Raw genomic sequence first — 56,514 nt, 5'->3', positions numbered from 1 at the left:
CCCGACCGACACCCGGCCCCACCCCGCATCACCCCGCCCCACGTCCGGGACACCGACGCCGTCCTCCCGCGTCCCCGAGGCCGATGTCTTCGACGCGCTGCGGACCGCACCGGCCGTCGTCGACCTCACCCCGGGGCGGCCGGACCTGGCCACCTTCCCGCGTACCGCCTGGCTGCGTGCCGAGCGTGCCGTCCTGGCGGACCTGGCCGCCGAGCACCTCGGGTACGGCGACCCCCGGGGCGCACCCGCGCTGCGGCGGGCCGTCGCCGACTGGCTCGCGCGGATGCGGGGCGTGCGGGTGGAGCCGGACGAAGTGCTGATCGTCGCGGGCACCGCCCAGGCCCTCACGCTGCTGCACCAGGTGCTGCGGGCGGACGGCATCGACACCGTCGCCGTGGAGGACCCCGGCTCGCTCGGGAGCCGTCAGCACCTGCGCAACGGGGGCCTCGGTACCCCGCCGGTGCCGGTGGACGAGGACGGGGTCCGGGTGGACGCGTTGCGCGCGACCGGCGCCCCGGCGGTACTGCTCACGCCGGCCCACCAGTTCCCGACGGGGGTGGTGACCAGCGGCGAGCGCCGGCGTGAACTGCTGGGCTGGGCGCGGGACGGCGGGCTGATCCTGGAGGACGACTACGACGCGGAGCACCGCTACGACCGCCCGCCGGTCCCCGCGTTGCGGGCACTGCTGGCCGACCGGGTGTGCTACATGGGCAGCGTGTCCAAGCTGCTCGCCCCGGCGCTGCGCATCGGCTGGCTGGTGGCCCCGCCCCGTCTTCGTGCGGGCCTGGTCGACGCCAAGCGGTTCAACGATCTGGGCAACCCCGTGCTGCCGCAACTGGTGCTCGCCCGGCTGATGGCCTCCGGTGACCTGGAGCGACGGCTACGGCTGGTGCGGCGCCGGCACCGCGACCGCCGCGACGCGATGATCGCCGCCCTCGCCGAGCACCTGCCCGGCGGGACCGTGCACGGCGCCGCGGCCGGGCTGCATCTGACGGTCACGTACGCGGCGGACGTACCCGACACCGAGGTGGCCGCCGCCGCGCTGGCACGGGGCGTGAAGTGCCAACCGCTGTCCTGGCACCGGCAGTTGCCGGGCCCGCCCGGACTCGTCCTCGGCTATGCGGCCACCGCTCCGGGAGCCATCGCCGAGGGCGTGGCCCTGCTCGGCAGAACCCTGCGCGAACTGTCCTGACCGGACGAACCCCCCTCAGGATTAACCGTCTTGGGAGGCGTCGGGAAGGTCACCACACAGGGGACGCCTGGCACCTGACCCGTCCGTAGTCCGCCATGCCTGGTTGCGCCACCACGGACATCGGGGGGCCAGGAACCCACGGCGATCTGGTCAGCGGAGCTGCGCGGCGAACGCCTCGTACGCCCGCTCGTCGAAGAGGACGAACCGGACCTCCTCGACCGCCGTGTCCGTGGCCCGCACCGTCTCCACGGCGATCCGGGCCGCGTCCTCCATCGGCCACCGGTACACACCGGTGGAGACCGCCGGGAACGCGACCGTGCGGGCGCCGAGTTCGCCGGCGAGTTTCAGGGACTCGCGGTAGCAGGAGGCCAGCAGCTCCGAACGGTCCTCGCTCTGGCTGTACACCGGACCTACCGTGTGGATGACCCAGCGGGCGTCCAGTGCACCCGCCGTCGTGGCGACCGCCTGGCCGGTGGGCAGGCCCCTGCCGTACCGGGAGGCGCGCAGGGCGCGGCACTCCTGAAGGATGGCGGGGCCGCCGCGCCGGTGGATCGCGCCGTCGACCCCGCCGCCGCCAAGGAGGGAGGAGTTGGCCGCGTTGACGATCGCGTCGGCGCTCTGCCGGGTGATGTCTCCCTGGACGAGGGTGATGGTGGTCATGTCTGCCTCAGTCTGCGCCAGACGGCCTTGGCCGCGTTGTGCCCCGACATGCCGTGCACGCCCGGTCCCGGCGGGGTGGCCGCGGAGCAGATGAAGACGGCCGGATGCGGGGTGTGGTACGGGAACAGGGACGGTCTCGGGCGCAGCAGCAGCTGGAGTCCGGACGCCGCGCCGCAGGCGATGTCCCCGCCGACGTAGTTGGCGTTGTGGGCGGCCAGCTCCGCGGGGCCGGAGACCGCGCGGGCGAGGACGCGGTCGCGGAAACCGGGGGCGAAGCGCTCCAGTTGGCGTTCCATGGCGTCGGTGAGGTCGCCGGACCAGCCGTTCGGGACATGGCCGTACGCCCAGAAGACCTGCTTGCCCTCGGGGGCACGGGTCGGGTCGACGACACTGGGCTGCACGGTGATCATGAACGGCCGGCCGGGTGCGCGGCCCTCGCGGGCGGCGGCGCGCAGGGCGGTGGAGATCTCGGCCTGGCTCGCGCCGATCTGGACGGTCGTGGCGGCGCGGGCCTCGGGCGCGGTCCAGGGCACGGGGCCGTCGAGCGCGTAGTCGATCTTGAAGACGCTCGGGCCGTAGCGGTAGGTGCGGTAGTGGTCGCCGAAGCCGGCGATGCGGGCGAGAGCGGTGGGCGAGGTGTCGAAGACGTACGCCCGCGCGGGCGGCAGGTCGTCCAGCCGCTTGACCTCGTAGTCGGTGTGTACGGCGCCGCCGAGGTCCTTGAGATAGCCGGCGAGGGCGTCGGAGATCGCCTGGGAGCCGCCGCGGGGCACCGGCCAGCCGCGGGCGTGCGCGGACAGCGCGAAGACCAGGCCGATGGCGCCGGTGGCCAGGCCGTTCAGCGGCGCGATCACATGCGCGACCAGACCGGCGAACAGGGCCTTGGCCCGCTCGTCCTTGAAGCGGCGCAGCAGCCAGGTGGACGGCGGCAGCCCGGTCAGACCGAAGCGGGCCAGGGTGACGGGGTCTCGCGGGAGCGCGCTGAGCGGCAGGGACATGAAGTCCTGTACGAGGGTGTCCCAGTGGTGGAGGAACGGCTCGACCAGTCTGCGGTACGCGCCCGCGTCGCGCGGCCCGAAGGAGGCGGCCGTCTCGGCGACCGAGCGGGCGAGCACGGCCGCGCTGCCGTCGAGGAAGGGGTGCGCCATCGGCAGCTCGGAATGCAGCCACTGGAGGCCGTAGCGGTCCAGGGGCAGGGCGCGGAACGCCGGTGAGTTGATGCCGAGGGGGTGGGCGGCCGAGCACGGGTCGTGCCGGAAGCCGGGCAGCGTCAGTTCCTCGGTGCGGGCGCCTCCGCCCACGGTGGACCTCGCCTCGAACAGCGCGACGGAGAAGCCGCGGCGGGCCAGCTCCACGGCAGCGGTCAGTCCGTTCGGTCCCGCACCCACCACGACCGCATCGAGCATCGACGGCACCTTCGGACCCCTTCGTCAGCCGATGGCCACTCGGGGCCAGGATATGCCGGAGGACTGACGCTCTCCCCGTCCGGGTGGTCCGTGCGACCGGTTCCGGCCCGCGGGCGGGGCCGAGAGGAGCCGTACCCGGCGGGGCCCGGCGGACCCGCGAGCACCTCCCGGCCGCCCGGTGGCAGGGGCGGACCGGACGCCACGGCCTTGCCGTGCGCCGCTCCCAGCCGAGCGCCAAGCCCTGACCGTCACCCGCACCCGACCACCGAGAACGGATCCGACGCGACGGCACGGGCCCGCCGGTCGTCGGCCGCCGGGCCCAGCCGACCGTCAGCCCCCCGACCGCCGGACACACCAGCGAACGCAAACACAACCGCACCCCCATTCGCCCCACACAGCGAACCGCGAGCCCCCGACCGCCGCGGACCGGGGCGGGCAGGCCTGGGCCTCAGGGGGTCGTGCGCAGCAGTTCGGTCAGTCGGTGGGCGGTCGCGGTGTCCCGGGCCGCCGTGAACGGCAGCGCGTTGCCGCCGGTCACGCGGAACGGCTCGCCGGCGCGGGTGAGATGCGTGCCGCCCGCCTCCTCGACGAGGAGCAGGCCGGCCGCGTGGTCCCATGCCGCCTCCCAGGAGAAGGCGACGGCATCCAACTCGCCCCGGGCGACGGCGAGATACTCCAGGCCCGCCGAACCGCAGGGGCGGGGGGCGAGGCCGTCGGTCCACAGGGCACGCAGGGCGCGCTTCTGCTCGTCGGTGGTGTAGTCCGGGTGGGACGTGGCGACGACGAGGTCCCGGCCGGGCGTCGGCGTGCCCGCGAACAGCCGCTCGCCGTCGAGGAAGGCGCCCCGGCCACGGACCGCGGTGGCGAGCTGGTCGCGCGCCGCTGCGTAGGTCCAGGAGGCGCGGACGACGCCCCGGTGGGCGAGCGCGACCAGGGTGCAGAACCCGTCGTCACCGTGCACGAACTGGCGGGTGCCGTCGACCGGGTCGACGATCCAGACCGGCGCGTCGCCCTGGAGCGCGGCGTACGTCGCCGGGTCGGCGTGCACCGCCTCCTCGCCGACCACGACCGAGCCGGGCAGCAGGGCGCCGAGGTCCTGGGTGAGCCGCAGCTCGGCGAGCCGGTCTGCGTCCGTCACCAGGTCGTGGGGGCCGCTCTTCTGGTCCACCTCGTGTTCGGCGAGGCGGCGGAAGCGGGGCAGGATCTCGGCCGCGGCCGCCTTGCGGACCGCCTCCTCCACGTCGGCCGAGCACCGGTCGAGAAACTCGTCGATGGTTTCCGTCTCTTCGATCATGCCTCCATGAGAGCACGCCCCACTGACAATCCCCGCCCGCCCGGTGCACGCCCGGTGGAATCGGGATGAAGAACGGGTGCCGGATGATCGGTCAGCGGCCGACGGCGTACCCCTGCATCCCGCGTGGGTTGGCCGCCGCCGACAGCACGCCGGTCTCCGGGTCCCGGGCCACCGCGCACAGGCGTCCCTCGGACCAGGCGGGGCCGATGGTGACGTCGTGGCCGCGCCGCCGCAGCTCCTTGATGACGCCGGGGGCCATGCGGGACTCCACGGTGACGCTGCCGGGGTGGCGGCCGCGCGGATAGAAGGAACTGGGGAAGCTGTCGGTGTGCCAGTTCGGTGCGTCGATCGCGCCCTGGAGGTCGAGGGCGCCGCGGACCGGGGCGCGCAGGGCCGCGGCGAGGAAGAAGTGCAGCTGCCACTGGTCCTGCTGGTCGCCGCCGGGCGTGCCGAAGGCCAGGACCGGCACTCCGTCGCGCAGCGCGAGGGAGGGGGTGAGGGTGGTGCGCGGGCGGCGGCCGGGGGTGAGGGAGTTCGGCAGGCCCTCCTCCAGCCAGGTCATCTGCAGGCGGGTGCCGAGCGGGAAGCCCAGCTCGGGCACGACCGGGTTCGACTGCAGCCAGCCGCCGCTGGGCGTGGCCGCGATCATGTTGCCCCAGCGGTCGACGACGTCCAGGTGGCAGGTGTCGCCGCGGGTCGTGCCGTCGGCGGCCACCTGAGGCTCGCCGGGGAGCTGTGCGACCGTCGGCTCGCCCGCGCCCATCGGGTCGAAACCCCGCTCGTTGCCGGTCTCCACGCGCGCGTGCGCCTGCGCCGGGAGCCGCGGGGTGCGTCCGCCGGGGCTGCCGGGCCTCAGTTCCCAGGAGGCCTTGGCACCGACCAGGGCCCGCCGGCCGGTGTTGTAGCCGTCCGAGAGCAGTTGGGCGACCGGTACCTCGGCGGCGTCCCCGTACCAGGCCTCCCGGTCGGCCATGGCGAGTTTGCAGCCCTCGATCAGCAGGTGGACGTACTCGGCGGAGCCGTAGGCGGGCAGCTCGGCCGGGAGCAGGGCGAGCTGCTGCAGGAGTGCGGGGCCCTGGCTCCAGGGGCCGGCCTTGCACACGGTCCAGCCGTTCCAGTCGTAGGTCACCGGGGTCTCGTAGGTCGCCGACCAGCCGGCGAGGTCGGCCTCGGTGAGCGTGCCGGTGTGCCGCATCCCGCTCGTGTCCATCGTGGGCCGCCGGGACTGCCGTACCAGGGCCTCGGCGATGAATCCCGAGCGCCACACCTCGCGCGCGGCGTCGATCCGGGCCTCCCGGTCACCGGCGCCCGCGGTCTCGGCCAGCAGCCGCTTCCAGGTGGCGGCGAGCGCGGGATTACGGAAGAGTTCACCGGGCCGGGGCGCCCGGCCGCCGGGCAGGTACACCTCGGCCGACGAGGTCCACTCGGTCTCGAACAGCTCCCGTACGGTCTCCACGGTCGCGGCGGCCTTCTCCACGGGCGCGTGCCCGTGCTCGGCGTATCCGATGGCGTACCGCAGGACGTCGTCCAGGGCCTTCGTGCCGTGGTCGCGCAGGAGCAGCAGCCAGGCGTCGAACGCGCCGGGCACGGCGGCCGCGAGCGGTCCGGTGCCGGGTACGAGGTCCAGCCCGAGCCCCCGGTAGTGGGCGACGGTGGCCCCGGCCGGGGCGACCCCCTGCCCGCACAACACCCGCACCGCATCGCCCGCCGGGGCGAGCAGAATCGGTACCTCTCCGGCCGGCCCGTTCAGATGCGGCTCGACCACATGCAGCACGAACGCCCCGGCCACGGCGGCGTCGAAGGCGTTCCCGCCGCTCTCCAGCACCGCCATCGCCGACTGGGAGGCCAGCCAGTGGGTGGACGACACCATGCCGAAGGTGCCCTGCAGGGTGGGCCGGGTGGTGAACTGCATCTCTCACCTCGCTGTTCATGGGCATCGGTCGGTCCGGTGAGGCTCAGGACACGCCTTGGGGAGGATCCGGGACGCTGGGGCTTCGCGGCACGTTCGGAGGTCACCAGGCACACCACATGATGCGTCATCGAAGAGACGTCACAGGGAGACCGGGCAGCGGCCGACACCCCCGTGGCAAGACTCCCTCAGTGCGAGGGCCACTCCTGAACCGCGGCGGTCGGCGGGCGCAGAAGCGGTATCGCCGGCCCCTGCGGCTCGCCTTCGCAGCGGCAGGAGCGGCAGGAGCTGTCGCAGGTGAGCGTGCGGGTGTGATCACCGTCCGGGGAACACGGCGGCCCGCCGAGGCGTTGATCTCGTGCGGCAGGAACGGAGGGCCAGGCAGTGCACGGTGAGTACAAGGTGCCCGGCGGCAAGCTCGTCGTCGTGGATGTGGAGGCCGAGGACGGCGTGCTGCGGCAGGTGCGCGTGGCGGGCGACTTCTTCCTGGAACCCGACGAGGCATTGGACGCGGTGAACGGCGCCTTGGAGGGTGCTCCCGCGGACACGGATGCGGCGGGGCTGGCCGCCCGGATCGAGGCGGCGCTGCCCGCGGGGACCGTGATGTACGGCCTGACGCCGGAGGGTGTCGGGATCGCCGTGCGCCGGGCGCTCGCGCGTGCCACGGACTGGACGGACTACGACTGGCAGCTGATCCACGAGGACCCGCAGCCGCCCGCACTGCACATGGCCCTGGACGAGGTGCTGACCACCGAGGTCGCCGCGGGCCGGCGGCCACCGACCCTGCGGGTGTGGGAGTGGGCCGCCCCCGCGGTGATCATCGGCAGCTTCCAGTCCCTGCGCAACGAGGTGGACCCTGAGGGTGCCGCGCGGCACGGCATCGAGGTGGTGCGGCGGATCTCCGGCGGCGGCGCGATGTTCGTGGAGCCCGGCAACACGATCACGTACTCCCTGTCGGTGCCCGAGTCCCTCGTCCAGGGCCTGTCCTTCCAGGACAGCTACGCCTATCTGGACGACTGGGTGCTGGGCGCCCTCGGCGACATGGGCATCCGCGCCTGGTACCAGCCGCTGAACGACATCGCGACCGACCAGGGCAAGATCGCGGGCGCGGCGCAGAAGCGGATCGTCGGACCCGGCGGGGGCCCGGGAGCCGTGCTGCACCACGTGACGATGGCGTACGACATCGACGCCGACAAGATGACCGAGGTGCTGCGCATCGGGCGGGAGAAGCTGTCCGACAAGGGGACGAGAAGCGCGAAGAAGCGGGTCGATCCGCTGCGGCGGCAGACGGGGCTGCCACGGGAGGCCGTCATCGACCGGATGATCGAGTCGTTCCGCGCGCGGTACGGCCTGGCACCGGGCAAGATCACTGACGAGGAGCTGGCGCGCGCCCAGGAGCTGGCGCGGACGAAGTTCACCTCTGCGGAGTGGACGGCGCGGGTGCCGTAGCCGCCGGCCCGGCCGGAAGCCCTGGTTCAGCAACAGGTCAAGGGCTGCCCTCGCCTCGGCCAAACGGTCGTATGAGTTCCGTGTGCCGCCGTCACTGCACCCCGACACAGCCGGATTTGCCCCGTTGATCGCCGGCTACGGCGCCCTGCCGCCGGGGGTCCGCCGCGTGTGGGACTGGGCGCAGGTGGCGGCATCCGTCGTGGCCCTCGTGTGGGGGTGGCTGGTGCAGCGCCGGGAGCACCGCAGGAGGCTCCTCGATCCGCCTGGGCCCGACGAGTTCCGTGCCGCCAAACGGGACGAGCACCGCCGCTCCACCGGTCTGGCCGTCGCCGGTCGCGTCCTCTGGCTGGTCGCGGCACCCGTCCTGCCCGCGTCGGCCGCTTGGGCCGTCGGCTGGTCCGTCGCGGCCTTCACCGTCCGCGCATACCCCAGCGAAGTCGGCGCCCGTCGCCGACTGGAGGCGCATAACGGGCATCCCAGGACGTCCTGAACATGCTGCCGTGATCGCGCGGGCACGCTGCGAGTTTTCGCTTCCGCCGCACAGGGACTCATGTGACACTGGCGTCCCCATACCGCCCCGCGGACCCCTTCGTACCCGCTCCCCCACGAGAAGTGCGCCGTGCGTTCCCTTCCTCTGCCGCTCGCCCTGACCGCGCGGATCTCGCCGGTCGCGGTCCTCGCCTGTGCCGGCTGGGCGCTGACGTCCGGACCGGCCGCGCCGCCGGCGGCCGCCGGGCACCAGGCAGCCCAGAAGACGTCCACCCAGTCCGCCCCGGGCTCCTCCGGACCCTCCGGCTCCTCCGACCCGACGGCCGGCGCGAAGGCGTACTCCGCCGCGCCCTCTCCCTGCACCAGCGTGCCCGTGGCGACCGTCAAGTCCCTGGTGCCGGGGGCGAGGACGGCGGGCAAGGAGATTCCGTCGACGGACCCCAAGCTGCGCCGCACCTGCTCCTGGAACGCGCTGCAGGGCTACGACTACCGCTGGCTCGACGTGTCGTTCGAGATCAGCGAGTCGGAGCAGGAGGCGAAGCAGGAGTACCAGCAGCGGATGAGCGAGAAGAGCGGCGGCGGGACCGTGCCGGGGCTCGGGGACGGCGCCTACTCCGTGGTGAACCTGACCACCGAGGACAAGCAGCAGACCCGCGAGGGCGTGGTGATGGTCCGGGTGTCCAATGCTCTGGTGGTCGTCACCTACAACGGCAGCGACTTCGAGACGAAGAAGGCTCCGGGGACGGACGAGATCAACAAGGGGGCCATCCAGGCGGCGCGGGCCGCGGTCGGCGCGCTCGGGGGCGGGCAGTCCCAGTCCGGCTGACCGCCCCCGGACCCCCTCAGGCCAGGGCCCCCTTGCGGCCGGTCAGCTTGGTCAGGGTCAGGTACAGCACCAGGGACGTGCCCAGGCCCACCGCCCAGCCGTAGTCGGCGAGGGAGGACAGGGCCGGGATGGGGCGGCCGTCGATCAGGGGCTTGAAGCCGGCGCCGCCGACGGCGAGGACGCCGCCCGCCAGGAACGCGACGACCGCCCGCCAGTTCCAGCCGGCCGTGTACCAGTAACGGCCGCCCCTCCGGTAGAGGTCGGTGAGGTCCAGGCGGGTGCGGCGCAGCAGCCAGTAGTCGGCGACGAGGATGCCCGCGACCGTGCCGAGCAGGCCGCCGACCAGCCCCAGCCAGGTGAAGATGTAGCCCTGCGGGTCGGAGTACAGCTTCCAGGGGAAGATCAGGACCGCGAGGACGGCCGTGATGAGCGCTCCGGTGCGGAAACTCACCTTTCTCGGCGCCACGTTGGAGAAGTCGAAGGCGGGCGAGACCAGGTTGGCCGCGATGTTCACCGAGAGGGTGGCCACCAGCACCGTGACCAGGGCGTAGAGCAGACCCACCACGTTGTCCGTCTTCGCCGCCAGCTGCACCGGGTCCCAGACCGGCTTGCCGTACACCGCCTGCGAGCCGGAGGTGACCAGGACGGACAGGAACGCGAACAGGGTCATCGTGGTCGGCAGGCCGAGTGCCTGGCCCCAGGTCTGGGCCTTCTGGCTCCTGCCGTAGCGGGTGAAGTCCGGGATGTTCAGCGAGAGTGTCGACCAGAAGCCGATCATGCCCATCAGGGAGGGCCAGAACAGCTTCCAGAAGCTCCCGCCCCAGCCGAGCCTGGAGGGCTGGTCGAAGAGCGGGCCGACGCCTCCCGCCTTGCTGCTCATCCATCCCAGCATCACGAACGCGCCGACGAGCACGAAGGGCGCGGCCCAGTTCTCGAAGCGGCGGATGGTGTCCATGCCCCGGTGGATGATCGCGACCTGGATCGCCCAGAAGATCGCGAAGGACAGCCACATGGTCCAGGCGTAGCCCCCGATGTGCGCCGCGTTCGACCAGCTGTCGCCGATCAGCTTCCCGGCGAGGAAGTAGATGGCCTCGCCGCCGATCCAGGTCTGGATGCCGAACCAGCCGCAGGCCACCAACGCCCGTACGACGGCGGGCAGATTGGCGCCGCGCACGCCGAAGGAGGCGCGGGCGAAGACCGGGAAAGGGATGCCGTACTTGGGGCCGGCGTGTCCGGTCAGCAGCATCGGCACCAGCACGACCAGGTTGGCGAGGGCGATGGTGAACACCGCCTGCTTCCAGTCCATGCCGACGGCGATCAGACCGGAGGCCAGCGTCCAGGAGGCGGTGTTGTGGGCCATGCCGACCCACAGGGCGGAGAAGTTGTACGTGGTCCAGGTGCGCTTCTCGACCGGGACCGGCAGCAGGTCCGCGTTGGCGTAGGGGCCGCTCGGCTGGGGAGCGCCGGGGGCGATCGTCACCCGGCCGTCGGGGAGGGTGACCTGGGAGGACGAGGGTATGGCCGTGGGGGCGGTGTCGGTCATGGGCAGGCCAATCGAACGAGGTGGGACGGGAGAGGCCGTGCGGGCACCAGCCCCTCCCCGGGGACTGCGGGGAGGGGTGACCAGGAGGCGGGGGACTCGGAATCGCGGTGGGAGTTCAGGAGTTGACGGCCGGGATCACCTTCGTGCCGTAGGCGTCGATGGTGGTCTCCTGCGCGTCGTGCATGTCGTACACCGCGAACTGGTCGACGCCCAGCGCGCGGAGCGCGGTCAGTTTCTCGATGTGCTTCTCGGCCGGTCCGATGACGCAGAACCGGTCGACGATCTCGTCCGGCACGAACTGGGTGTCGGGGTTGCCGCTGCGCCCGTGGTGGGCGTAGTCGTAGCCCTGCCGTGCCTTGATGTAGTCGGTGAGCTCCTCGGGGACCTGGGAGGAGTGCTCGCCGTACTTGGCGACCAGGTCGGCGACGTGGTTGCCGACCATGCCGCCGAACCAGCGGCACTGGTCGCGGGCGTGGGCGAGTGCCTCGGGCGAGTCGTCCTCGGTGACGTACGCGGGGGCCGCGACGCAGATGGTGACCGCGGAAGGGTCGCGGCCGGCGGCGACGGCCGCGTCCTTGACGGCCTTCACCATGTACTCGGTCAGGTAGAGGTCGGACAGCTGGAGGATGAAACCGTCGGCCTCCTCGCCGGTCATCTTCAGTGCCTTCGGGCCGTACGCGGCCATCCAGACGGGGAGTTCGGCGCCCGGCTTGATCCACGGGAACCTGATCACCGTGCCGCCGAGGTCGGCCTCCTCGCCCCGGCCGAGGGCGCGGATGACCTTCATGGCCTCGCTGATGCGGGCGAGCGTGTTGGGTTTGCGGCCCGCGACGCGCATCGCGGAGTCGCCGCGGCCGATGCCGCAGACGGTGCGGTTGCCGAACATGTCGTTGAGGGTGGCGAAGGTGGAGGCGGTGACCTCCCAGGTGCGGGTGCCCGGGTTGGTGACCATCGGGCCGACCTTCAGCTTCGTCGTGTTCGCGAGGATCTGGCTGTAGATGACGAACGGCTCCTGCCAGAGCACGGCGGAGTCGAACGTCCAGCCGTACGTGAAACCGTTGCGCTCGGCCCGTTTCATCAGGCTGACGACGCGGGAGGCCGGCGGATCGGTCTGCAGGACGAGTCCGAAGTCCATGAGCGCCACTCCTAGGTGAGGTACTGACAGGTGGAGCGCGGGGTGAAGACGCCGTGGCCGGCGTGTCCGGTGTACTCCCGCTCGGTGACGACCGGCTCGCCGCGCGAGAGCACGGTCTCGACCCGGCCGGTGACGCGCTTGCCCTCGTAGGCCGAGTAGTCGACGTTCATGTGGTGTGTCTGTGCCGACATGACCTGCTCGGCGTGCGGGTCGTAGATGACGATGTCGGCGTCGGCGCCCGGCGCGATGGTGCCCTTCTTCGGGTACAGGCCGAACATGCGGGCCGGGGTGGCGCAGGCGATCTCGATCCAGCGGCGGCGGGAGATGTGCCCGTCGACGACGGCCTGGTGGAGGAGGTCCATGCGGTTCTCCACGCCGGGCAGGCCGTTGGGGATCCTGGAGAAGTCGCCGCGGCCCAGTTCCTTCTGGCCGGAGAAGCAGAAGGGGCAGTGGTCGGTGGAGACCACCTGCAGGTCGTTCGTCCTCAGGCCCTGCCACAGCTTGGCCTGGTGTTCGCGCGGCCTCAGGGGCGTCGAGCACACGTACTTCGCACCCTCGAAGTCCGGCTCGGCGAGGTTGTCGGTGGACAGGAACAGGTACTGCGGGCAGGTCTCACCGAAGACGTTCAGGCCCTCGTCGCGCGCCTGCGCCAGCTCGGCCACCGCCTCCATGGCGGAGACGTGGACGACGTACAGCGGGGCGCCCGCGACCTGTGCGAGCCGGATGGCTCGGTGGGTGGCCTCGGCCTCCAGCAGGGCCTTGCGGACCTCCCCGTGGTAGCGCGGGTCGGTCTCGCCCCGGGCGAGCGCCTGCTCGACCAGGACGTCGATGGCGATGCCGTTCTCGGCGTGCATCATGATCAGCCCGCCGTTCTCGGCGGAGCGCTGCATGGCGCGCAGGATCTGGCCGTCGTCGGAGTAGAAGACCCCCGGGTAGGCCATGAACTGCTTGAAGCTCGTCACCCCTTCCTCGATCAGCAGGTCCATCTCCTTGAGCGTCTCCTGGTTCACATCGGAGACGATCATGTGGAAGGCGTAGTCGATCGCGCAGTTGCCCTCGGCCTTGGCGTGCCAGGTGTCCAGGCCCTCGCGCAGGGTGTGGCCGACGCTCTGCACCGCGAAGTCGACGATCGTCGTCGTACCGCCCCAGGCGGCGGCCCGGGTGCCGGTCTCGAAGGTGTCGGAGGCGGAGGTGCCGCCGAAGGGCAGCTCCATGTGGGTGTGCGCGTCGACACCGCCCGGGATGACGTACTTGCCGGTCGCGTCGATGACCCGGTCGGCGGTGAACGCCTCTGCGGCGGGGGTGCCGGAGGCGGCGAGCGCGGCGACGCGGCCGTCCTCGATGAGTATGTCGGCGTGGATCTCGTCCGAGGCGGTGATGACGAGGCCACCGCGGATCACTGTACGGCTGCTCATGCTGCCTCCTGTGTCGAACGGCATACGGTCACGGCGCCGTCAGCGGTGTGTACGCCCCCGGCGCCCGGTCCCGGTAGAACTGCCAGCGGTCGCGGACCTCGCGGAGTTTCGCCAGGTCCAGGTCGCGTACGACGAGTTCGGTCTCCTTGTCGCTCGCGACCTCGCCGACGAACTGGGCCTCGGGATCCACGAAGTAGGTCGTGCCGTAGAAGTCGTTGTCGCCCAGGTTCTCCACGCCGACCCGGTTGATCGCGCCGACGAAGTACTCGTTGGCCACGGCCGCCGCCGGCTGCTCCAGCTGCCAGAGGTAGCGGGACAGGCCGCGCGAGGTGGCCGAGGGATTGAAGACGATCTCGGCACCGGCGAGGCCCAGGGCCCGCCAGCCCTCCGGGAAGTGGCGGTCGTAGCAGATGTACACGCCGATCCTCCCGGCGGCCGTGTCGAAGACGGGCCAGCCGCTGTTGCCCGGTCGGAAGTAGAACTTCTCCCAGAAGCCCTGGACCTGGGGGATGTGGGTCTTGCGGTACTTGCCGAGGTAGGAGCCGTCCGCGTCGATCACGGCCGCGGTGTTGTACAGCACTCCCGGCTGCTCCTCCTCGTACATCGGCAGCACGAGGACGATGCCCAGCTCGCGGGCGAGGGCCTGGAAGCGCCGGACGGTCGGGCCGTCCGGGATCCGCTCGGCGTACTCGTAGAAGGCCTTGTCCTGCACCTGGCAGAAGTAGGGGCCGTAGAACAGCTCCTGGAAGCAGAGGACTTGGGCGCCCTGCGCGGCCGCGTCGCGCGCCGCCTGCTCGTGGACCTGGATCATGGATTCCTTGTCGCCGGTCCACGCGGTCTGGAACAGGGCGGCACGGATCACTCGGCTCATCGGGACCTCCGGTAGCTCGGTGTGCCGTGAGCCTAGGAAGCCCGCGAGGACCGGTTGAGTGGCAGCGTGTCACGTCTGCGGGCGTGCGGCGTGCCACCGTGTCACGCGTTCGCGATCCCATGTTTCACCGCCGTTTTCGCAGGTCGTCGCATATTTCACCCCTGTTGCGCGTCATGCGCGAGGAGCGCGATGTGCACGGAGGCCGCCTGTTCGAAGTCGTCCAGGTCGACACCGAGGCGGGCCTGTATGGCCTCCAGGCGGCGGTAGAGGGCGGGCCGGGAGACATGGTGGAGCTGAGCGGTGCGGGACTTGTTGCGGCCGGTCGCGAGATAGGTCCGCAGGACGTTCAGCAGCTCGGGCTCGGCCTCGCCCAGCAGCCCGTCCAGCTCCCGCTCGGCGAAGGACTGCACCTGCGGGTCGTCGCGCAGCAACCGGATCAGTCCGCGCAGGTGGACGTCCCCCAGGCGGACGACGGGCGGGAGGTCGAGGGCGGCACGGGAGCCGGCGACGGCGTCGGCGACATGCCGGGCCTCACGCAGTCCGGCGGGCACCTCGTCCCAGGCCGTACCGGGGCCGGCGGCGACCACGGCCGGCGCCTGCGCACGCAGCCGGGCCGCGAAGTGGGCGGTGAGGACCTCGGCGTCCTGGTCGCGGGCGAGGCTGAGCAGCACCGCGGCCATGCCGTCGGCGAGTTCGGCGACCAGCCCGGGCAGGCCCAGCAGCCGCAGCACGCGGTCGAGTTCGGCCGCCGTGCGGTCCAGGACGACGAGCGGGACGAAGGTGCGCCGGCTGACCGGCAGCCCGGCCGCACGGGCCCGGGGCAGCAGCCGGCAGGCCGGTACGACCCCGGAGACCAGGTCGGTCAGCAGACTCTGTGCGGACTCCTCCTCCCAGGAGTGCGCGGAGCCGCCGCCGAGCATGCGGTGCAGGACCAGCGCCTCGGCGGCCCGGTCGGCGAGCAGCCGCCCGGTGGCCGCGTCTGCCCGGTAGCCGCAGAGCAGCAGCCGGCCCCAGCGCTCGCCGCGGCCGCCGAGTTCGGCGCTGATCCAGCCGCCGTCGGCGCAGGCGGAGGCCTGGCGGGCGATCCGCTCCCAGTCGCGCAGCACGTCGTCCACCGCGGACCGCTCCCCCGCCGTGGCGAGGACGCGGTGGGCGAGGTTGGTGACCACGACCGGACAGCCGCTGTACCGGGCGACCCCGTCCAGCAGGCGCTGCAGGGGGGCACCGGCCGTGATCAGGGCGGTGAGTTCGGTCCGTACGGTCTCCGAGAGGCTGACGGCGGCGAACTTGCGCCGGACCAGCCGGGACTGGACCTCCTCGGTCAGCTCGGCGAAGGGGAAGGGCCGGTGCAGGACGACCATCGGCAGTCCGCACCGCTCGGCGGCCCGGCGCATCACCTCCGGCGGCGCGGGGAAAGCCCGCCCGAGACCGAGCACGACGGCGGCGGCCTCCGCCCGGTGCAGCGACTGGATGTACTCGGCCTGTCGGGCCTCGTCGCCGGCCAGGAGCACGCCGGTGGTGAGCACCATCTCGCCGCCGCTGAGCATCACGCCGACGTCGGCGGCCTCGGCGACATGCACCCAGCGCACGGGGCGGTCGAGCTGCCCGGCCCCGGCCACCACCTCGGGCTCCCCCGCGAGCACCCGCTCCAGGGTGAGCACCTGGCGGACGGAGAGGGCGGGTTCCCAGGCGTATCGGCTCTCCGAGGTGGTGGTCATGACCGTACCGCCGTTCTCTAGTACGTACTCCTGAGCGCCCGTTCCAGGATCGTCGCGCCCTCCTCGGCCTCCGCGACGGTGAGCGACAGCGGCGGGGCGATGCGCAGGGCGCTGGTGTCGTGGCCGCCGCCCTTGCCGATGAGCAGGCCGCCCTCGCGGGCCGCCTCCAGCACGGCGGCGGCCGCCTGCGGGTCGGCCTCGTCGGTGCCGGGCCTGACCAGCTCGATGCCGATCATCAGGCCGCGCCCGCGCACCTCCCGCACGCCGGGCAGCTGGGCGGCGACGGCGCGCAGCCGCTCGATGAGCAGGCCGCCGACGCGGCGGGCGTTGCCCTGCAGGTCGTGCTCCAGCAGGTACGTCAGGTTCGCCAGCCCGGCGGCCATGGTGAGCTGGGTGCCGCCGAAGGTGGAGATGCTGTTGGCGTCCAGGCAGTTCATGATCTCGGCGCGGGCGATCACCCCGCCGATGGACATGCCGTTGCCGATGCCCTTGGCGAAGGTGACGAGGTCCGGCGGGCCGCTGCGGGCGTGCGCCTGCCAGCCCCAGAAGTGTTCGCCGGTGCGGCCCCACCCGGTCTGCACCTCGTCGGCGATCCACAGGATGCCCTGCTCCTTGAGGACCTCGCGGAAGGCGGCGTAGAGCCCGTCGGGCGGGGAGGTGAAGCCGCCGACGCCCTGGATCGGTTCGGCGATCAGCGCGGCGGGCGGCCGGGTGTGCCCGAGGATGTCCTTCAGGTCGGCGACGCACGCGTCGATGAACGCACGGTCGTCCAGCTCCGCGAACGGGCCCCGGGTGCGCACGCCGCCGTGGACGTACAGGGTCTGCAGCGGGGACAGCGAGGTCGGCGACCAGCCGCGGTTGCCGGTGATGCCGACCGTGCTGAAGGAACGGCCGTGGTAGCTGTTGCGCATCGCCAGGACCGTGTTGCTGCGCCGGTGGGCGGTGGCGAGCAGCAGCGCGGTGTCGTTGGCCTCGGTGCCGGAGGTGGTGAAGAAGACCCGGGCGTCCGGGATGCCGCTGAGCTGGGCGATGCGCTCGGCCAGGTCGACCATCGGCCGGTTCAGGTACAGCGTCGAGGAGTGGATGATCCGCCCGGCCTGCTCGCTGACCGCCTTGGTCACCTCGGGCAGCGCGTGCGCGGTCATCGTCGTCAGGATGCCGCCGAAGAAGTCCAGGTACTTGTTGCCCGCGGAGTCCCAGACGTGGCGGCCCTCGCCGTGGGTGATCTCGATCGGCTCGTCGTAGTAGAGGGCGAGCCAGTCGGGGAGGACCTGGCGGTGGCGGGAGTAGAGGTCGTTCACGGCTGCACCAGTCCTTCGTAGGCGTCGGGGCGGCGGTCGCGGTAGAAGGCCCACTGCTGCCGCACTTCCTCGATCAGGTCGAAATCGAGGTCACGGACGAGGAGTTCCTCGGACTTGTCGCTCGCGACCTCGCCGACGAACTGCCCGCGCGGATCGACGAAGTAACTGGTCCCGTAGAAGTCGTTGTCTCCGTACTCCTCCTGTCCCACCCGGTTGATGGCGGCGACGAAGTACTCGTTGGCGACGGCGGCGGCGGGCTGCTCCAGCTGCCACAGATGCGCGGACAGCCCGCGGTGCGTGGCCGACGGGTTGTAGACCAACTGGGCGCCGTTGAGCCCGAGTTGCCGCCAGCCCTCCGGGAAGTGCCGGTCGTAGCAGATGTAGACGCCGACCTTGCCGACGGCGGTGTCGAAGACGGGCCAGCCGAGGTTGCCCGGCTTGAAGTAGTACTTCTCCCAGAAGCCCTTGACCTGCGGGATGTGGTGCTTGCGGTACTTGCCGAGGTAGGTGCCGTCGGCGTCGATCACGGCGGCGGTGTTGTAGTAGAAGCCGGACTGCTCGACCTCGAAGACGGGAACCACGACGACCATGCCGGTTTCCCGGGCGAGGTCCTGCATCCGCCGTACCGTCGGCCCGTCGGGCACCGGCTCGGCCCAGCGGTAGTGCTCCGGCTCCTGGACCTGGCAGAAGTAGGGCGAGTTGAAGACCTCCTGGAACCCGATGACCTTGGCACCCCGACGGGCCGCCTCGCGGGCGTGCTCCTCGTGTTTCGCCACCATGGACTCGGTGTCGCCGGTCCAGGTGGCCTGGACCAGTGCGGCTCGTACGACGTCGGTCATGAGCTGCTCCTTCGACGGGACCGTCAAAGTCTCTACGCCCGTAGAGCAGGCGGTAGAGGGACGAAAGTAAGCCTGGCCGGAGGCCCTTGCCAAGACCATCGTCGTCAACCCGCGGAGTCGATCACGTTTCACACCCCTGTGGGTGAGCGGAGCGGCCGGTCGGAGGGGTGAAGCGGGGCAGACCGGGACGATGACTCCCGGCGCCGGTCACATCGTGTACCCGGCCACCCGCAGGGCGTGCACGAGGTCCCAGTGCCGCTCGTCGGAGACGGCCTGCGCGGAGCGGAGCAGCAGCGGCACGATCCGGCGTGGATCGGGTGCGGCGCTGCGGGCGGCTTCCTCGGCGGTACGGACGCGCACGCACGCGTCCAGTAAGGCCTCCGCCTCCCACCGGCGCCCTGCCTCCGCCAGCCGCAGCACGGCCGCGCCGATCTGCTCCGGCGGGCGGGCGACGCCCTGCCGCAGCAGTTGCCGAGCGTCTTCGTCCCGGCCGGCGGCGGTCAGCGCGTCGGCGACGGCGACCAGCCGCTCCGCGGGCAGCGAGGCGGCTTCCCACAGCAGCGTCGCCCAGTCGGCACCGAGTCCGGCACGGGCCAGCGCGTCCGCGAGCGCCGGGAACCGGCCGGCGGGCCACTGCGCGGCCTCGGTCAACAGCACATGCGCCTCTCCACTGCGCCCCTCGGCCCGCAGCCGCGCCAGTCCCTCCACGACTCCGGCGACGGCCGCCCCCGCCTCGACGTCCACCACCTCCCCGCCTGCGCCCTCCGCCTCGACGCCCTCGGCACCCCCGGCGAACCGGGCCCCTCGCGGCACCCGACGTACAGGCGCCTCCGGCATCACCGGCAGCGGCACCTGCTGCACGACACCAGGAGCGTCCCCGTCCTCCACCACCCCGGCGAACCGCGCACTGCCGCGCCTGCGTTTACGGGGCTTGGCCGGAGGGGGCGGAGGGACAGCCTCCGGAGCGGACCCTCCGGGGACCGCCGGGGACGGCACGGCCGCTTGCGGGTCCGAATCGGACACGGCGACGTACGGCCCCCGGACAGATCCGCCGACGGCCGGGAAGGGCTGGGCCGCGCGAGGAGGCGCGGCGGCGGCGCTGGACGCGGCGGCATACGAGGTCCGAACGGCAGCGGCTGCGGCATCGGGGGCGGGCAGGGACGGCGGAGCCGGGACGGAAGGCCTCACGGCGGAGCCGGGCGCGGCGACAGGCCCGTACGGAGCACCCACCGAGCCATCGGAGCGCGGGTCCGACGCGGCGGCATCCGCGAGCGGGGAGGGCTGGGCCGGGGCGGGAGGACTGGTGGCGGAGCCGGTGCGGCGGGGGTCCTCGCCGAACGCGGACGCGGCGACGCGACCCGCGGTGCCGGAGACGGGGCCGTCGGGCCTGGGCTCCGAGCCGACCGTGGAACGGGCCGGGAGCTCCACAGAAGCGGACTCGGACGGGCGCCGGGCGGCGTCGCCTTCGGCCTCCCGACCACGCCAGGCAGCGTCCCCCTCAGCCCCCTGACCGCCCCAGGCAGCGCCACCATCAGCCCCCCGACCACGCCAGGCAGCGTCCCCCTCAGCCCCCTGACCGCCCCAGGCGGCATCACCCTCAGCCCCCCGACCGCCCCAGACGGCATCGGCCTCAGCCCTCCCACCACGCCAGACGGCATCCCCCTCAGCCCCCCGACCATCCCAGGCGGCATCACCATCGGCCCCCCGACCACGCCGGGCAGCATCACCCTCAGCCCCCCGACCGTGCCAGACGGCATCGCCATCCGGGTTCGGGGTGCGTGCGGGGGGCTCGGCGGGTGGGTTCCGTGTCGTCGGCGTTCCCCGGTGCGTGGGCTCGGTCCGTGGTGGCGCGGAGTCGGTCGGGCGCCGCACCGCGTGTGCGTTCCTCGGTTCCTGTCGGTCCAACTCCGCCAGGCGGCCACGGAGTTCCGTGCACCTCGCGGTGGCGCGGGCGTGGTCGTCGTGGGCCCAGGCGAGGTCGAGGCGGAGGGAGTCGGCCTCTTCGGCGGAGGACGGTGTGGACAGCAGACGGCTCAGTTCGGCCTGGCGCTCGGCGGCGTAGCGCTGTTCGCGGAGCATGACGTCGAGCCGGTCGAGCAGGGTGTCGCGTGCGCCCGGGTGGGCGTCGTACGCCGCCAGAGCGGCCCGGTGCAGGGCGCGGGCGCGCTCCCGCTCGGCCACCGCCGCGGCGCGGCCGTACGCCGCGGCGAGGTCCTCCAGCAGCGCCTCCACCACGTCCCAGGGCGGCACCTCGCTGCCGTCCAGGCAGGCCCGCATGCCGTCGGGGTCGCGCTGCCAGAAGACCCCGCTCCAGCCCCCGCCCTGGTCCAGGCGCGCCAGCAGACCGTCCAGGTAGCTCGCGAACTCCCGTACTCCACCAGGGAGTCGATCCACCGCCATCGCTCAGCTCCCGCCCGACCGCCGGCACTTCCAACGGGCAGGCAACACCAGTTGTGTTACGGCGCTGCTACGCAGAGTTTTCCGGCAGTGCGCGGACGCCTCATCGCGGCCCCGGGGCCGCTGCGCGGACCGGGCGTCTCACGCGGCCACGAGCAGGCACTGCGCCATCAGCTCGTCCATCGACAGCCCGAGGACTCGGGCGAGCGCGGCCACGGTGAAGAACGCGGGTGTCGGCGCCCGGCCCGTCTCGATCTTGCGGAGCGTCTCGGCGGACACGCCGGCCTGCGCGGCGACCTCGGCCATGCTCCGGCCGCCGCGCGCCTCGCGCAGCAACTGCCCGAGCCGCTCGCCGCGTTCGCGCTCTTCCGGAGTGAGAGGGGTGCGCACCATCCCCCCATTCTAATACCGGCCCCTCGACCGCCACCCCATTAAAATACCGGTATAGTAATTGGCATGGTGGAACTCAAGACGGACGCATCGATCGACGCCATGCACGCGGCGGGCCAGGTCGTCGGACGGGCCCTGACGGCCGTACGGCAGGCCGCGGCCGTCGGTGTCTCGCTGCTGGAGCTGGACGAGGTGGCGCGGGAGGTGCTGCGCGAGGCCGGGGCGTCCTCCCCGTTCCTCGGCTACCGCCCCTCCTTCGCCCCGACCCCGTTCCCGGCCGTGATCTGCGCCTCCGTGAACGACGCGATCGTGCACGGCATCCCCACCCGGTACCGGCTCCGCGACGGCGACCTGCTCTCCGTGGACTGCGGCGCGGAGCTGGACGGCTGGGCCGGCGACTCCGCGGTCAGCTTCACGGTGGGCCGCCCGCGCCCGGCGGACCTCCGCCTGATCCGGACGGCCGAGCGCGCCCTGGCGGCGGGCATCGAGACGGCCGTCGCCGGCCACCGCATCGGCGACATCGCCCACGCCGTCGGCCGGGTCTGCCGTACGGCCGGCTACGGCATTCCGCAGGGCTTCGGCGGCCACGGCGTCGGCCGCCGCATGCACGAGGACCCCGAGGTCCCCAACGAGGGCCGTCCCGGCCGGGGCCTGCCCCTGCGCCCCGGCATGGTCCTCGCCATCGAGCCCATGCTCATCGCGAGCGGCGAGGACGGCTACTACGAGGCACCCGACGGCTGGACCCTGCGCACGACCGACGGCTCCAGAGCCGCCCATGTGGAGCACACGGTGGCGATCACGGAGACCGGTCCCAGGGTTCTCACGGCGAGGTAGGCGCCCCCGAAGGGACACGGGGCCGTGTCGATGTGCGGTTCCGCCGCGGGCCCCAGCACCCGTACACCGCCCGCAGCCACCGTACCGGACCGCGTCCCACCGCCCGTAGGCGAACATGCCTCCGCAAACGGATCGTGTCATCGTGGGCATGAACAGCCCCCCACCCGGTTACCCGGCGGAGCCAGTCGTCAGCGAAGGAAGCGCAACGCCATGACCAACGGCTACCCTCCTGACCCCTTCGGCGAGTTCCTGGCCCGCTTCTTCGGCGGGCCCCCCAGCGGAGCCAAACGCCACATCGACATCGGCCGTCTGCTCAGCCAGCCGGCTCGTGAGCTGGTCAGAGGGGCCGCCCTGTACGCCGCCGAGCACGGCAGCCGGGATCTGGACACCCAGCACCTGCTGCGCGCGGCGGTGGCGGCCGAGCCCACCCGGAGCCTGCTGAGCCGGGCGGGCGCCGACCCGGACTCGCTCGCCACCGAGATCGACGACCGGGCCGGCCCGGTGCAGCACCCGCCGGGCGAGGTGCCGCCGCCCACCTCGCTGTCGCTCACCCCGGCCGTCAAGCGCGCCCTGCTGGACGCGCACGACATGGCGCGGGCGAGCGGCGCCGGGTACATCGGCCCGGAGCACGTGCTGAGCGCGCTGGCAGCCAACCCCGACTCGGCGGCCGGCCACATCCTGCACGCGGCACGCTTCTCGGCCGGCTCCCTGCCGACCGAGGTCCCGGAGAGCACCCCGGCCCGCCCGGAGCGGCCGCGCGCCACCGGCACTCCGACGCTGGACAAGTACGGGCGCGACATGACCGAGCTGGCCCGGCAGGACCGGATCGACCCGGTCATCGGCCGGGAGAACGAGATCGAGCAGACCATCGAGGTGCTGTCGCGGCGCGGCAAGAACAACCCCGTCCTCATCGGGGACGCGGGCGTCGGCAAGACGGCCATCGTGGAGGGGCTCGCCCAGCGCATCGCCGACGGGGACGTGCCGGACGTCCTGGCGGGCCGCCGCGTCGTCGCGCTGGACCTCACCGGGGTCGTGGCCGGCACCCGCTACCGGGGTGACTTCGAGGAGCGCCTGAACACCATCGTGGAGGAGATCCGCGCCCATTCCGACCGGCTGATCGTGTTCATCGACGAGCTGCACACCGTCGTCGGCGCGGGCTCCGGCGGCGAGGGCGGCGCGATGGACGCCGCGAACATCCTCAAGCCCGCCCTCGCCCGGGGCGAGCTGCACATCGTGGGCGCGACCACGCTGGAGGAGTTCCGCCGGATCGAGAAGGACGCGGCGCTGGCCCGCCGGTTCCAGCCGATCCTGGTGCCCGAGCCGACGGTCGAGGACACCGTCGAGATCCTGCGCGGGCTGCGCGACCGGTACGAGGCCCACCACCAGGTCCGCTACAGCGACGAGGCGCTGGCCGCCGCCGTGGAGCTGTCCGACCGGTACCTCACCGACCGGCGGCTGCCCGACAAGGCCATCGACCTGATCGACCAGGCGGGCGCCCGGGTACGGCTCGGCGCGCGGACCAAGGACACGGACGTACGGGCGATGGAGCGCGAGGTCGAGCAGCTGGTCCGGGACAAGGACCAGGCGGTCGCCGACGAGGACTACGACGAGGCCAAGCAGCTGCGCGACCGGATCGGCGAGCTCAAGCAGCGGATCATGGAGGCGAGCGGCGAGGAGAAGGTCGACGAGGGGCTGGACCTGGAGGTGACGGCGGAGGCCATCGCGGAGGTGGTGTCCCGGCAGACCGGCATCCCTGTCAGCCGCCTCACCCAGGAGGAGAAGGAACGGCTGCTCGGCCTGGAGGAGCACCTGCACCAGCGGGTCGTCGGCCAGGAGGAGGCCGTCGGCGTGGTCGCCGAGGCGGTACTGCGCTCCCGCGCCGGGCTCGCGAGCCCCCACCGGCCGATCGGCAGCTTCCTGTTCCTCGGCCCGACCGGCGTCGGCAAGACCGAGCTGGCCCGGGCGCTCGCCGAGGCGCTGTTCAGCAGCGAGGACCGCATGGTCCGCCTCGACATGAGCGAGTACCAGGAGCGGCACACCGTCTCCCGGCTGGTCGGCGCCCCGCCCGGATACGTCGGGCACGAGGAGGCCGGTCAGCTCACCGAGGTGGTGCGCCGGCACCCGTACTCGCTGCTCCTGCTCGACGAGGTGGAGAAGGCCCACCCTGACGTCTTCAACATCCTGCTGCAGGTCCTGGACGACGGCCGGCTGACCGACTCCCAGGGCCGGACGGTGGACTTCACCAACACGGTCATCGTGATGACCAGCAACCTCGGCTCGGAGGCGATCACCCGGCGCGGTGCCGGGATCGGGTTCGGGCCGGGCGGCGCGGAGGCCGACGAGGAGGCGCGGCGCGAGCAGGTCCTGCGCCCGCTGCGCGAGCACTTCCGGCCGGAGTTCCTCAACCGCATCGACGAGATCGTCATCTTCAGGCAGCTGACCGGCGAGCAACTGCGGCAGATCACCGACCTGCTGCTGGAGGGCACCCGGCGGCTGCTGGACGGGCAGGGCATCGGGGTGGAGTTCACGCCCGCCGCCGTCGACTGGCTCGCCGAGCGCGGCTACCAGCCGGAGTACGGCGCCCGCCCGCTGCGCCGCACCATCCAGCGGGAGGTGGACAACCAGCTGTCCCGGCTGCTGCTGAACGGCACGATCTCCAAGGGCAGCCGGGTGACGGTGGACGCGAGGGACGGCCGGCTCGACTTCCGCGCCGAGGAAGCGCCGCCGCCCGCAGCCGAGTTGTGACGCCGGCCGTCCGCCGGTGAGGTCGTCTCGTGGTCCCGGCGCCGGGTCCACGGCCGCGCTACGGCGCCGGACACACCACCATCGCCGAGCCGCCGCCGCGTCGTACCTTCTCTGCGGCGGCCAGCCACCTGCCGTCCGGCAGCCGTTGCACACCGGTGGCCGCGCCGATCTCCGGGTTGAGCTTGAACGAGTGCCCGATGGCTTCCAGCTGCTTGCGCAACTCACTGTTGTACAGGGCCGGTTCGAGCTCGGTCTGGGCGGCGTTGCGCTGACTGGCGCGGGGTGCGGCGATCGCGTCGACCAGCGGCAGATGCCGGTCCAGGAACCCGGTGAGCGTCTGCAGCACGGTGGTGATGATGGTCGCGCCGCCGGGTGAACCGAGGGCCACCACCGGCCGGCCCAGCCGGTCCAGGACGATGGTCGGGGAGATCGACGAGCGGGGCCGCTTGCCCGGACCGGGCAGGTTCGGGTCGTGGACGGCCGGGTTGGCCGGGGTGAAGGAGAAGTCCGTCAGCTCGTTGTTGAGCAGGAAGCCCCGGCCGGGCACGGTGATGCCGCTGCCGCCGGTCTGCTCGATGGTGAGCGTGTAGGCGACGACGTTGCCCCACCTGTCGGCCACGGTCAGATGCGTGGTGTTCTCGCCCTCGTACGTCGTCGGGGCCGCCGTACCACCCTTGTGGCAGGCCGCCGGGTGGCGCGGGTCCCCGGGGGCCAGCGGGCTGGTGAGGACCGCGTCGTCCTTGATCAGGCAGGCGCGCGAGTCGGCGTACTTCTGCGACAGCAGCTGCCGCGTCGGTACGTCCTCGAAGGCCGGGTCGCCGACCCAGCGCCCGCGGTCGGCGAAGGCGATCCGGCCGGCCTCGATGTAGTGGTGCAGGTACTGCACCTCGTTCGCCTTCGAAAGGTCGGTGTTCTCCAGGATGTTGAGGGCCTCACCGACCGTCGTGCCGCCCGAGGAGGAGGGTGCGATGGAGTACACGTCCAGACCGCGGTACGACGTCCTGGTGGGCGCCTGGAACTTGGCGCGGTAGACGGCGAGGTCCTTCTCGGCGAGCTTGCCGGGGCGGGCGTTCCAGCCGGAGGCGGGGTCCACGGGCGGGTGTTCGACCGTGTTGACGATGTCGTCGCCGATGTCCCCGCGGTAGATCGCGTCGATGCCCTTGCGGCCCAGCTCCTCGTAGGTGCGGGCGAGTTCGGGGTTCTTCAGGGTGGACCCGACGACGGGGAGCTTTCCGTCCGGCAGGAACAGCTTCGCGGTGTCCGGGAAGTAGCGGAACCGGGTCTCGTTGGACGCGGTCTGCGAACGGAAGGTGTCGTCCACCGTGAAACCGTCCCGGGCGATCCGCTCGGCCGGCTTCAGGACGGTGCCGAGCCGCTCGCTGCCCCACTCGTCCAGCGCCTGCTGCCAGGTGGCGGGCGTGCCGGGGGTACCGACGCTCAGGCCGCTGCTGACGGCGTCGGCGAACGCGAGCGGCTTGCCGTTCTCCGTGAACAGGTCGGAGTCCGCGCTGAGCGGCGCCGTCTCACGGCCGTCGATGGTGTGCACGGTGCGGGTTTTGGCGTCGTAGTAGACGAAGTAGCCGCCTCCGCCGACGCCCGCCGAGTAGGGCTCGGTGACGCCGAGCGCCGCGGCGGTGGCGACGGCCGCGTCGACCGCGTTGCCGCCGTGTCTGAGCACCTCGATGCCGGCGGCGGACGCGTCCGCGTCCACGCTGGCCACGGCACCGCCGTAGCCGACGGCCACGGGAACCTTGGCGGCCGTACGACTCGTTGCCGGGGCGGGCGGCGCCGCCGCCCCCACCGACACCACGGCGGCCGAGACCGCCAGAACCGCCAGTTTCCGCGTACCTGGGCGACCCATGCGTACCTCCCGTCGGGACAGTCCGCGCAGCGTAACCAGATCGGTCCAGTACCGACAGTACGCGTCCGCGCCCTGCCACACGAACGTCACGCGTCGAACACAAGTACGTTGCCGTCGCCCGCGCCCGCTACCATGCGCGGCCATGAACGACGACGTGCGCAACATCGTCCTGGGCCTGGTGGCGACCGGGATCTCGGCCTCACTGGGCTGGCTCGCCCGGACCTGTCTGTGGCGCCGCAGACTCCGCCGCAAGCAGGCCTTCTTCGGGATGCCGGACCACTCGGAGTCGCTGCTCGTGGTCAACCACACGGCGGGCGGGCCGGAGCTGTCGGTGAAACGCCACGACGTGTTCGCCCTGCTGGAACTCTCCGCCCTCGTCAAGGACTGCAACGCGCACGTCCGGGTCGTGGGGCACGACGACATCCAGCAAGGCTTCGGTGAGCGCACGGAGTTCTGCGTGGGCGGGCCCTACTCGAACCGCCGGACGGAGGCTCACCTGTCCTCACTTCTGCCGGGTGTGTGGATGAACGTGGAGACGGACGCCGGTCCGCAGCTGGGCGCCCTGCGGATCGGCGGGGAGAACTACCGCATGGAGCGCGGCCGGAACGAGTACGTGCTGCTCGCCCGGCTCACCGCGGACGGCCGGGCGGACTCCCGCCCGGTCTTCCTCTTCTGCGGCCAGCGCGCCATCACCAACCAGGCCGCGACCCGGTACCTCGCCCGCCACCACGAGCGGCTGCACCGCAAGTACGGCACCGGTTCGTTCGTCCTGCTGCTGAAGGTGGTCAACTCCCAGGCGTACGGCCCGGATGTGGTGGAGCTGGTGGCGGACGTGACGCGGGCGGCGCGGACGCCCCTGCCGGAACCGGCTGCCGCCGCGGGTGAATGACACCCTCAACAATCTTTACTGGCACGTAACTTACCGACGGGTTACTTGCGGTAAGGAAGAAAGGTTACCGTCGGGTCACTTTGCACTGTTGACGAGTGAAGGAGTGACCCATGGGACATGGTCGCACCACGCTGCGCAGCACCGCCGCCACAGCCGTCTCGGCCGCGCTGATCGCCGGTACCGTCGTCGGCCTGGCGCCCGCCGCTCAGGCCGACGACCCGTCCGTCCGCTTCGTGGACATCACGGGCGACGGCGGCACCCTGCTGAAGGGGAACGTCGTCACACCCGCCGGCGCCGACGGCTCGCGCCGCTACCCGCTTCTCGTGCTGCCCACGAGCTGGTCCTTCCCGCAGGTCGAGTACCTCGCCCAGGCGCAGAAGCTCGCCGACGCCGGCTATGTGGTGCTCACCTACAACGTCCGCGGATTCTGGCAGTCCGGCGGTCAGATAGAAGTGGCCGGTCCGCCGGACGTAGCGGACGCCTCCAAGGTCATCGACTGGGCCCTCGCGAACACGCCGGCCGACCCGCAGCACGTCGGCATGGCCGGAGTGTCCTACGGCGCCGGGATCAGCCTGCTCGCCGCCGCGCACGACAAGCGCATCAAGGCCGTGGCCGCGCTCAGCGGCTGGGCGGACCTGATCGAGTCCATCTACTCGGGCCGCACCCAGCATGTGCAGGCGGCGGCCGTCCTGGACGGCACGGCCACCCTCACCGGCCGCGAGAGCCCCGAACTGAGGAAGATCTTCGACAACCTGTACTCCTCGAACCTGTCGAAGGAACAGGAGATGATCGACTGGGGACGGAAGCGTTCCGTCGCGACCCATGTCGACCAGCTGAACAAGAACGGCGCGGCGGTGATGCTCGCCAACGCCTGGGGCGACACGGTCTTCCCGGTCAACCAGTACGCCGATTTCTACGAGAAGCTGACCGTGCCCAAGCGGCTCGAACTGCGGCCCGGCGACCACGCGACCGCCGAGCTGCCCGGCCTGTTCGGACTGCCCAACGACGTGTGGACGGACACCGGACGCTGGTTCGACCACTACCTCAAGGGAGCCGACAACGGCATCGACCGTGAACAGCCGGTCCGGCTGAAGTCCCGTAGCGCGGGGGAATACGAGGGCTACCCGGACTGGAAGTCGGTCGAGGCGACACGCAGGAAGTTCACGCTCGACGGCTCCAGCACCATCCACGCGAACGTCGACTCCGGCGCGGACGGCGGGATCGTCTTCCTCTCCAGCATCCTCGACCAGATCGCCCAACTGCCGCCGATGGCCTCCATTCCCCTGCTGCCGCGCCGTTGGGCGGCCGTGTGGCAGTCGGAGCGGTACGGCAGCGCCCAGCGGGTGCGCGGCACGGCACGCCTGCACACCACACTGACGCCGACGGCGGAGAGCGGCACCCTCGTCGCCTACCTGTACGACGTGGGGCCGCTCGGCATCGGCAAACTGGTCACGAACGCGCCGTACACCTGGCACGGGCGGACGCCCGGCGAGCCGTTCCACGTCGACCTGGACCTGTTCTCCACCGCCTACGACGTGCCCGCCGGGCACCGCCTGGCGCTGGTGGTCGACACGGTCGACCCGCTGTACATCGAGCACAACCCGTCCGGCGCGCAGCTGACCTTCTCCTCGCCCTCGGACGACCCGTCGTACGTGTCCGTCCCCGTGCGCGAGCAGTGATCTCCGGCTGCCGCCGGACGAGCCTGGCCCGTGTGAACTGCCGCCCCCTGGGGTTTCGCAGCACGCACATCCCGGTGCAGATCGGCGAGCTCACCATCACCACAGGGATGAACGGCACATCCTAGTCGAGGCCGGAGGTGCTGAGCTTCCCCGGTGCCGAAACGATCCACTGGGCGGCGAGGTTGAGGGAAGCTCAGGTCTCGGCGATCTCCGCGTACAGCTGGGACAGCTCGGGGACACCGCTCGCCGCCCAGTCCTGCCCGGCGCCCACCACCTCGATCTCGCGGCCGGAGGCCAGCCGTACGACCGCCTCACCGTCGGGGCGGATCCGCCAGGCGGCGCCGGACACGGTGCGCACCACGACCGTGCCCAGGTACAGCCCCGCGTCATGGCCCAGCCAGGGCAGGGTCTCCGTGTCGTCGCGCCAGCGCGGGACCAGCTGGTCCAGGGCCTCCAGGGAGGCCGGGGTGTCGTCGAGGCGGACACCCGCCCGGGCCGCCTGCGCGCGCAGCAGCTCGCACTCGGAGAGCAGCGCGGCGACCGCCTCGGGGTCGGCAGGGGGTGCCCCCACCCTCGAATCGGCTCGCGCGGGGGCACTCCCCTCGTCACCGTTCTTCTTGCGCCGGTGGCCCAGGAACGGAAGATTCATGGAACCAGCGTGGCATCAGACGTCGAGGTCGACCACCACCGGAGCGTGATCGGAGGCACCCTTGCCCTTGCGCTCCTCGCGGTCGACGTAGGCGTCCTTGACGGCCTTGGCGAACGGTTCGTTGCCGTACACCAGGTCGATGCGCATGCCGCGGTTCTTCGGGAAGCAGAGCTGGCGGTAGTCCCAGTACGTGAACGGGTGGTCGTACTTCAGCGGGCGGGGCACCACGTCGGCCAGGCCCGCCTCGCGCAGGGAGGCCAGGGCGGCGCGCTCGGCGGGGGTGACATGTGTGGAGCCCTCGAAGGCGGCCACGTCGTAGACGTCGTCGTCGGTCGGCGCCACGTTGTAGTCACCCATGACCGCGAAGGGGCGGCTGCCCTGTGCGTCGCCGTACACGGCCGCCTTGAGGGCCTCGAACCACTGGAGCTTGTAGGCGTAGTGCGGGTGCTCGACCTCGCGGCCGTTGGGGACGTACACCGACCAGACGCGGACGGGGCCGCAGGTCGCCGAGATGGCGCGCGGCTCGGTGACGCCGTCGAAGCCGGGATCACCGGGCAGGCCCTTGACCACGTCCTCCATGCCGACGCGGGAGAGCACCGCCACGCCGTTCCACCGGCCGGTCGCGTGGACCGCCGACTCGTAGCCCAGCTCGCGCAGCTCGTCGGACGGGAACTGGTCCTCGGCGACCTTGGCCTCCTGGAGGCAGAGCACGTCGGTGCCGCTGCTCTCCAGCCAGGCCAGCAGCCTCGGAAGGCGGGCGGTGATCGAGTTCACGTTCCAGGTAGCGATGCGCATGCCTCACAACCTACCCGGCGCCTCTGACAACGGACTCAGATCTCGGTGGAGGCCCCCGGCGACAGCCGCTGGTGGTCCGTGCCGCCCAGGGCGCCGATCTGGCGGTCGTAGATCGGGCGGGCGAGATCGGTGAGCAGGGCGTCGTGGACGTCGTAGGCGCGCTGCGGCCGCACCTCGCGGACGTAGTCGATGACCTCGGAGATCTTGTTCCAGGGGGCCATCACCGGGAGCATCAGCGTCTCCACCTGCCGGCCGGGCACGGTGAGGGCGTCGCCGGGGTGGAAGACCCTGCCGTCGTCGATCAGATAGCCGACGTTGGTGATGCGCGGGATGTCCGGGTGGATCACCGCGTGCAGCTCGCCGTGGACCTGCACCTCGAAGCCGGCCGCGGTGAAGGTGTCGCCGTGACCGACGGTGTGCACCCGCCCCGGGAAGGCCGCCGAGATCTGGTCGGCGACGGACTTCAGCGTCCAGATCTCGGCGGCCGGGTTGTTCTCCATGGCGGCGCGCAGCCGGAACTCGTCGAAGTGGTCCGGGTGTTCGTGCGTGACCAGGACGGCGTCCGCGCCGAGCGCGGCGTCCGGTTCGCTGAAGCCGCCCGGATCGATGACAAGCGTCTGCCCGTCCTTCTCCAGGCGGACGCAGGCGTGGGACTTCTTCGTGAGCTTCATGGCTCACCATCCTGCCGAACCCGGCGGCCGGCCGGGCCCGGCGGCGCGCGGCTCACTCTGCGGGCGTGGTCTCCTCCTGGATGACCTGCCGGGCCACCCGGAACGCGCCGGCCGCGGCCGGCACCCCGCAGTACACGGCCGTCTGCAGCAGCACTTCCTTTATCTCGTCCGGGGTGAGCCCGTTGCGCAGGGCCGCCCGGGTGTGGGAGGCCAGCTCCTCCAGATGGCCCCCGGCGACCAGCGCGGACAGCGCGACGCAGCTGCGGGTACGGCGGTCCAGTCCGGGCCGGTCCCAGATCTCGCCCCAGGTGTAGCGGGTGACGAGATCCTCGAAGTCCCCGGAGAACGCGTCGGCCTCGGCCAGCGCCCGGTCCACGTGTGCGTCGCCGAGCACCTCCCGGCGGATCTTGAGCCCGGTCTCGTACCGGTCGGGCCGCGCGGCCGGCTGCGCCGGTGCGGCGGCCGGGGCGATCTCGGCGACCGGCGCGGCCGACGGCGCCACCGCCGGGACCGGGACGGCCGACGCCGCCGGCAGGACCGTCTGGCCGGTCTCGTAGGGCTGCTGCCAGGCGGTGGAGAAGTGGTGCACCAGCAGGTCGGTGACGGCCGCCGGCTGCTCGACCGGGACCAGGTGGGAGGCGCCGGGGACGACCGCGAGCCGGGCATCCGGGATGCCGGCGACCAGCGTGCGGGCCTCGGCGGGCCCGGTGACCTGGTCGTCGGCGCCGACGAGCACGAGCGTCGGCACGCCGACCCGGCCCAGTTCGGCCCGTACGTCGAACACGGCGAGCGCCTCGCAGGCGGCGATGTAGCAGCCCGGGTCGGTGGTGCGGACCATCTGCACCGCCCACTCGGTGATCGCGGGCTGCGCCGCGGCGAACCCGCCGGTGAACCAGCGGTCGGGGGCGGTCCGGGCGACCGGGTCCAGCCCGTTCGTCCGTACGACCACCCCGCGCTGCCGGAACTCGTCGGCGGTCCCGAACCGGGGCGAGGCCGCGACCAGCGCCAGGGAGGCGAGCCGTGCGGGGTGGCGCAGGGCCAGCTCGATGCCGATCGCACCGCCCAGCGCGCAGCCCGCGTAGCCGAACCGCTGCACACCGAGGGCGTCCAGCGTGGCCAGCAGCCGGCCGGCCAGCTCGGCGACGGAACCGGCCGGGTGGGCGGGGGCCCCGCCGTGACCGGGCAGGTCGAACCGCAGGACCCGCCACTGCTTGGTCAGCTCCGGCACCTGGCGGTCCCACATGTGCCATGTGGTACCCAGTGAGGGACCCAAGATCAGGACCGGAGCGTCTTCTGGCCCGTCAAAGCGGTATTGCAGGGTGTTCGGTGGTGTCTCACTCACGCCCCAGACCCTCTCACGTCTCACGGACGCCCCTATAACGGGGGAACACTGGATACCGTCCTGACCAGGTTGAAGACCTCTCGGGCGGCATATCGCTTGAGGCATCGGATGATCTCACGCCGGGTCTTGCCTTCCTGGGTGCGGCGTTCGTAGTACGCCCGGGTGCGCGGGTCGTGGCGCAGGCGGGTGAACACGATGCGGTGCAGGGCGGCGTTGGCCTGACGGTCGCCGCCGTAGTTGAGCCGGCGCGTGCTCCGCCGGCCGGAGGAGTACTCGATGGGGCTGACTCCGCAAAGGGCAGCAAAGGACGCCTCGGTGTTCAGTCGCTCGGGGTTGTCTCCCATGGTGATCAGGAGAGTGACGGCGCTGTCCGGACCGATGCCCACCGGTACGAGCAGCCGTGGGGCATGGTGTTCGACGAGCCGGGTCAGTCGCTGGTTCAGCTCATTGATCTGCCCGTTGAGCTGTTCGATGCGCTCGGCGAGCATGCGCAACGTCAGGTGGGTGGCCTGGACCACCGCGTCCTCTTCTCTCCCGCCATCGGGTGGGCTGAGGGTCGCGCAGGTGCGGAACAGCTCGGCGTTGCCCAGGCTCGACAACCGTTCCCGCAGGGCGGGGTCGGCGATCACTAGGACGGCCTTGAGCTGGTTGATCGCCTGGGTACGGGCCTTGACCGCGGAGTCCTTGGCGAGTTTGTAGATCCGGGCGCTGTGCACGGGTCCGTCGCCGGATTTGGCCTGGGCCCGGGTGCGACCGCTGAGCACGGCTCGCGCGGCGGCCTGCGCATCGAGCGGGTCCGACTTGCCGAGCAGACGGCGGGCCGAGCGGTCGGGCCGGTTCACTTCGAACACCTGGATCTGCTGGGTCAGCAGGTAGCGGGACAGGCCCGCGCCGAAGGTACCGGTGCCCTCCACGCCGGCCCGGCGCACCGTACCCCGCTTGCGGGCCCACACGAGCAGCCGACGGTAGCCGGCCGCCGTCGCCGGAAAGGACTCGGTGCCCAGAACCTTCCCCAGCGAGGACACCACGGCGGCGACATGGACCTCGCCGTGCGTGTCCACGCCCAGGACGACCTCGCCCCGAACAGGAGGATCCGCGCTGGAGGAGGTGCTGTGCTGTCTGGTCGTCATGGTGTTTGGCCTCCCGCGTGGTGACCGGCTGGGCGGATGGCACCGGCCCGCTCGGGCGGTCTGAACCGTGATGGCGCCTGGAACTCGGCAAGGCCCCTATTGGGACACGCCCTGTGGCTCGGTGACAGCAGAACCCATCCCGCGACGACGGTCGACAAGTCTGTGACTGGACACTTCGGTCAAAGATCTCAAGAGTCAGACCCCCGTCCGGGACGGCATCGCGCAACCATCCCATCCATCCCGGCGCATCGGCACCCACCGACCACAGCCGGATGGCTTCGCCCGAACCAATGCCCAACCTGGCCGGAGCAGGCTGAGAATGAGTTGGCTCCCCGCCCCCTCGCGACCGGCAATGACAGACAGCCGTCTGGGCCGCCTTACGGTCGCCCTCCATCAGCCATCGCACGAACGGCTTCGAGCCCTCATTCTGGTGCACGGTTGTCCGCAAGTCATGGAGCGGGCTGCCAAAGAGACGGCCTAGCAACTCGGCAAGAGCACCGGCGAGTGCTTCGGAACTCGGCCTACTCGAGTAACGGAGAACCAGCAGCACCGCACGAAGGGGCGCCCGCGTGGAAGGCATGGCGCATGTGGGCGCTGCCGGACCCGATGCTCGCGGCCCCCGTCTCCGACCCGGCGCCGCCCGATGGGTGGGCCGCCGAGGAGAAGTGGGACGGTTCTCCAGACACCTCGTGATGTCTCATTCGCGTTGGCACCGTTCAGCTGGGTCACGACTGGTCCTTCGTGCGTGCGGCTGAGGCTTGCCGGGTGTCTGCGCCGGCGCTGACGTGCCGCTGGGTCTCCTGGGGGCCGTGCCAGTCCAGGCAGACGGCGGTGGCATCGTCTTCGAGCCGGCCGTCGGCGGCGTCCCGGACCGCGGACGTCAGCGCCAGCACGGTCTCCCTCGGGTGCAGATTCCGGGTGCGCGCCAGCAGGGCGGGCAGATCGACCTTCTCTCCGTGACGTTCGAGCATGCCGTCGGTGAACATGAGCAGACGGTCACCGGGCCGCAGGTCGAGGTCCTGCGCACGGTACGGGTGGGGAGTCAGCTCAGACAGCCCGAAGGGATGGTCCACCTCGCAGGTGATCGTCTCCACAGCCCCGTTGCGCATGCGCAGTGGCCAGGGATGACCGGCGTTGACGAGTTGGGCCCGCCCGGTATGGAGATTGATGCGCAGGAGCTGCCCGGTGGCATGACCGTGGCCGTGTTCGATCAGTGCCTGGTCTGCCCGGTGGGCCTGTTCGGCCAGGCCGGTGCCCGCCCGGCGGGCCCCGCGCAGGGCGCCCACCAGGACCGTGGCGGCCAGGGCGGAATCCATGTCGTGGCCCATGGGATCGGTCACCGACACGTGCAAGGTGTCGCGGTCCACGGTGTAGTCGAAGGTGTCGCCGCTGAGGTCCTCGGAGGGCTCCAGGTTCCCGCACAGGGTGAACTGTGCGGCCTCGCACGACAGCGACAGGGGCAGCAGCTGGTACTGGATTTCAGCTGCCAGGGTGGGGGGCTTGGAGCGTTTGCCCCAGGTGTAGAGATCGGTGAAGTGGCCGTTGGCGATCACGATGTAGGCCAGGATGTGGGCGGCTTCCCCGACTGCGTCGAGCACGTCCTCGCCAGGGCCGGTCGGCAGGAGCAGTTCCAGCAGCCCGATCGCATCCCCGCGGTTGGTGACGGGCACGATCACCCGCTGTCCCTCGCCGGTCGCGTCCTGATACAGGCGCTGGGTACGGATCACCTCCTCGTAGACGCTGCCGAACAGGGGAATCCGCTCGGCCTGCCGCCCACCCCGAGTGGGAGCGGTGGACAGCCGAGCCACCGCCTTCCCCGTCAGGTCCACGATGAGGAAAGAGACCTTCGTGGCCTCGAAACGCCGCCGCAGGTCCTCCGCGATCACGTCGACGGCGTCCGCCGGCGCCGCTGTCTCCGCTGCCGTCAGCAATCGGGTGAGCCCACTCTGTCGACCACTCACGACCGCAGTCCCTTCCACAGCCCCCCCACCAGCTTGGTAATCGCCGCAGTGAGCGTCAATCCGTGAACAGTCACGCTCCGGCATCCGCCCGCGGACGCGGCCGCCACGGCTGCTCTGTACAAAAGCGGCTCGACGGGCCCATGTCTTATAAGACACACCAGAGTCTGGCTAACGATGGCTGGCGAGCGCTGCTCTCTCTGGATGCCGGGCGTTTGGTGTTGCGCTCTCGCAGGGGCAGGAACCTCGCACCCTCCTTCCCCGAGGTTCGTTCCGGGCACGGTCCAGCTGCCCGACGCGACGGCCCTGGACGGCGAGCTGGTCGTAAGACTCGCCTTCGAGCGACTCCGGGGTCGCCTCCAGCGGCGCGGTGCCGGCGCTGCCCGGCTCGCCGAGCAGTGGCCCGCCCACTTCGTCGCCTTCGACTTGTTGCGCCTGGCGGGCACCGACACGACCAGGTGGCCGTACGCGGGCGCCGCAGGGCTGCTCTGGAACGCCTCTTTGCCGAACAGAACCTCACCGCGCCGTGGGCACTGTGCCCGTCGTTCCCGCTGACCTGGGGATTCACGAAACTGCGGACAGAGCCCTGAAAACGGCCAGGGCTACTTGTCGCCCCACTTGGTCCGGCGTTCAACGGAGTGGGGAGTTTCAGCGAGCGTCGCGCGCGCTGCCGACCACGCGGCCGTTACGTTGGCGGCCACCGGTCCCGGCTGACGTGGACCCGCAACGCAGCCGGCCCGCAATCCCGCAGTTCAGGGGCGGCCACTCCGCCGACCTGACCGCCGAATACCGAGCCGGGTCCCATGGCCGGCCGCTTCACCGTGCCGTCGGGCCCGTTCCGCGGGGAATTCCTCGATACCGATGACCCGCAGCAGTTCCAGCCGCTCGCGAGCCTCGGCGACGCCGAGCGCGGCGCCGTAGTCGGCGAGCAGAAGACGGATGCCGCACCGGCCGCTCCCAGGAAGGCGCTGTGCACGGTGGCCAGCGGGGAGTCGGGCGGTGCGTCCAGGTCCACCCGCTTCTCAAGGACGGGAGCGCCTCCGTTCAGTACCTGGACCAGGGGCGAGTGGGTCGCCTCCCCGACCGGGGGCAGATGACCGCGCCAGTCCTCCTGCCAGGCTTCACGGCTCTCCGGGCCGGTCACGGCAACTCGGTGCACCTGACGGGATCCGACCCGCAGGTCCACCGCGGCCCAGTCGGCGAGGCGGGGAGCAAGGCCGCGGCTCAACCGGGCGAGGGCCTCGTCCACCTCCAGGGTCTGACCGAGCACCTCGGTGATCTCCGCGACGAGTGTCAACCGCTCGGCGAGACTCTCCAGAGCGCTCGCACGAGCGGCTCGTTCCGCCTGTTCCATCCGTTCTGACTGCCCCGCACGTTCCGCGCGTTCCCTACCGGCACGGCGGTCCGCCGCGGTCTCGACGATCAGCACGACCAGGCCACGCAGACGCCGGAGACGTCGTCCGCCAGGGGTGGCCGACGAGGAGATCGGGACCAGCCGTCCGTCACCACGCAGGCATCTGTCGTCGTCCCCGCGTGCCGAACGCCTCTCGGCCAGTGCCCACAGCAGCGGGCAGCGCTCCCGCGGGACGAGGGCACCTCCCGGGTCGCGATGGCACAGGGTCTTGCGTGGAACTCGCCGTCACCACCCGCCACACCAACGGCGGGGCCATGGGCGCCATCGTGGGGCGCCACCACTGCGGTCCCGTCAGCGGCTCCCCCGGCTCGTTGGCTGAACCGGAGGAGCCTGAGTCGAGCCAGCCCCATGGATACGCTGCTGAACGCGGCCCACCTCCGGGTCCCCCTCCCGAGTCCCCCACCCACACCCGAATGCCTGCCGCGATGTGCGACAGGCGCTCAATCGAAGCCGCGACCGGTCGTGCGCAGGACGCCGGGAGGAGGGGATGCTCTGGGACGCCGCGATCAAGACGTCTTCTTCCGGCTGCGGTTGATGCACTCCGAACGCACGGCCGTCCGCGCCCCCACCGGAGACCCTCGAACCGACTCTGAAGACGGTCAGCCGAGCCAGGACGACACCCGGCCTCGTGATCCTGCCCCGGTATCTGATGGTCGAACAGTCCTCCGCCCGGATCAGGCGCGCCGGCAGCCACCCGCGACCATGGACGGCACATCCCGCGATCCGAGCGGTACTGGTCGTCGCAGGGCAGGGCCCACCGTCATGGCCGAGTTGAACCCCGAGTGAGCTCCGCTCCACCGGCCGCTGCGCGCCGTGGAACGGGATGCACGAAAACGGCAACCTGGGGTAATGGTCGAACTGTCGTCCTCGCAATTCCATACGGCACCGGCGACCCGGACGGGAAACCCGAGGTCTGGGATGTGATCATGATGGAAGACTCTCTGAACGGCACCCCCGATGCGACTCGAGGGGCACTTGGTTCCGGCACGGACACCGCTCCTGAACAAGATCAGCGAGTTGCAGACGGAAATCAGTCAGCTGCAGGAGGCCGTCGTCTCCACCCCGTGGTAGACCAAGCGATCGGTGTGGTCATCACCCTCGGTGGCCTGCGTCCCGAGCAGGGCTTCCAAGTGCTACGAGAGGTCTCACAGCACACCAATACGAAACTGCGGCAGGTCTCCGAACTGATCGTGGAGTGGGTACACAGCGAACATCTGCCCGACGAGATCCGCACCTCCCTGGACAAGGCACTGGCCACCGCACGGTCCATCTGAACGCAGAACAGCTCTGCCGCCCGCGTTCTGAGCCGGACGGCAAGGCGGGCGGACGAGTTGAATGCCAGCTCACTTCCGAACCCGCACGCGACGCGACCTCCGCTCAACGTGTCCCCGAACCCATCTGACCAAAACGTCGCACGCCAGACTCTCCGGCGGTCGCTGATCACGCACGCTACGAAGCGCCGGGGCCAAACCGGAACGCAGCTCGGGACAACGTCGTAGCCGGTCCGTTCTCGTCTGCGTCATGCGCTGAGCGAGAAGCCGTATGTACGCGGGCCGGTGCCTTCCGAGGCCGCGTACCGGCACCGAGCGGCAGGCCGGCGCGGGTCGAACAGCCGCTCAGTACGGCTGGGACCTGTGCGCTGGAGATCCTCCAGGGCGTCCGGGATGACGGTGCGTCGGTGTCATGCCAGCCGGCTGCCCACCACGTCGACGGTTTCGCGCAGGGCCGCGAGCTGGCTGCGGGCGAATCCGGCGATGGGCCGGGCGTGATGCGTCGAGATCGCTCCCAGCAAGGCACCACGCTCGTCGAGCAGCGGGACGCAGTGGCAAGCGCGGCTGCCGACGTGCAGGATCACGTGCCGGGAACATCGGCGAGCCGCACATGGCCCATGGCGGTCTCGGTGATCTCCCGTACGCGGCGCAGCCCCGCGCCGAGGACCGCGCCCTGCGGAGCCGTCGGGCTTGTGCTGCCGGACAGGCGGAGCCCCGGAAGCCGGGGAGCGCCGGCCCGGGCGCGGGGGGAAACCAGCCGCCGGTCCGCTCATCCGGCCCGGCGATGCGGTTGACCGCGTCCGCAAGACGCCTGGCCGGACGGACTCGGACGGGTGCTGACGTGAGTGTCGATCTCCTGGCCCACGGGTGGCCGCCTCGCTCTCCTCGCTGCTCGGCAGGCCGCCCGTACATGATCCGGTCTCTTGCGTTGTCTCCTTGCCGGCGCGCACACACCTGGTGTCACGGTCGCAGGATCATGGCGTACGGCCTGCACTGCGTGGCCTCAGGGCGAGACGCCGTCGTCCGACTGCGGCAGTCGCAGGGCGAGCAGGGCGATGTCGTCGTGGGCCCCTGCCACGAGTCCGTTCATCAGCTCGTCGCTCAGCTCGTCGATGTCCTGGCCGACCAGGGCGGCAGCGCGCTGCCGGAGCCGGGTCATGCCGTGATCCATGGATTCGCCGCGCCGTTCGATCAGACCGTCCGTGTACAACAGCAGGGTGCTGCCCTCGGGCAGGGACAGGCAGGCACTGGGCCGTTCGGCGTGCGGGTCGACGCCCAGCAGGAGGCCGTGTGCTTCCCAGAGGTAGGTGGTGTCGCCGTCCGCGGTGACCAGCAGGGGTGGTGGATGTCCTGCACTCGCCCATTCCAGCTGGTACGGCCCTCCTTCCTGGCCCTTGAGCAGTGCGTACACGCAGGTGGCGGTGCGGTGGCTGTAGAGGGCGTCGACTGCGAGGTCCAAGCGGCGCAGGATCATGCCGGGGGGCTCCCGGCGGTCGCAGGCGATGCCACGCAGCATGTTCCGGATCTGGCTCATGGTCACGGCGGCATGCAGATCGTGGCCGGTGACGTCGCCGATGATCAGAGTGGTGTCACCGCTTTCCGGCAGGACGAAGCTGTCGTACCAGTCACCGCCGATCTGCGCGGTGGCGAGCGCCGGGGAGTAGCGGGCGGTGATGCGCAGACCCGGTACGACGGGCAGGTCCGGCAGCAGGGAGCGCTGGAGGCGCTCGGCGACGGCCTGGGTCTCGGCGTAGAGCCTGGCGTTGTCGAGGGCCAGCGCGATGCGGTGGGTCAGGTCCTCGACCAGTTCCAGGTCCGCCTCGGCCCACGGCGGGTGTCCCTCGCCCCGGACCAGGGTCAGCGCACCCAGCACTCGCCGGCGTGCCCGCAAGGGGGCCACGATCACGGAGTCTCCCCCGAGTCGGGCGAACGGTTGCATGGTTGCCGTGTGCAGCGGATCGGACGCCTCCTGCGCGGCCGACAGCCGCCCGGCCGACAACAGCAGCGGGCCGGCGCCGCGAAGCACCCGGGACAGCGGGCCTGTCGCCGTCTCCGGCACCGGCGGCAACGGTCCCGTCAGGCCGGTCAGGGCGGCATTGGGGTCACGGTGCGAGACACAGACCCGCTCGACGGCGCCGTCCTCGTCCATCAGATCGGCCGCGGACCAGTCGGCCAGTCCCGGCACCAGCACCCGGCACACCCGCCTGAGCCCCTCGACCGCGTCCAGCGTGCTCGACAGCGCCGCCGCGCTCCGGGTGGCGAACGCCAGCTGGTCGAGCGCCGCTCGCAGCGCCGCGTCCGCGTCATCCTCGTCCATGGCGACCACCTACCCGCCTGGGGGCTCTACGGCCGCTTCCGCCCTGGGAAACCACTCCCCGGGCAGTCCACCGCGTCCGTATACGGCAGGGGCCCGGGCATGTGCTTACGGTCTCCCCGGGGCCGAGTCTCGTGCTTCCGGCGTGTTACCGAGCGTTCTGATCGGCCGGTCCGGCCGGCTCTCGCTCTGCGATCGCAGCATGCGCGGACGTCGCACGGCCTGTCGGACACCCTCTGGACGCCTCCGGCCCCCGTCGCGGGTCAGGTCTCGGGCCTGACCGACATCCAGTCGGCACGGCCGCCCGCCCCGAGCACGTCGGCCTCGGCCCCGAGTTCGTCGGTCGATCCCTCCCGCAGTTCGCGTCGGGCGATGCGGCCGACCACGAACGGGAAGACCGGCCGCAGCGGCTGGCACCAGCGCAGCCACGGGGGCGCGTAGATGCTCCGGGCACGGTGTGTGATGCCGGTGGCGAGCCAGTCGGCCACCTGCGCCGGACTGTGGACCCGCCGAGCGAAGGGCGGCTGGTGCCGGCGGAGGGCTCTCAGCACCGGGTGCTCGTCCATTCCGGCGATCATGTCGGTGCCGGTCCAGTGCAGGTAGGCGATGCCGACGGCGACCCCCTCGGGGGCGACCTCACCGCGCAGTGCCAGGGCGAAGGACTCCGCGCCTGCCTTGGACGCGCAGTACGCGCTCATCATCGGAGCGGAGCCGAACGCTGCGGTCGAGGCGATCTGGAGGAAGTAACCTCCGGTCCGCGTGAGTTGGGGAAGGAAGGCCCTGGCGGTGTTCGCCGCCCCGACCAGGTTGACGTCGACGACGCGTCGCCACAGCTCGGCCTCGGTGCGGGTGAAGGGCCCGCCGACGGCGATGCCGGCGTTGGCCACGACGACGCCGGCCGGTCCGAGCCGCTCCTCGACCTGCCGCGCAGCCCTGTCGAGGGCGGCCTGATCGGTCACGTCCGCCTCGATGCAGACGGTCATGACGGCCAGTGACGCCGCCACCTGGGACAGCGTCTCCTCCTCACGACCGAGCAGAGCGATCCGCATGCCCTCCGCGGACAGGCGCCGCACCAGTGCCTCGCCCACGCCGCGCGCCGCCCCCGTGACCACAGCGACCCGGCCCCGCAGTGGGCTGCCGCGCACGGCGGCAGGCGGGCGGCTGCCGAGGACAGTACGCATGCGAACCTCATCTCTCCCGCTGCCGTGGTCGGCCGCCTCCCCGCGTACCCGTAACTCACAGCCGGTCACCCCGCACGAGAGCCGGATCGTCGGCGGCATCGAGGCTTGAGCCGCGACCGCCCATGTAGGACTTCCGGACGGGAGCAGCGTGCTCCCACGGTCGGCGACCTGCTGCTCGCCGAACGACGGTTCGCGGGGCCTGTGCCCGCGCCGCCGCTCATGCCGCGTCGCGCCAGGCGGCGATACCGGTCACCGTGACCGCGACGGTGACCGGCTCTGCGGCACCGTGGGTGGCGAGGTGGGTGACGAGGGCGGCTGTCACCCGGTCGTGGACGTTTCGGGCGATGTCCAGCGCCCGCCGACCCTCCGTCAGGACGCAGCGCACCTCGATGTGCCATCCCGAACCGTCCGGCGCCCGGTCGGCGCGTACGCCGGCCTCGGGTGGCGTGGTGTCCGCCCGGGTGGGCGCGGCGGCTGCCGCGAGGCGCCGGGCGAGGCGGGGTTGCAGGGCGGCCACGCCAGGAACCGCGAGGGCTGCCTCGGCCGCGACGCCGGGGAGCGCGGTGGTGCCGGTGGCGGTCATCATGCGCCACCGCCCGTCGGGAGGCGGGGACCGAGGGTCGGTCCCGGTTCCAGTACGTCGGCCACGGTGATGTCGACGGCTGTCACCGTGAGCCCCAGGTCCTGTCCGGCCGAGTGGAGGACCGATCGGCGTACCTGGTGGACCCGGTCGGGCAGCGGGCGGTCGAGGGCGGCGGCCAGGGTCATGGTCACCCGCACGTCGGTGCCGTTGCCCTCGGGTACGAGCCGGCAGGTCGCGGCCCTGGCACCGGGGACCGTGTCCGCGGCCCGCCTCAGCACCTTGGCCGCGGCGCTCTCGGCGATCCGCAGGTCCCGGTCGGGGTCGGCCAGGGGCAGCAGCCGCCCGAACCGGACCTCTGCCCTGACGACGTCCATGACCCGGTCGGCGAGTGCGTGCAGGCCCGGAGGGTCCTCGTCGCGCAGCGTCCGGGCGGCCGCGTTCACCGTGGCCAGTCCCTCGACCGCCTCTCGGCAGTATGGACAGGACACCGGGTGCGGGTCCGCGGCCGGTGGTGCGTCCCGCGCCTGTTCCCAGACCCGGCTGAGCAGGCGGCCGCAGGGCAGTACCTCATCGCCTGCGATCGGGGGCACGTCGGCGGCGGCCCAGCCGTTGCGGGGCCCGCCGGCTCCGGGCGGTTCGGGAGGCCGCGTGTGCGGGTCGTCTAGCGCCATGAGCCCATCGCCTCCTGCAGGGATCGGCGTGCCCTGAACAGTCTGCCGCGTACCGTCTGCTCGCCGGTACGCGTCACGTGCGCTATCTCCTTGTAGGGCAGGCCCTGCACCTCCCTCAGGATCCAGCAGACCCGCTGTCCGGCGTCCAGCTCGGCGAGCGCGCGGAACAGGGCGGCCATGGCCGCGTCCTGCTCGGCGGTCCGGGCGGGCTGGCTCCACGCGTCGCCCGCCGCGGGTTCGGCGACGGTGTCCAGGGAAAGAGGCGGCGGCCGTCGGTGGCACATGGTCTGGCAGCGGTTGACGGTGATCCGGTACATCCAGGTGTGGAACTCCGCCCTGTGGCGGTATTCCGGCAGGTGGCGCCAGGCGCTGACGAAGGCGTCCTGAACGGCCTCCTCGGCGTCCTGGGGGTTGCCCAGCATGCAACGGGCCAGGGTCAGCAGGGACCGGCTGTGCCGCTGGACGAGAACGGCGAAGGAGTCCTCGTCCCCCTCGGCCGCCCGTACGGCCAGCAGGCGGTCGGGCAGGTCGCATCCCAGTCGTGGGGAAGCAGTGTGTTCGATCATGGCGCTCCCACGCAGGCTCGGAACGACCGTGTACCCCCGAAAAGACATGTGATGCACGTCACACACCAGGGCACGTGAGGACTCCGCCGCTCGATATGTCCAACTTTCGACGGGCATCATTCCGGTGTCCGGCCGACCGATCGAGGCGACCGCCATGACGGACAACATCACCAGCGTCGGCGGGGGCAGCCGGCCCGAAGCAGGCGTGAGCGCGCTCAAGGGCCGCACCGGGGCCGGGGCTCCGGCCGAGACACGGGGCAGGACCACCATCGCGGACGGTGTGGTGGCCAAGATCGCGGGCATGGCCGCCCGCGAGGTACCGGGCATCTACAACCTAGGAGCGGGGATGGCCCGCGCCTTCGGCGCCATGCGGGAACGCGTCCCCGGCGCGGGCGGAGGCGGAGCGGTCACCCGCGGCGTCAAGGTCGAGGTCGGGGAACGGCAGGCCGCGGTGGACCTGGACGTCGTCGTCGAGTACGGCGTCTCCATCGTCGACGTCGCGGGCGGCGTACGCACCAACGTCATCAGCGCCGTGGAGCGGATGACGGGCCTGGAGGTCGTCGAGGTGAACATCGCCGTCGACGACGTCCACCTGCCCGACGACGAGGAGGAACAGACCGAACCGAACGAGGGCCGCGTGAGGTGACCGCTGCCGGGAGCACCGCCGTGTCCTCGGGCCCGAGCGGATGATCACGGTGAGAGGGGCGCTCGCGAGACGGGTGAGTGCGAGATGAACACAGCAACGACGGGACTCGCGGCCGGCATGGCCCTCGGCTTCGCCGGCTACTTCGGCGGCTTCTGGGCCTTTCTGCTGGTGCTGGTCCTGGGTGCGGCAGGGCTGATCGTCGGCCTCGTCGTACAGGGCGACCTGGACCTCCGGACACGGAGGCAGCGGTGAAGAGCCGGCCCGGTTCCCCCGGTGAGGGGTCGAGCCCGCCGGCGTCGGCCGCCGGGCTGCCGCCCCCGGCCGAGCGGGGCGCCACCGTCATCCCGGACAGGGTGGTCGCCCGTATCGCCGCGCAGGCCGCGCGCGCGGCGCAGGCGCGGCGCGCCGCGGTACCGCCCGATCGGGGCGGACCTGCGGCACCCCACGCCTCCGCCGCCGTCCGTACCGGATCGGTGCGCCTGCATCTGACCATGGACCTGCCCTACCCCACCGACATCCCGCGTGTCTGCGAGCGGATCCAGCGGGACGTCGCCGAACGGGTCGCCCAGCTGACCGGGCTGCGAGTGGGAGAGGTCCTTCTCACCGTCCGGCGGCTGGTGACCGCCGCCGACTCGAGCCGGGGGCGGGTCCGGTGAGCGGCCGGGCGGCCCGGGTCACCGGGCACGCCGTGCAGGAAGGGCGATCGTGATGACATCCGGTCCACGTCCCCCGGGCCGCGGCTCCGCGTCGTCCGCGCACCGTGCCGCGGTGCCGCTGACGAAGGAGCCCGATCCTCCCGAACGCGACGTGTCCACCTCGGACGTCACAGCCGGTGAGCGCGAAGGAGGGCACCGAACCCGTCGCAAGTGGTCGGCGCGCAGCGTCACGGCGGCGCTGGTCGCCGCGGTGATCCTCGTGGCCGCGGTCGCGACGCTCGTCGACGTCGTCGCCGTACGGGCGGGACGTCCGGCCGCGGCCTGGCGACGGCACCTGGCCGACGAACTGGCGACCCGCCCGGTGGACGACGTGTGGATGCTGACGGGGGCCGCCGTGGCCGCCGCCGTCGGCGTCTGGCTGATCGTCCTGGCCCTCACCCCCGGTCAGCGACGCTGGCTGCCCCTGCGCTCACCCGCCGGCTGCCCGCGATTGCGGGCCTTCGTGGACCGCAACAGCGCCGCCGTCCTGCTGCGCGACGCCGCCATGCGGGTCCCCGGAGTCGGCGCGGCGCACGTCATGGTGGGCCGCCACCGCATCAAAGCCCGCGCGGACGTCCGCTTCCGAGACCCCCGACAGGTGAAGGACGACCTCACCGCCGTCCTCGACGAGGAGCGCGACCGGCTCGCCCTCGCCCGTCCTCCCCGCATCGCCGTACGGACGCGGCGACGCACCCGCTGACACAAACCCGGAGCACCGGAGCCCGCCATGACGCCGCGATCCGCCCTCAACCGCACCCTGCTGGCCCTCGCCGGACTGGTTTTCCTCGGCGGCGGACTGCTCATCCTCTTCGCCGGGCTCGACCTCTACCGGCGGCACGATCTGGCCCCACCCGCCGGCTGGCCCCTGACCACCCCGGCCGACGTCCTGCTCGGCTCCGCCGACCGGGCACGCTGGAGCAGCCAGGGCTGGTGGTGGTGGCCCGCGGTCATCGCCGCCCTCGTCCTCACCGCCCTGCTCGCCCTGTGGTGGCTGCTCGGCCAGCTGAGCCGACACCGCCCCGGCTCACTGCCCGTCGGCGGCACACCCCCGCAGGAAGGCGTCGAACTGCGCGACCGCGCACTCAGCGAAGCGATCGCGAACGAAGCCAGTGCCCTGCCAGGGGTAGGCCATGCGGCCGTAGTCATCACCGGCCGACCGGCCCGCCACCGCACCCGCATTGACCTGACCCTCACCCCCGAGGGCACGCCCGGCGCCACTCTCGGTGCGCTGTGCGAAGGCCCGCTCGGCACCGCGCGTCGGTCCACCGGCCTCATCGACATGCCCGCCGAGGTCCGGCTACAGGTCAGCCGCCACGGACCACACCGTGTGGAGTAAGGAGGAGAGAGATCGGCCGTTCCCGCCGACGCCCTTGCGGCCCATAGCAGTTCGCGGGCGCGCCGGCACCCCCCCCCGAAGGAGACATCATGATCATCCTGGGCGTCATTCTGCTCGTCGTCGGCTTCCTCACCGGCCTGTCCATCCTGTGGACCATCGGGATCATCCTGCTGGTCGTCGGAGCCATCCTGTGGATCCTCGGCGCGATGGGACACGCCGTCGCCGGTCGACGCCACTACTGGTAGGCGGGATCACTGCCCTGCAGGGCAGTGATCCAGGCTGCGGGCAGGCCGGCAGACGGCGCGGACCCCACCAAGATGTTCGCGGCGGCGGACGACGACGGCGAAGAGGTCGATCCGCCTGAGGCCGCCGCCGGTGCCGGCCAGCCGCCGCGGCTCGGACGCGGGGCGCCCGGTGGCCGTTGTGCCGGTCCTCGCCGCACGAGCGCACGGCCGACTCGTTGGGGAGTCGGTGGATCGGCCCCCACGGTCCGGGCGGAAGTTCCCCACCGCGTCGGCCGGTGAGTCTCCGTCGGGAGTTCGTATGCACAGCACCTTCGTGAGGATCCGCCCGAACGTCCCCCGGGGCCACGGCGATGACGGGCGGTGAGCGGCAAGGACCCGCGGAAGGCTCCACCCGGTCGGAGCGCTTCGGGGAGGAGTTTCTGGGAATCCTGCTGGACCAGGGGCACGAGCTGCCGCCGCACCAGCTCGGTCCGCTCGTCGCACGGCAGATCGGCAGGCTCGACGGCCGCGAGACCTCGCTCTTCCTGCAGGACTACGGCCAGGTGTGGCTCGTCCCCCTGCCGGGCGACGGGCTGGCAGCCGGGGAACCGCAGCCGATCGACGGCTCCGACGCCGGACGCGCCTTCCGGGAAGCGCGTCCCGTCGAGGTTTCGCAGGCCGACGGTGTGCGGGTCTATCTTCCCCTGCTGGACGGTGGCGACCAGGTGGGCGTCCTGGCCGTCACCCTGGACCGTCTCCAGGACGACGAGCGACGGCTGCTGCGCAGGCTCGCCTCGCTCGTGGCCGACATGCTGGTGACCAAGCACGGTTACACCGATCTGTTCTTCCGGCTGCGCCGCAGAGAACCGATGAGTGTGGCGGCGGAGATCCAGTGGTCGCTGCTGCCACCGCTGGCGATGTCCACGCCCCGGGTCGAGCTGGCCGGGATGCTGGAACCCGCCTACGACGTGGCCGGCGACAGCTTCGACTACGCCCTCAACGGCGATGTCCTGCATGTGGCCATGGTCGACGCGATGGGCCACGGACTGGACGCCGCCACGATGGCCACGGTGGTCATCGGAGCCTACCGGCATGCCCGGCGCATCAGCGTCGGCCTGTCGGAGATCTATACGTTCATGGACCGGGCCGTCGCCGATCAGTTCGGCCCCGACCACTTCGTGACCGCTCAGATGATGCGGCTCAACACGGCAACGGGCAGGCTTCAGTGGGTCAACGCCGGACATCCCGCTCCTCTGTTGATCCGTGGACACCGTGTCGTACGACGGCTGCAGGGCCCGACGACGCTGCCCGTCGGCTTCGGCGGTCACGAGCCCCGGATCAGTGAAGTGGCTCTCATCCCCGGCGACCGGATCCTGTGCTTCACCGACGGACTGATAGAGGAGCGCGATGTCGGCGGTGAGGAATTCAGTGAGGAGCAGCTCATCGGGTGGGTGAACCGCCTTGAGCCCACGGCCCAGCAGATCCGGACGGTGGCGCGCTCCCTCTCCCACACGCTGCAACGGGCGCGGGGCGGGATCACGACGGACGATGCGACGCTCCTGCTGATCGAATGGCGCGGGAGCGCCACCGACGACCTCGCCCTCCCGGAGTGAGCCGGCCTCCCACCCCCAGGAGGCCGACGGCACGCAGCCTTTCCCCCACCGCCGATCTCTCACACTCCTGCTGCCGCGGTGGGCACGTGACGGGTGACCGGTCCGTCAGGAGTGCGTGAGGCGGGGTGGGGGGGCGTCGTGTCCGCCTTCGGAGTCCCAGACCGCCTCCCGGAGCGAGTCCGAGTCGGCCGCTGCCTCTGCCGCGGCCCGGAAACGTTCGGCCTCATGGATCAGGCCGGTCGCCGTGAGGCTCCGCGACGGGTCGGTGGCCGTGGCCATGAGCCGGGCTGCGGTGGCCGGGGCTGTCTCCGGTGGGATCACCAGCAGGTCCCAGCGGCCGAAGGTGTGGGACAGCAGCAACAGCTTGTGCGGGTCCTGCCCGGCGTTGGACCAGCCGACGCGCACCATGTGGCCGTGCGCGGGCACTTCACCCGGGATGACCGGCCACAACGTGCGGCTCACCGCTATCCGGGTGATCCGCCCCCACAGCGGGTCGAGACATTCGACGAGCGCCGGGAGCTCCTCCGTCAGGTTGCGCGAACGGGGCCACCAGGCACCGTCGATCAGGGCCGGAGGGGCGCCGGCCCGCGCCAGCGTGAGTCGGAGCGGTGACGAAGAAGGGGCCCGGTCTCCGACTGCGGGTGTGAACGGAATGGTCGCGGTCATGACGCGGACCCAACCCCGGGCCGGTCACGGCCGGCCCGGTTGCCATGAATCGCCGAGAACGACCCGGCGTGGAAGCCGGTGTACGAGATGCTCTCGGTAATCACCAGGATACTCCTCGCCCGCGCCCGGCGGACCGATGCGGAGCGAGGGGTTGAACGGAACACGAGGAAAACCTCCCGCGCAATACAGCCAAGGAGTGCCGGCCAGGGCATGCGAGCCGTCGGGCGTGAGACCGGTCCGGTAGCCGGCGTACGACGTGCCCCGGCGCCCTCAGCCCACTTCCCGCCGGTATCGACAGCCGCTTCACCGAATGCGGCGGCGTCTCCACAACCGCCCCGGCGTGTGCGGAGTACCGTGGACAGCACCGAGGGCATTTCGCACACCGGCTTCCACGCCGGGTCGTTCTCGGCGAGAGACGAAACCCGGGGCGCCGCCAAGGCGGCCCGGAGACGGGTCCGCATCATGTCGGCGGCCTTGCACCAACTCCTGCCACACCACGAGCCCGTCGCAGCCCCGGCCGCGCGTCTCGCGCTGAAGACCGACGGCCCGTCGCGCGGCCTCCTGGACGGTGCCTGGTGGCCCCGCTCCCGAGACCTGCTGAGCGAGCTGCCCGCACTGACCGATGTGCTGGACCCTCTGTGGGGCCGCATCACCCGCATCGCCGTCAACCCGACGTACTGGCCGGTCATCCCGCACGAGATCCCCGTGGGCGGTCATGTCGTCAAGGCCGGATGGTTCACCCCGGAGATCGACCCGCACAAGCTGCTGCTGCTCTCCTACGGCACCGGCCGCTGGGACCTGCTGGTCATCCCACCCGAGACCGAGACGAAGTCGGCGGCCCGCCTGATGGCGGCCGCGTCCGACTACGACGGCCCACCGCTGACCGCAAGCGCTCTCATGGCCGCGGACGAGACCCGGCACGCCATCTCCGCCGCCGACCGGCCACTCGAACCCGACGAGGCAGGGAAGCACGAGGAGGACGGCCCCGCCTCAGCGGCCGTTCCGGCAGGGACGGATCGCGCCAGTCGCCTGGTCATCGGCATGTGAGACGGCCGCCCCGACCGGTGCCTTCCCGGGTTTCGGCCCTGCCTCGCGAACGGGCGCAGGCACATGCAGGGGTCTCGACCGGCGGATCCCCGCCCCCGTGGTCCTCGTCCCGAGGAGCAGTACATGCAAGCCCTGATCGTTCTCATCGTCGTGATCGGTCTTCTGGCCGTCCTGGCCCTCGCCCTGTCCGTGAAGGTCGTCAAGCAGTACGAGAAGGGAGTGCTGTTCCGCTTCGGCCGACTCGTCGGAACACGCTCCCCGGGACTGCGGTTCATCATCCCGTTCGTCGACGCCCTGCACCGGGTGTCGCTGCGGGTCGTCACCATGCCGATCCAGTCCCAGGGCATCATCACCCGGGACAACGTGAGCGTGGACGTGTCGGCGGTCGCCTACTTCCGGGTCGTCGACGCCGTGAAGTCGGTCGTCGCCGTGGAGAACGTCAACGCGGCGATCAACCAGATCGCCCAGACCACCCTGCGGAAGGTCGTCGGCCGGCACACGCTCGACGAGACGCTGTCGGAGACGGACCGTATCAACCTGGACATCCGCCAGATCCTGGACGTCACCACCGTCGACTGGGGTGTGCAGGTCACCCTGGTCGAGCTCAAGGACATCCAGCTGCCCGACACCATGAAGCGCGCCATGGCCCGCCAGGCCGAGGCCGAGCGGGAGAAGCGAGCGAAGATCATCAACGCGGAGGGCGAGTCCCTGGCCGCAGCCGCGCTCGGCGACGCCTCGGACACCATGATGGCCCACCCCCTGGCGCTTCAACTGCGCAATCTCCAGAGCCTGGTGGAGATCGGTGTCGACCAGAACACCACCGTCGTCTTCCCGGCCCCCCTCATGAGCACGATCGGCGAGCTCGGCTCCTTCCTCGCCCGGGAAACCGCTGCCGCCGCACCCGCCGCGGCAGCGCCCCCGGCCGGCACCGGCCGCACCGACACGTCCCTCAGCCCGGCAGGCAGCGCGCCCGGCACCGCGGCGTGAAGCCGACCACGGCCCGAGCGATCCGTGGCACCAGGGAGGATTCGTGACCGTCGCCTGTCGCGCGCGTCCTCCGGGCACCGGCTGATGATGGGGGTACGGCCGAACACGCGGAGCTGATCATGACGGGTTGGCGGGTCAGGGACTACACCCAGGACGATCTCGAAGCGGTGATCCGTGTCGACATGCAGAGCGGCACGACCGAGGAGCCGCCGCTCTTCCCACTCTCGGACGCCGTGACGGCCCTCCAGACCCGCCACCCGGCCGTGGTGGCCACGGCCGACGACGTGCTGATCGGCGCCGCGGTGAGCAGGGTGGAGGGCGAACGGGCATGGATCCTGCGCATCTGCATGGCGCCCGGCTGGCGGCAGCGCGGGCTGGGGAGTGTCCTGATCACCGCCCTTGAGCAACGGCTCTTCGCCGCCGGCGCCCGCGCGGTGCACGCCGCCCTGCCCGAGGGCGAGACCGGTGCCACCGCCCTGCGCAACTGCGACTTCGGCGCCCGCCCCGGGCTGGTCTTCTTCGAGAAACGCGGTCCGGTGACCCCGCAGTCGGCCGGCACGCTGTCCTCGCTCGGAGCGGAGCTGCCGCCAGGGGGGCTCTGGCAGAAGGTCGCGGGCATGCAACGGGAGAAGCAGCTCATCGAGCGGCGCCTGGTCCTGCCGCTGGCCCATCCCGAACTGGCCGCCCAGCACGGAGTGGAACCGCCACGGGCGGTGATGCTGTTCGGCCCGCCCGGGACCGGCAAGAGCACGTTCGCGCACGCGATCGCCAGCCGCCTGGGATGGCCCTTCCTCGAACTGTTCCCCGCCCGTCTGGCCGCCGAGTACGGCCTGGCGACCGGGCTGAACCGGCGCTTCGACGAGATCGCCCGGCTCGACCACGTCCTCGTCTTCATCGACGAGGTCGAGGAGGTCGCCGGCGAACGCGGCGGCGCGGACGCGACCGCTGTCGGCGTCGTCAACGAACTGCTCAAGGCGATCGTCCGGTTCCGAAGCCAGGACGGACGGCTGCTCGTCTGCGCCACGAACAACGTGACCACGCTCGACTCCGCGTTCCTGCGGCACGGCCGCTTCGACTACGTGCTGCCGATCGGCCCTCCCGACCACACCGCCAGGACCGCGCTGTGGGAGAGCTACCTGGACCGAGCGGGCGCACGGGCCGACAGCGCGGTACTCGCGTCCGCCAGCGAGGGGTTCACCCCCGCCGACATCGCCCACGCGGCGCGCACCGTCTCCCAGGCCCAGTTCGAGCGCACCTTCGACACCGGAACCCGGACCACCCCCACCACCGACGACTACCTGGACACGATCCGCGACACCAAGCCCACGGTCAGCGCCGCCATGGCCCAGGACTTCGCCCAGCAAACGGAAAAGTACGCCCGCATCTAGCGTCCAGGCCGATAGGGGAGTCGATCTGCGACGGACGTGTCAGGCCGGCGCAGGAGGCATGCCGCCGCCCGTATCAATGAGGATCTGCCTGGCCTCGGTGACGTTGTCGGCCCGTACGGCCCTGGCCATCGCGGCGCGTGCCCCGTCGGGCGACGTGTCCGGAGGGACCAGCAACAGAGAGAAAAGGTCCCCTTCGCCTCGGGTGATGAGGACGGTGTCGTCACCGACCGGGAAGGAGTCGATGTGCACGACCCGGTCGTCGACCATCACCCGGGTCGGCAGTTCGTCCCAGGCGCTGCCGTCCAGACCGACCCGGGTGACAGGCCCGAGATGCTCGGTCAACGCGGAGATCAGCGAGGGAAGCTCGGCACCGATGTCCCGGGACCGCGGCCACCATGCGCCGTCCAGGATTCCCTCGCGTGCGTGGGTGGTCTCCAGTCGCAGCAGGGCCGTTCCGGGTTTCACCGACCGGTGCACGGCGTCCGGCAGGAGCCTGGGGAAGTCGGGGGTGTCTGAGCCTGCCATGGTGTCCGCCCGTCCGCAGAGAGCAGTGCGACCGCACGGCGTGCGACCACGATACGACCCTGCTACCTCACGGTACTCCGCACGACGCTCCCGCGAGCGCTTCGCCGCAGGCGCGGTTGCGGAAACAGGCAACGGCTCCGGCGTATACCCGCCGGAGCCGCCCTTCCGGGTCATCGCACGTGAGCGTGCGCCGACCCGCTTTCCAGGTTACGTCAAAGGGATTAATCCGCCATAAGCAATCCTTGCGAGGGTTCACTTCGGTCCGAGAAGCCGACGCGGCCGCTCAGCCACGCCCTTCCTCTTCCGTCTCCATCTGCCTGATCCCCTGGTGCGTCAGCGTGATCATCGCGGGCGTGTTGCCCCTCCCCCAGTCCACGACGACCCAGCCTTCGCCCGCCAGGTACATGCAGGCAGCGGCCATGTCCTGCTCAGGGATACCGAGGTCCGTGCGGAGCTTCGCCCCATCGACGCCCAGGAGGCGATTGCCCTCGGCAGCTCGGTAGAGAGCCTGCATGATCCTCTCGCGATACGTCTTCCGGTCTCGCAATATCGCCATCACGCGCCTTCCTCTACTGCCCACCGTCGGGCCGAAGTCGATGTCATCCGCGGTCGCCGTCGCGGTGGGGCGCGTCGGAACGGGCGCGTCCACCGCCGGCCGACGGTGCCTCCGGGGCGGACGCCCGATCCCCGGCAGAACATCGCTGTAGTGGAAGGCAGCGATCCGTTCGGCGTGCTGGCCGTTGAGCTGGTGGATCAGAACGACTCCGACAGCGATCAGGACGAGCAGCACGGCCACGGCGATGACGAGCATGGGATCTCACCTCCGCCGACCGGCGGGCGAAGGCCCTGCCGAGCCGATGGGCCGGGGCCGGGGCCGGGACGACGGGTCACCTGCTCCGCCGTCGGCCTCCCAGGCTTCTTCCCTGTTTCGTGCATCGATCCTGTCTGCTGCTTGCTCCCGGGCCGAGGCATCGACGCCGTCGCCGGCCATCAGCTGCGCGGCAACATCCGCACCGGTTTCCGGCGGAATCACCAGCACGTCCCGGCGGCCGTCAGCGGAGAAAAGAGTGAGTCTGTGGGGGTCCTGCTCCTCGGTGGACCAGCCCACCTGCACGGTGCGCCCGGCGTAGGACACCCAGTGCGGCAGGACGGGCCAGTAGGCCGGGTGCACGGTGACACCCGTGATACGACCCCAGAGATCGCCCAATGCGGCCGTCAACGACGGCAGCTCACGGGTGAAGGCACGGGAGCGAGGCCACCACATACCGTCCAGCCCGCCCGGCGCGGGCGTCAGGGACAGCCGGGCCGGCTGCGGCGGCGCACATCTGATCGATGTCGTACGGTCAATGGTCACAGCCATGGCGCGGACCTGTCCCCGGGCTCGTGGGTGCGGCCCGGCGCTGTCGATCACCGGGAACGGCACCCGCATCGGAGCCGGTGCGCGAAGAACTCCCGGTGTCTTCAACACTACTCCGCTCACTGGTCCGAAAAGCCCGGGATGACCAGGCAGTTTCCTACCTTCAGGACCTGGTCGCCGGTGCCGATGCCGGTCAGAGCCAGTCCTTGCGCTTGAACGTCAGATACAGCAATGCGGACAGGAGCACGATGACTGCGGCGGAGGTGATGAATCCCGACTCGCGGCCGAAACCGGGATAGGGGAGGTTCTGGCCGTAGTAGCCGGTGATCGCGGTGGGTACCGCGATGATCGCGGCCCAGCTCGTCACCTTCTTCATGATCAGGTTCATGCGATTGGCCTGGACCGAGAGGTTCGTCTCCATGACCGAGGCCACCAGGTCCCGCAGCGATTCCGTCCACTCGGTGGCACGCAGCACGTGGTCGTAGACGTCCTGGTAGTACGGGACGAGAGGGTCGCTGATCAGGTGCAGGCCGGGGCGCATGAGCCCGTTGACCACCTCGCGCATCGGAAGTACGACGCGGCGCAGCCGGACGAGCGACTTACGCAGTGCGAAGACCCGGCGCTGCACGGCTTCGACCTCACGGCGCCCGGCCGCGAAGAGCAGGCCCTCCAGCTCCTCGATGCTGTCGTCCAGTTGCTGGACCGCGGCGAAGTGTCCGTCCACGAGATGGTCGAGCAGACCGTGCAGCAGGAATCCGACGCCGTGACCGGCCAGGTCCGGGCTCTCGTCCCAGCGGGCGACGACGTCCTCGATGTCGAGGCCGTCGTTCTTGCGGACGGTGATCATGGCCTGGCTGGTGAGGAATACGGCGATCTCGCTGTACGTCAGTTGCGCACCGTCCGGGCTGACGGTCACGGCGTAGGCGCTGAGGAACTCGTGGGTGCGATAGCGGTCGAGTTTCGGCCGCTGTCCATGGTGAGCGGCATCCTCCAGAGCCAGTTCGTGGATGCCGAACTCCTGACCGAGCATGGTGAGTTCAGCGGCTCCGGGCCGGTGCAGGTCCAGCCACAGGACCGACTCCGGATCAGCGAGATGCGCAGGGACGTCACTGATTCCTAATGCTGTCTGTCAAGCGGCAAGAGTGGTAGGTGGCGCGGCCTCGTAGGTCCGTCCGTCGCGTAGGAGTGCCCAGAGGACGTTGACGCGGCGGCGGGCCAGGGCCAGGACGGCCTGGATGTGACGCTTACCCTCGGAGCGTTTGCGTTCGTAGAACCGGCGGGAGTCCTCGCAGCTCCGGATGCTGAACAATGCGGAGATGTAGAGGACTCGTTGGAGTCGGCGGTTGTAGCGGCGTGGGCGGCGGAGGTTCCCGCTGATCTTCCCGGAGTCGCGGGGAACGGGAGCAACGCCGCCGAAGCCGGCGAGGCGGTCAGGAGTGCCGAACAGACTCAGGTCGCCGCCGGTCGCGGCCAGGAACTCGGCACCGAGGATCACGCCCAGGCCGGGCATGCTGGTGATCACCTCGAAGTGTCGGTGGTCGCGAAACCGGGCCTCGATGAGCTTGTCGAGCTCGGCGACCTGCTGGTTGAGGGCCATCATTTCCGCCGCCAGGGTGTGCACGAGCTGGGCGGTCAGTTTCTCTCCGGGCAGGCTGGTGTGCTGGCGTTCGGCGGCCTCGACGGCTGTCTCGGCGAGCCGGTCAGCGCGAAGGACCCTGCGATTGCGCAGCCAGGTCTCCAGCCGTTTGACCCCGATCCGCCGAATGGCGGCCGGGGTCTGGTAGCCGGTCAGCAGCACGAGCGGACCGGTGTTGGTCAGGTCCAGTGCCCGCTCCAGACCAGGGAAAATACCGGTGAGCTGGGCGCGGAGCCGGTTGACGATGCGGGTGCGGTCGGCGACGAGGTCCGTGCGCCGGCCGGTGAGGATCTTGAGGTCGGTGACGGTCTCGTCGCCGGCGCGTAAGGGATGCAGGTCGCGGCGGATGCGGACTTGGTCGGCAATGACGGCGGCGTCCTTGGCGTCGGTCTTGGCCTCGCCGCGGTAGCTCTCGGAGGCACGGTGGATGGCCCGGCCGGAGATGTAGTGCACCGGCTGGTCGTGGTTGAACAAGAGCGTGATGGCCAGAGCGGCACCGCCGTCGGCCAGGTCGATGCCCCAGGTCACCTCGTCGCCCAAGGCCAGGACATCGCCGAGGAGTTCGAGGAGTTCGGGTTCGTCGTTGGCGACGCGTCGGGACAGCAGCCGTCGGCCGCTCTCGTCGATCGCGACGCAGTGGTGGTGGGTCTTGCCTGCGTCGATGCCGGCCCAAATCATGGCCATGTGGTGCCTCCGTGCGGTGTGCTGCTGGTGCCTCCCGACGGACGACCTCGCTGTCGATTCCCTACTCAGCGATCATTCGCAATTCCTAATTGGCAGCCGAGTCGTCGTGGGGTACTGGGCGGCCAATCAGTGGAAGCCACAAGCGGCAGAGCCTTTTGAACCACACCCGGCACCCCTGGGCGGGTCAACCATACGAGGGGCTCACCACATCCCGCGGAACAACGTAGGGAGCGTTTTCAGCGTTGCTTCTCCAAGGTGAGGACGGCCTTGGTGATGACGCTCATGCGGTTGGGACTGATGCGGGATCTGCGGAAGATCTGCCA

The 56,514-nt window shown here is 71.4% G+C and carries 52 protein-coding genes and 1 pseudogene (1 of these 53 only partly in view); 19 read left to right on the top strand and 34 right to left on the bottom strand.

Annotation, left to right across the window (positions count from 1 at the left end; translation table 11 throughout):
- Positions 1-1,192 carry the 3' portion of an aminotransferase class I/II-fold pyridoxal phosphate-dependent enzyme gene (locus tag ACIGXP_RS39010; protein WP_399776649.1) on the top strand. It extends 539 nt beyond the left edge of the window, so 1,192 of the gene's 1,731 nt are visible here — the last part of the coding sequence; the start codon falls outside the window, past its left edge; its stop codon occupies positions 1,190-1,192.
- A gap of 150 nt (positions 1,193-1,342) precedes the next feature.
- On the opposite strand, the gene ACIGXP_RS39005 is transcribed toward ACIGXP_RS39010, so the two are convergent.
- The 4 genes from ACIGXP_RS39005 to ACIGXP_RS38990 all read right to left on the bottom strand — a co-directional run bounded on the left by ACIGXP_RS39005 (position 1,343) and on the right by ACIGXP_RS38990 (position 6,464).
- Entirely contained in the window at positions 1,343-1,852 is a 510-nt protein-coding gene (locus ACIGXP_RS39005; RefSeq protein WP_399776646.1) for an O-acetyl-ADP-ribose deacetylase, read from the bottom strand.
- Positions 1,849-3,267, bottom strand: coding sequence for an NAD(P)/FAD-dependent oxidoreductase (locus tag ACIGXP_RS39000; protein WP_363217052.1), 1,419 nt, complete (start codon positions 3,265-3,267; stop codon positions 1,849-1,851). Before ACIGXP_RS39000 ends, ACIGXP_RS39005 begins: the two co-directional genes overlap by 4 nt.
- Positions 3,268-3,706: 439 nt before the next feature.
- Positions 3,707-4,552: an inositol monophosphatase family protein gene (locus tag ACIGXP_RS38995; protein WP_363217050.1), complete on the bottom strand. Its 846-nt coding sequence runs from the start codon at positions 4,550-4,552 to the stop codon at positions 3,707-3,709.
- 91 nt (positions 4,553-4,643) lie between these two features.
- Entirely contained in the window at positions 4,644-6,464 is a 1,821-nt protein-coding gene (locus ACIGXP_RS38990; protein WP_399776642.1) for a gamma-glutamyltransferase family protein, read from the bottom strand.
- Positions 6,465-6,845: 381 nt separating this feature from the next.
- Between ACIGXP_RS38990 and ACIGXP_RS38985 the strand changes: the two genes are divergently transcribed.
- The 3 genes from ACIGXP_RS38985 (at position 6,846) to ACIGXP_RS38975 (ending at position 9,225) form a co-directional block, all read left to right on the top strand.
- On the top strand, positions 6,846-7,910 hold the full coding sequence (locus ACIGXP_RS38985; RefSeq protein WP_363217048.1) for a biotin/lipoate A/B protein ligase family protein: 1,065 nt from the start codon (positions 6,846-6,848) through the stop codon (positions 7,908-7,910).
- 82 nt (positions 7,911-7,992) lie between these two features.
- The gene (locus ACIGXP_RS38980) at positions 7,993-8,400 is read left to right on the top strand and encodes a hypothetical protein (protein ID WP_399776640.1); all 408 of its coding nucleotides are present in this window, start codon (positions 7,993-7,995) and stop codon (positions 8,398-8,400) included.
- 129 nt (positions 8,401-8,529) lie between these two features.
- Positions 8,530-9,225: a hypothetical protein gene (locus tag ACIGXP_RS38975; protein WP_363217045.1), complete on the top strand. Its 696-nt coding sequence runs from the start codon at positions 8,530-8,532 to the stop codon at positions 9,223-9,225.
- A gap of 16 nt (positions 9,226-9,241) precedes the next feature.
- On the opposite strand, the gene ACIGXP_RS38970 is transcribed toward ACIGXP_RS38975, so the two are convergent.
- The 9 genes from ACIGXP_RS38970 to ACIGXP_RS38930 all read right to left on the bottom strand — a co-directional run bounded on the left by ACIGXP_RS38970 (position 9,242) and on the right by ACIGXP_RS38930 (position 20,837).
- On the bottom strand, positions 9,242-10,768 hold the full coding sequence (locus tag ACIGXP_RS38970) for an NCS1 family nucleobase:cation symporter-1 (RefSeq protein ID WP_399776638.1): 1,527 nt from the start codon (positions 10,766-10,768) through the stop codon (positions 9,242-9,244).
- A 115-nt stretch (positions 10,769-10,883) separates the two neighbouring features.
- A complete protein-coding gene (locus tag ACIGXP_RS38965; RefSeq protein WP_399776635.1) occupies positions 10,884-11,903 on the bottom strand; it encodes a TIGR03842 family LLM class F420-dependent oxidoreductase in 1,020 nt (339 codons plus the stop codon).
- 11 nt (positions 11,904-11,914) lie between these two features.
- A complete protein-coding gene (hydA, locus tag ACIGXP_RS38960) occupies positions 11,915-13,318 on the bottom strand; it encodes a dihydropyrimidinase (protein WP_399776633.1) in 1,404 nt (467 codons plus the stop codon).
- Positions 13,319-13,346: 28 nt separating this feature from the next.
- Positions 13,347-14,189, bottom strand: a complete 843-nt coding sequence (locus tag ACIGXP_RS38955; protein ID WP_363217041.1) for a nitrilase-related carbon-nitrogen hydrolase — start codon at positions 14,187-14,189, stop codon at positions 13,347-13,349.
- A gap of 155 nt (positions 14,190-14,344) precedes the next feature.
- Entirely contained in the window at positions 14,345-15,907 is a 1,563-nt protein-coding gene (locus tag ACIGXP_RS38950; protein ID WP_399776631.1) for a PucR family transcriptional regulator, read from the bottom strand.
- A 17-nt stretch (positions 15,908-15,924) separates the two neighbouring features.
- Positions 15,925-17,208: an aspartate aminotransferase family protein gene (locus tag ACIGXP_RS38945; protein WP_399776629.1), complete on the bottom strand. Its 1,284-nt coding sequence runs from the start codon at positions 17,206-17,208 to the stop codon at positions 15,925-15,927.
- Positions 17,205-18,047: a nitrilase-related carbon-nitrogen hydrolase gene (locus ACIGXP_RS38940; RefSeq protein ID WP_363217038.1), complete on the bottom strand. Its 843-nt coding sequence runs from the start codon at positions 18,045-18,047 to the stop codon at positions 17,205-17,207. The genes ACIGXP_RS38945 and ACIGXP_RS38940 overlap by 4 nt, the downstream gene beginning before the upstream one ends.
- Before the next feature lie 207 nt (positions 18,048-18,254).
- Positions 18,255-20,447, bottom strand: coding sequence for a hypothetical protein (locus ACIGXP_RS38935; RefSeq protein ID WP_399776627.1), 2,193 nt, complete (start codon positions 20,445-20,447; stop codon positions 18,255-18,257).
- A 138-nt stretch (positions 20,448-20,585) separates the two neighbouring features.
- Entirely contained in the window at positions 20,586-20,837 is a 252-nt protein-coding gene (locus ACIGXP_RS38930) for a helix-turn-helix transcriptional regulator (RefSeq protein ID WP_363217035.1), read from the bottom strand.
- Between the two features lie 63 nt (positions 20,838-20,900).
- On the opposite strand from ACIGXP_RS38930, the gene map reads away from it, so the two are divergent.
- A complete protein-coding gene (gene map / locus ACIGXP_RS38925; RefSeq protein WP_399776624.1) occupies positions 20,901-21,668 on the top strand; it encodes a type I methionyl aminopeptidase in 768 nt (255 codons plus the stop codon).
- Positions 21,669-21,878: 210 nt separating this feature from the next.
- Positions 21,879-24,413 (top strand): ATP-dependent Clp protease ATP-binding subunit, encoded by a 2,535-nt coding sequence (locus ACIGXP_RS38920; protein ID WP_399776623.1) that lies wholly within the window; start codon positions 21,879-21,881, stop codon positions 24,411-24,413.
- Between the two features lie 58 nt (positions 24,414-24,471).
- Here the strand turns inward: ACIGXP_RS38920 and ggt are convergent, their stop codons facing one another.
- Positions 24,472-26,274 carry a gamma-glutamyltransferase gene (gene ggt / locus ACIGXP_RS38915; protein WP_399776620.1) on the bottom strand — a complete coding sequence of 601 codons (1,803 nt, stop codon included), beginning with the start codon at positions 26,272-26,274 and terminating at the stop codon, positions 24,472-24,474.
- Between the two features lie 142 nt (positions 26,275-26,416).
- Here ggt and ACIGXP_RS38910 point away from each other — a divergent pair, with 142 nt between their 5' ends.
- Both ACIGXP_RS38910 and ACIGXP_RS38905 read left to right on the top strand, forming a co-directional pair.
- On the top strand, positions 26,417-27,163 hold the full coding sequence (locus ACIGXP_RS38910) for a hypothetical protein (protein ID WP_399776618.1): 747 nt from the start codon (positions 26,417-26,419) through the stop codon (positions 27,161-27,163).
- Between the two features lie 110 nt (positions 27,164-27,273).
- Positions 27,274-28,842 carry a CocE/NonD family hydrolase gene (locus tag ACIGXP_RS38905; protein ID WP_399776616.1) on the top strand — a complete coding sequence of 523 codons (1,569 nt, stop codon included), beginning with the start codon at positions 27,274-27,276 and terminating at the stop codon, positions 28,840-28,842.
- 193 nt (positions 28,843-29,035) lie between these two features.
- Here ACIGXP_RS38905 and ACIGXP_RS38900 read toward each other — a convergent pair whose 3' ends face one another.
- The 7 genes from ACIGXP_RS38900 to ACIGXP_RS38870 all read right to left on the bottom strand — a co-directional run bounded on the left by ACIGXP_RS38900 (position 29,036) and on the right by ACIGXP_RS38870 (position 36,741).
- Positions 29,036-29,491 (bottom strand): DUF6278 family protein, encoded by a 456-nt coding sequence (locus tag ACIGXP_RS38900; RefSeq protein ID WP_399776614.1) that lies wholly within the window; start codon positions 29,489-29,491, stop codon positions 29,036-29,038.
- A 15-nt stretch (positions 29,492-29,506) separates the two neighbouring features.
- A complete protein-coding gene (locus tag ACIGXP_RS38895) occupies positions 29,507-30,286 on the bottom strand; it encodes an exodeoxyribonuclease III (protein ID WP_363216561.1) in 780 nt (259 codons plus the stop codon).
- A 35-nt stretch (positions 30,287-30,321) separates the two neighbouring features.
- Positions 30,322-30,957, bottom strand: coding sequence for an MBL fold metallo-hydrolase (locus ACIGXP_RS38890; RefSeq protein ID WP_363216562.1), 636 nt, complete (start codon positions 30,955-30,957; stop codon positions 30,322-30,324).
- A gap of 52 nt (positions 30,958-31,009) precedes the next feature.
- A complete protein-coding gene (locus ACIGXP_RS38885) occupies positions 31,010-32,299 on the bottom strand; it encodes an alpha/beta fold hydrolase (protein ID WP_399776610.1) in 1,290 nt (429 codons plus the stop codon).
- Between the two features lie 32 nt (positions 32,300-32,331).
- Positions 32,332-33,429 carry an IS110 family transposase gene (locus ACIGXP_RS38880; protein WP_399776606.1) on the bottom strand — a complete coding sequence of 366 codons (1,098 nt, stop codon included), beginning with the start codon at positions 33,427-33,429 and terminating at the stop codon, positions 32,332-32,334.
- Between the two features lie 725 nt (positions 33,430-34,154).
- Positions 34,155-35,390 (bottom strand): PP2C family protein-serine/threonine phosphatase, encoded by a 1,236-nt coding sequence (locus tag ACIGXP_RS38875; RefSeq protein WP_351803785.1) that lies wholly within the window; start codon positions 35,388-35,390, stop codon positions 34,155-34,157.
- Between the two features lie 682 nt (positions 35,391-36,072).
- Entirely contained in the window at positions 36,073-36,741 is a 669-nt protein-coding gene (locus ACIGXP_RS38870; protein ID WP_399776604.1) for a hypothetical protein, read from the bottom strand.
- Between the two features lie 1,124 nt (positions 36,742-37,865).
- Between ACIGXP_RS38870 and ACIGXP_RS38865 the strand changes: the two genes are divergently transcribed.
- Positions 37,866-38,075: an ANTAR domain-containing protein gene (locus tag ACIGXP_RS38865; RefSeq protein ID WP_399776601.1), complete on the top strand. Its 210-nt coding sequence runs from the start codon at positions 37,866-37,868 to the stop codon at positions 38,073-38,075.
- A 407-nt stretch (positions 38,076-38,482) separates the two neighbouring features.
- Here the strand turns inward: ACIGXP_RS38865 and ACIGXP_RS38860 are convergent, their stop codons facing one another.
- From ACIGXP_RS38860 to ACIGXP_RS38835, 6 genes are all read right to left on the bottom strand, one after another.
- Positions 38,483-38,845 (bottom strand): GAF domain-containing protein, encoded by a 363-nt coding sequence (locus ACIGXP_RS38860; RefSeq protein ID WP_399776599.1) that lies wholly within the window; start codon positions 38,843-38,845, stop codon positions 38,483-38,485.
- 230 nt (positions 38,846-39,075) lie between these two features.
- The gene (locus ACIGXP_RS38855) at positions 39,076-40,389 is read right to left on the bottom strand and encodes a PP2C family protein-serine/threonine phosphatase (RefSeq protein ID WP_399776597.1); all 1,314 of its coding nucleotides are present in this window, start codon (positions 40,387-40,389) and stop codon (positions 39,076-39,078) included.
- A 260-nt stretch (positions 40,390-40,649) separates the two neighbouring features.
- Positions 40,650-41,567: an SDR family oxidoreductase gene (locus ACIGXP_RS38850; protein ID WP_399776595.1), complete on the bottom strand. Its 918-nt coding sequence runs from the start codon at positions 41,565-41,567 to the stop codon at positions 40,650-40,652.
- A 217-nt stretch (positions 41,568-41,784) separates the two neighbouring features.
- On the bottom strand, positions 41,785-42,153 hold the full coding sequence (locus ACIGXP_RS38845) for a hypothetical protein (RefSeq protein ID WP_351092570.1): 369 nt from the start codon (positions 42,151-42,153) through the stop codon (positions 41,785-41,787).
- Complete coding sequence (locus ACIGXP_RS38840) at positions 42,150-42,821, bottom strand: hypothetical protein (protein ID WP_107461336.1); 672 nt, start codon at positions 42,819-42,821, stop codon at positions 42,150-42,152. Before ACIGXP_RS38840 ends, ACIGXP_RS38845 begins: the two co-directional genes overlap by 4 nt.
- Positions 42,812-43,387, bottom strand: a complete 576-nt coding sequence (locus ACIGXP_RS38835) for an RNA polymerase sigma factor (RefSeq protein ID WP_399776590.1) — start codon at positions 43,385-43,387, stop codon at positions 42,812-42,814. The genes ACIGXP_RS38840 and ACIGXP_RS38835 overlap by 10 nt, the downstream gene beginning before the upstream one ends.
- 154 nt (positions 43,388-43,541) lie before the next feature.
- On the opposite strand from ACIGXP_RS38835, the gene ACIGXP_RS38830 reads away from it, so the two are divergent.
- The 7 genes from ACIGXP_RS38830 (at position 43,542) to ACIGXP_RS38800 (ending at position 47,901) form a co-directional block, all read left to right on the top strand.
- A complete protein-coding gene (locus ACIGXP_RS38830; protein WP_399776588.1) occupies positions 43,542-44,033 on the top strand; it encodes an Asp23/Gls24 family envelope stress response protein in 492 nt (163 codons plus the stop codon).
- An 84-nt stretch (positions 44,034-44,117) separates the two neighbouring features.
- Positions 44,118-44,285, top strand: coding sequence for a hypothetical protein (locus ACIGXP_RS38825; RefSeq protein ID WP_030645371.1), 168 nt, complete (start codon positions 44,118-44,120; stop codon positions 44,283-44,285).
- Complete coding sequence (locus tag ACIGXP_RS38820; protein WP_399776585.1) at positions 44,282-44,689, top strand: Asp23/Gls24 family envelope stress response protein; 408 nt, start codon at positions 44,282-44,284, stop codon at positions 44,687-44,689. Before ACIGXP_RS38825 ends, ACIGXP_RS38820 begins: the two co-directional genes overlap by 4 nt.
- Positions 44,690-44,801: 112 nt before the next feature.
- Entirely contained in the window at positions 44,802-45,428 is a 627-nt protein-coding gene (locus tag ACIGXP_RS38815) for a DUF6286 domain-containing protein (RefSeq protein WP_399776582.1), read from the top strand.
- Between the two features lie 27 nt (positions 45,429-45,455).
- Entirely contained in the window at positions 45,456-46,064 is a 609-nt protein-coding gene (locus tag ACIGXP_RS38810) for an alkaline shock response membrane anchor protein AmaP (protein ID WP_399776579.1), read from the top strand.
- 89 nt (positions 46,065-46,153) lie between these two features.
- Positions 46,154-46,309: a DUF6131 family protein gene (locus tag ACIGXP_RS38805; RefSeq protein ID WP_099054839.1), complete on the top strand. Its 156-nt coding sequence runs from the start codon at positions 46,154-46,156 to the stop codon at positions 46,307-46,309.
- A 350-nt stretch (positions 46,310-46,659) separates the two neighbouring features.
- Entirely contained in the window at positions 46,660-47,901 is a 1,242-nt protein-coding gene (locus tag ACIGXP_RS38800) for a PP2C family protein-serine/threonine phosphatase (RefSeq protein WP_399776574.1), read from the top strand.
- A gap of 105 nt (positions 47,902-48,006) precedes the next feature.
- On the opposite strand, the gene ACIGXP_RS38795 is transcribed toward ACIGXP_RS38800, so the two are convergent.
- Positions 48,007-48,567 (bottom strand): DUF5994 family protein, encoded by a 561-nt coding sequence (locus ACIGXP_RS38795; protein WP_055495849.1) that lies wholly within the window; start codon positions 48,565-48,567, stop codon positions 48,007-48,009.
- A 354-nt stretch (positions 48,568-48,921) separates the two neighbouring features.
- Between ACIGXP_RS38795 and ACIGXP_RS38790 the strand changes: the two genes are divergently transcribed.
- From ACIGXP_RS38790 to ACIGXP_RS38780, 3 genes are all read left to right on the top strand, one after another.
- The gene (locus ACIGXP_RS38790) at positions 48,922-49,614 is read left to right on the top strand and encodes a DUF5994 family protein (RefSeq protein WP_399776571.1); all 693 of its coding nucleotides are present in this window, start codon (positions 48,922-48,924) and stop codon (positions 49,612-49,614) included.
- Between the two features lie 123 nt (positions 49,615-49,737).
- The gene (locus ACIGXP_RS38785; protein WP_069777874.1) at positions 49,738-50,601 is read left to right on the top strand and encodes a slipin family protein; all 864 of its coding nucleotides are present in this window, start codon (positions 49,738-49,740) and stop codon (positions 50,599-50,601) included.
- A gap of 119 nt (positions 50,602-50,720) precedes the next feature.
- Entirely contained in the window at positions 50,721-51,989 is a 1,269-nt protein-coding gene (locus ACIGXP_RS38780; protein WP_399776568.1) for an ATP-binding protein, read from the top strand.
- Between the two features lie 39 nt (positions 51,990-52,028).
- Here the strand turns inward: ACIGXP_RS38780 and ACIGXP_RS38775 are convergent, their stop codons facing one another.
- The 6 genes and pseudogenes from ACIGXP_RS38775 to ACIGXP_RS38750 form a co-directional block, all read right to left on the bottom strand.
- The gene (locus tag ACIGXP_RS38775) at positions 52,029-52,514 is read right to left on the bottom strand and encodes a DUF5994 family protein (RefSeq protein ID WP_399776565.1); all 486 of its coding nucleotides are present in this window, start codon (positions 52,512-52,514) and stop codon (positions 52,029-52,031) included.
- A gap of 283 nt (positions 52,515-52,797) precedes the next feature.
- Positions 52,798-53,070, bottom strand: coding sequence for a hypothetical protein (locus tag ACIGXP_RS38770; RefSeq protein ID WP_053707538.1), 273 nt, complete (start codon positions 53,068-53,070; stop codon positions 52,798-52,800).
- Positions 53,071-53,331: 261 nt separating this feature from the next.
- Positions 53,332-53,874 carry a DUF5994 family protein gene (locus ACIGXP_RS38765; RefSeq protein WP_399776562.1) on the bottom strand — a complete coding sequence of 181 codons (543 nt, stop codon included), beginning with the start codon at positions 53,872-53,874 and terminating at the stop codon, positions 53,332-53,334.
- Positions 53,875-54,064: 190 nt separating this feature from the next.
- Complete coding sequence (locus ACIGXP_RS38760; RefSeq protein ID WP_399776667.1) at positions 54,065-54,985, bottom strand: magnesium transporter CorA family protein; 921 nt, start codon at positions 54,983-54,985, stop codon at positions 54,065-54,067.
- 15 nt (positions 54,986-55,000) lie between these two features.
- Positions 55,001-56,191 carry an IS110 family transposase gene (locus ACIGXP_RS38755; protein WP_399776559.1) on the bottom strand — a complete coding sequence of 397 codons (1,191 nt, stop codon included), beginning with the start codon at positions 56,189-56,191 and terminating at the stop codon, positions 55,001-55,003.
- Positions 56,192-56,427: 236 nt separating this feature from the next.
- Positions 56,428-56,514: pseudogene (locus tag ACIGXP_RS38750) on the bottom strand (IS5/IS1182 family transposase); the annotation flags it as partial.

The organism is Streptomyces sp. NPDC053069 (genome assembly GCF_044546895.1).
In the GTDB taxonomy this organism is placed as follows: Bacteria; Actinomycetota; Actinomycetes; order Streptomycetales; family Streptomycetaceae; genus Streptomyces.
The sequence above is the reverse complement of the archived record's forward strand: the minus strand, read 5'-3'. Positions and strand labels throughout refer to the sequence as shown.

Coding starts and splice junctions, on each gene's coding strand:
- ACIGXP_RS38870 (WP_399776604.1), bottom strand. CDS start 36,741: ATGGAACAGGCGGAACGAGCCGCTCGTGCGAGCGCTCTGGAGAGTCTC.
- ACIGXP_RS38810 (WP_399776579.1), top strand. CDS start 45,456: ATGACGCCGCGATCCGCCCTCAACCGCACCCTGCTGGCCCTCGCCGGA.
- ACIGXP_RS38825 (WP_030645371.1), top strand. CDS start 44,118: ATGAACACAGCAACGACGGGACTCGCGGCCGGCATGGCCCTCGGCTTC.
- ACIGXP_RS38805 (WP_099054839.1), top strand. CDS start 46,154: ATGATCATCCTGGGCGTCATTCTGCTCGTCGTCGGCTTCCTCACCGGC.
- ACIGXP_RS38995 (WP_363217050.1), bottom strand. CDS start 4,552: ATGATCGAAGAGACGGAAACCATCGACGAGTTTCTCGACCGGTGCTCG.
- ACIGXP_RS38860 (WP_399776599.1), bottom strand. CDS start 38,845: ATGAGCGGACCGGCGGCTGGTTTCCCCCCGCGCCCGGGCCGGCGCTCC.
- ACIGXP_RS38775 (WP_399776565.1), bottom strand. CDS start 52,514: ATGGCAGGCTCAGACACCCCCGACTTCCCCAGGCTCCTGCCGGACGCC.
- ggt (WP_399776620.1), bottom strand. CDS start 26,274: ATGGGTCGCCCAGGTACGCGGAAACTGGCGGTTCTGGCGGTCTCGGCC.
- ACIGXP_RS38880 (WP_399776606.1), bottom strand. CDS start 33,429: ATGACGACCAGACAGCACAGCACCTCCTCCAGCGCGGATCCTCCTGTT.
- ACIGXP_RS38895 (WP_363216561.1), bottom strand. CDS start 30,286: ATGCGCATCGCTACCTGGAACGTGAACTCGATCACCGCCCGCCTTCCG.
- ACIGXP_RS38920 (WP_399776623.1), top strand. CDS start 21,879: ATGACCAACGGCTACCCTCCTGACCCCTTCGGCGAGTTCCTGGCCCGC.
- ACIGXP_RS38800 (WP_399776574.1), top strand. CDS start 46,660: ATGACGGGCGGTGAGCGGCAAGGACCCGCGGAAGGCTCCACCCGGTCG.
- ACIGXP_RS38950 (WP_399776631.1), bottom strand. CDS start 15,907: ATGACCACCACCTCGGAGAGCCGATACGCCTGGGAACCCGCCCTCTCC.
- ACIGXP_RS38795 (WP_055495849.1), bottom strand. CDS start 48,567: ATGACCGCGACCATTCCGTTCACACCCGCAGTCGGAGACCGGGCCCCT.
- ACIGXP_RS38930 (WP_363217035.1), bottom strand. CDS start 20,837: ATGGTGCGCACCCCTCTCACTCCGGAAGAGCGCGAACGCGGCGAGCGG.
- ACIGXP_RS38990 (WP_399776642.1), bottom strand. CDS start 6,464: ATGCAGTTCACCACCCGGCCCACCCTGCAGGGCACCTTCGGCATGGTG.
- ACIGXP_RS38780 (WP_399776568.1), top strand. CDS start 50,721: ATGACGGGTTGGCGGGTCAGGGACTACACCCAGGACGATCTCGAAGCG.
- ACIGXP_RS38965 (WP_399776635.1), bottom strand. CDS start 11,903: ATGGACTTCGGACTCGTCCTGCAGACCGATCCGCCGGCCTCCCGCGTC.
- ACIGXP_RS38830 (WP_399776588.1), top strand. CDS start 43,542: ATGACGGACAACATCACCAGCGTCGGCGGGGGCAGCCGGCCCGAAGCA.
- ACIGXP_RS39005 (WP_399776646.1), bottom strand. CDS start 1,852: ATGACCACCATCACCCTCGTCCAGGGAGACATCACCCGGCAGAGCGCC.
- hydA (WP_399776633.1), bottom strand. CDS start 13,318: ATGAGCAGCCGTACAGTGATCCGCGGTGGCCTCGTCATCACCGCCTCG.
- ACIGXP_RS38770 (WP_053707538.1), bottom strand. CDS start 53,070: ATGGCGATATTGCGAGACCGGAAGACGTATCGCGAGAGGATCATGCAG.
- ACIGXP_RS38755 (WP_399776559.1), bottom strand. CDS start 56,191: ATGGCCATGATTTGGGCCGGCATCGACGCAGGCAAGACCCACCACCAC.
- ACIGXP_RS38845 (WP_351092570.1), bottom strand. CDS start 42,153: ATGATGACCGCCACCGGCACCACCGCGCTCCCCGGCGTCGCGGCCGAG.
- ACIGXP_RS38900 (WP_399776614.1), bottom strand. CDS start 29,491: ATGAATCTTCCGTTCCTGGGCCACCGGCGCAAGAAGAACGGTGACGAG.
- ACIGXP_RS38850 (WP_399776595.1), bottom strand. CDS start 41,567: ATGCGTACTGTCCTCGGCAGCCGCCCGCCTGCCGCCGTGCGCGGCAGC.
- ACIGXP_RS38785 (WP_069777874.1), top strand. CDS start 49,738: ATGCAAGCCCTGATCGTTCTCATCGTCGTGATCGGTCTTCTGGCCGTC.
- ACIGXP_RS38890 (WP_363216562.1), bottom strand. CDS start 30,957: ATGAAGCTCACGAAGAAGTCCCACGCCTGCGTCCGCCTGGAGAAGGAC.
- ACIGXP_RS38940 (WP_363217038.1), bottom strand. CDS start 18,047: ATGACCGACGTCGTACGAGCCGCACTGGTCCAGGCCACCTGGACCGGC.
- ACIGXP_RS38835 (WP_399776590.1), bottom strand. CDS start 43,387: ATGATCGAACACACTGCTTCCCCACGACTGGGATGCGACCTGCCCGAC.
- ACIGXP_RS38905 (WP_399776616.1), top strand. CDS start 27,274: ATGGGACATGGTCGCACCACGCTGCGCAGCACCGCCGCCACAGCCGTC.
- map (WP_399776624.1), top strand. CDS start 20,901: ATGGTGGAACTCAAGACGGACGCATCGATCGACGCCATGCACGCGGCG.
- ACIGXP_RS38935 (WP_399776627.1), bottom strand. CDS start 20,447: ATGGCGGTGGATCGACTCCCTGGTGGAGTACGGGAGTTCGCGAGCTAC.
- ACIGXP_RS38765 (WP_399776562.1), bottom strand. CDS start 53,874: ATGGCTGTGACCATTGACCGTACGACATCGATCAGATGTGCGCCGCCG.
- ACIGXP_RS38970 (WP_399776638.1), bottom strand. CDS start 10,768: ATGACCGACACCGCCCCCACGGCCATACCCTCGTCCTCCCAGGTCACC.
- ACIGXP_RS38855 (WP_399776597.1), bottom strand. CDS start 40,389: ATGGACGAGGATGACGCGGACGCGGCGCTGCGAGCGGCGCTCGACCAG.
- ACIGXP_RS38840 (WP_107461336.1), bottom strand. CDS start 42,821: ATGGCGCTAGACGACCCGCACACGCGGCCTCCCGAACCGCCCGGAGCC.
- ACIGXP_RS38955 (WP_363217041.1), bottom strand. CDS start 14,189: ATGAGCCGAGTGATCCGTGCCGCCCTGTTCCAGACCGCGTGGACCGGC.
- ACIGXP_RS38910 (WP_399776618.1), top strand. CDS start 26,417: ATGAACGACGACGTGCGCAACATCGTCCTGGGCCTGGTGGCGACCGGG.